The sequence below is a fragment of the Pseudomonas sp. S31 genome, from assembly GCF_016648105.1.
Lineage (GTDB): Bacteria > Pseudomonadota > Gammaproteobacteria > Pseudomonadales > Pseudomonadaceae > Aquipseudomonas.
In genome coordinates, this window is the sequence record NZ_JACVVE010000012.1 from 1 (window position 1) to 57,671 (window position 57,671).

The 57,671-nt window shown below is 55.9% G+C and carries 43 protein-coding genes and 3 pseudogenes (1 of these 46 running past the window's edge); 24 read left to right on the forward strand and 22 right to left on the reverse strand.

The genetic code is table 11. The features are described from left to right. The 6 genes and pseudogenes from IAE37_RS11100 to IAE37_RS11125 form a co-directional block, all read right to left on the reverse strand. Positions 1-267, reverse strand: a pseudogene (locus tag IAE37_RS11100) (transposase); the annotation flags it as partial. A 210-nt stretch (positions 268-477) separates the two neighbouring features. Beyond that, on the reverse strand, positions 478-1,389 hold the full coding sequence (locus IAE37_RS11105; RefSeq protein WP_201173344.1) for a restriction endonuclease: 912 nt from the start codon (positions 1,387-1,389) through the stop codon (positions 478-480). Positions 1,390-1,495: 106 nt separating this feature from the next. Next, positions 1,496-3,241 (reverse strand): LeoA/HP0731 family dynamin-like GTPase, encoded by a 1,746-nt coding sequence (locus IAE37_RS11110; protein WP_201173346.1) that lies wholly within the window; start codon positions 3,239-3,241, stop codon positions 1,496-1,498. Further along, a complete protein-coding gene (locus IAE37_RS11115; protein ID WP_201173349.1) occupies positions 3,228-4,859 on the reverse strand; it encodes a GTPase in 1,632 nt (543 codons plus the stop codon). The genes IAE37_RS11110 and IAE37_RS11115 overlap by 14 nt, the downstream gene beginning before the upstream one ends. Before the next feature lie 56 nt (positions 4,860-4,915). Beyond that, positions 4,916-5,791 (reverse strand): hypothetical protein, encoded by an 876-nt coding sequence (locus IAE37_RS11120; protein ID WP_201173351.1) that lies wholly within the window; start codon positions 5,789-5,791, stop codon positions 4,916-4,918. Between the two features lie 277 nt (positions 5,792-6,068). Next, on the reverse strand, positions 6,069-6,332 hold the full coding sequence (locus tag IAE37_RS11125) for a hypothetical protein (protein WP_201173352.1): 264 nt from the start codon (positions 6,330-6,332) through the stop codon (positions 6,069-6,071). Positions 6,333-6,453: 121 nt separating this feature from the next. Here IAE37_RS11125 and IAE37_RS11130 point away from each other — a divergent pair, with 121 nt between their 5' ends. The 3 genes from IAE37_RS11130 (at position 6,454) to IAE37_RS11140 (ending at position 10,549) form a co-directional block, all read left to right on the forward strand. Then, entirely contained in the window at positions 6,454-7,326 is an 873-nt protein-coding gene (locus tag IAE37_RS11130) for a helix-turn-helix transcriptional regulator (RefSeq protein WP_201173353.1), read from the forward strand. A 62-nt stretch (positions 7,327-7,388) separates the two neighbouring features. After that, entirely contained in the window at positions 7,389-8,585 is a 1,197-nt protein-coding gene (locus IAE37_RS11135; protein WP_201173354.1) for a hypothetical protein, read from the forward strand. A 572-nt stretch (positions 8,586-9,157) separates the two neighbouring features. Continuing rightward, positions 9,158-10,549 (forward strand): tyrosine-type recombinase/integrase, encoded by a 1,392-nt coding sequence (locus IAE37_RS11140; RefSeq protein ID WP_201173355.1) that lies wholly within the window; start codon positions 9,158-9,160, stop codon positions 10,547-10,549. 184 nt (positions 10,550-10,733) lie between these two features. Here IAE37_RS11140 and IAE37_RS11145 read toward each other — a convergent pair whose 3' ends face one another. Then, positions 10,734-12,125, reverse strand: coding sequence for an aminotransferase-like domain-containing protein (locus IAE37_RS11145; protein WP_201173358.1), 1,392 nt, complete (start codon positions 12,123-12,125; stop codon positions 10,734-10,736). Between the two features lie 150 nt (positions 12,126-12,275). On the opposite strand from IAE37_RS11145, the gene IAE37_RS11150 reads away from it, so the two are divergent. The 5 genes from IAE37_RS11150 to IAE37_RS11170 all read left to right on the forward strand — a co-directional run bounded on the left by IAE37_RS11150 (position 12,276) and on the right by IAE37_RS11170 (position 17,747). Continuing rightward, the gene (locus tag IAE37_RS11150; RefSeq protein WP_201173359.1) at positions 12,276-13,562 is read left to right on the forward strand and encodes a hydroxymethylglutaryl-CoA reductase, degradative; all 1,287 of its coding nucleotides are present in this window, start codon (positions 12,276-12,278) and stop codon (positions 13,560-13,562) included. Positions 13,563-13,564: 2 nt separating this feature from the next. Continuing rightward, entirely contained in the window at positions 13,565-14,485 is a 921-nt protein-coding gene (locus IAE37_RS11155) for a hydroxymethylglutaryl-CoA lyase (RefSeq protein WP_201173678.1), read from the forward strand. A gap of 99 nt (positions 14,486-14,584) precedes the next feature. Then, entirely contained in the window at positions 14,585-15,037 is a 453-nt protein-coding gene (locus IAE37_RS11160; protein WP_201173361.1) for a hypothetical protein, read from the forward strand. Next, positions 15,037-16,419, forward strand: a complete 1,383-nt coding sequence (locus IAE37_RS11165; RefSeq protein WP_201173363.1) for a tripartite tricarboxylate transporter permease — start codon at positions 15,037-15,039, stop codon at positions 16,417-16,419. The genes IAE37_RS11160 and IAE37_RS11165 overlap by 1 nt, the downstream gene beginning before the upstream one ends. Before the next feature lie 104 nt (positions 16,420-16,523). Beyond that, positions 16,524-17,747, forward strand: coding sequence for an OprD family porin (locus IAE37_RS11170; protein WP_201173681.1), 1,224 nt, complete (start codon positions 16,524-16,526; stop codon positions 17,745-17,747). A 75-nt stretch (positions 17,748-17,822) separates the two neighbouring features. Here the strand turns inward: IAE37_RS11170 and fahA are convergent, their stop codons facing one another. The 5 genes from fahA to glcE form a co-directional block, all read right to left on the reverse strand. Further along, on the reverse strand, positions 17,823-19,115 hold the full coding sequence (gene fahA / locus IAE37_RS11175; RefSeq protein WP_201173365.1) for a fumarylacetoacetase: 1,293 nt from the start codon (positions 19,113-19,115) through the stop codon (positions 17,823-17,825). A 295-nt stretch (positions 19,116-19,410) separates the two neighbouring features. Beyond that, on the reverse strand, positions 19,411-20,634 hold the full coding sequence (mhpT, locus tag IAE37_RS11180; RefSeq protein WP_201173367.1) for a 3-(3-hydroxy-phenyl)propionate transporter MhpT: 1,224 nt from the start codon (positions 20,632-20,634) through the stop codon (positions 19,411-19,413). Between the two features lie 39 nt (positions 20,635-20,673). Further along, entirely contained in the window at positions 20,674-22,146 is a 1,473-nt protein-coding gene (locus IAE37_RS11185; protein WP_201173370.1) for an FAD-linked oxidase C-terminal domain-containing protein, read from the reverse strand. Beyond that, positions 22,139-23,389: a glycolate oxidase subunit GlcF gene (gene glcF, locus IAE37_RS11190; protein ID WP_201173371.1), complete on the reverse strand. Its 1,251-nt coding sequence runs from the start codon at positions 23,387-23,389 to the stop codon at positions 22,139-22,141. The genes IAE37_RS11185 and glcF overlap by 8 nt, the downstream gene beginning before the upstream one ends. Beyond that, on the reverse strand, positions 23,380-24,555 hold the full coding sequence (gene glcE / locus IAE37_RS11195) for a glycolate oxidase subunit GlcE (RefSeq protein WP_201173372.1): 1,176 nt from the start codon (positions 24,553-24,555) through the stop codon (positions 23,380-23,382). The genes glcF and glcE overlap by 10 nt, the downstream gene beginning before the upstream one ends. Before the next feature lie 153 nt (positions 24,556-24,708). Between glcE and IAE37_RS11200 the strand changes: the two genes are divergently transcribed. Further along, positions 24,709-25,650 carry a LysR family transcriptional regulator gene (locus tag IAE37_RS11200; RefSeq protein WP_201173373.1) on the forward strand — a complete coding sequence of 314 codons (942 nt, stop codon included), beginning with the start codon at positions 24,709-24,711 and terminating at the stop codon, positions 25,648-25,650. A gap of 20 nt (positions 25,651-25,670) precedes the next feature. On the opposite strand, the gene IAE37_RS11205 is transcribed toward IAE37_RS11200, so the two are convergent. Further along, positions 25,671-26,681, reverse strand: a complete 1,011-nt coding sequence (locus tag IAE37_RS11205; protein WP_236409914.1) for an AraC family transcriptional regulator — start codon at positions 26,679-26,681, stop codon at positions 25,671-25,673. Positions 26,682-27,583: 902 nt separating this feature from the next. Here IAE37_RS11205 and IAE37_RS11210 point away from each other — a divergent pair. From IAE37_RS11210 to IAE37_RS29170, 6 genes and pseudogenes are all read left to right on the forward strand, one after another. Next, positions 27,584-28,606 carry a TRAP transporter substrate-binding protein gene (locus IAE37_RS11210; RefSeq protein ID WP_201173375.1) on the forward strand — a complete coding sequence of 341 codons (1,023 nt, stop codon included), beginning with the start codon at positions 27,584-27,586 and terminating at the stop codon, positions 28,604-28,606. 110 nt (positions 28,607-28,716) lie between these two features. After that, entirely contained in the window at positions 28,717-29,961 is a 1,245-nt protein-coding gene (locus tag IAE37_RS11215; RefSeq protein ID WP_201173376.1) for an OprD family porin, read from the forward strand. A 105-nt stretch (positions 29,962-30,066) separates the two neighbouring features. Further along, complete coding sequence (locus IAE37_RS11220; RefSeq protein WP_201173379.1) at positions 30,067-30,594, forward strand: TRAP transporter small permease; 528 nt, start codon at positions 30,067-30,069, stop codon at positions 30,592-30,594. A gap of 2 nt (positions 30,595-30,596) precedes the next feature. Then, entirely contained in the window at positions 30,597-31,925 is a 1,329-nt protein-coding gene (locus IAE37_RS11225; RefSeq protein ID WP_201173382.1) for a TRAP transporter large permease, read from the forward strand. 418 nt (positions 31,926-32,343) lie between these two features. Then, positions 32,344-33,393 (forward strand): annotated as a pseudogene (locus tag IAE37_RS29165) (PDC sensor domain-containing protein); the annotation flags it as partial. Positions 33,394-33,495: 102 nt separating this feature from the next. Then, the gene (locus IAE37_RS29170; protein WP_442967801.1) at positions 33,496-34,251 is read left to right on the forward strand and encodes a methyl-accepting chemotaxis protein; all 756 of its coding nucleotides are present in this window, start codon (positions 33,496-33,498) and stop codon (positions 34,249-34,251) included. A 395-nt stretch (positions 34,252-34,646) separates the two neighbouring features. On the opposite strand, the gene IAE37_RS11235 is transcribed toward IAE37_RS29170, so the two are convergent. Both IAE37_RS11235 and qhpR read right to left on the reverse strand, forming a co-directional pair. Next, complete coding sequence (locus tag IAE37_RS11235) at positions 34,647-35,216, reverse strand: cob(I)yrinic acid a,c-diamide adenosyltransferase (protein WP_201173388.1); 570 nt, start codon at positions 35,214-35,216, stop codon at positions 34,647-34,649. Positions 35,217-35,447: 231 nt separating this feature from the next. After that, positions 35,448-36,476 carry an AraC-like transcriptional regulator QhpR gene (qhpR, locus tag IAE37_RS11240; RefSeq protein WP_236409908.1) on the reverse strand — a complete coding sequence of 343 codons (1,029 nt, stop codon included), beginning with the start codon at positions 36,474-36,476 and terminating at the stop codon, positions 35,448-35,450. Positions 36,477-36,823: 347 nt separating this feature from the next. Between qhpR and exaC the strand changes: the two genes are divergently transcribed. The 7 genes and pseudogenes from exaC to IAE37_RS11275 all read left to right on the forward strand — a co-directional run bounded on the left by exaC (position 36,824) and on the right by IAE37_RS11275 (position 45,491). Then, complete coding sequence (exaC, locus tag IAE37_RS11245; protein ID WP_201173393.1) at positions 36,824-38,344, forward strand: acetaldehyde dehydrogenase ExaC; 1,521 nt, start codon at positions 36,824-36,826, stop codon at positions 38,342-38,344. A 74-nt stretch (positions 38,345-38,418) separates the two neighbouring features. Further along, complete coding sequence (gene eat, locus IAE37_RS11250) at positions 38,419-39,870, forward strand: ethanolamine permease (RefSeq protein WP_201173394.1); 1,452 nt, start codon at positions 38,419-38,421, stop codon at positions 39,868-39,870. Positions 39,871-39,914: 44 nt separating this feature from the next. Next, entirely contained in the window at positions 39,915-41,309 is a 1,395-nt protein-coding gene (locus tag IAE37_RS11255) for an ethanolamine ammonia-lyase subunit EutB (protein WP_201173396.1), read from the forward strand. A 42-nt stretch (positions 41,310-41,351) separates the two neighbouring features. Continuing rightward, the gene (gene eutC / locus IAE37_RS11260; protein WP_201173418.1) at positions 41,352-42,155 is read left to right on the forward strand and encodes an ethanolamine ammonia-lyase subunit EutC; all 804 of its coding nucleotides are present in this window, start codon (positions 41,352-41,354) and stop codon (positions 42,153-42,155) included. 88 nt (positions 42,156-42,243) lie between these two features. Further along, positions 42,244-42,975, forward strand: a complete 732-nt coding sequence (locus IAE37_RS11265; RefSeq protein WP_201173684.1) for a precorrin-2 C(20)-methyltransferase — start codon at positions 42,244-42,246, stop codon at positions 42,973-42,975. A gap of 1,076 nt (positions 42,976-44,051) precedes the next feature. After that, a pseudogene (locus tag IAE37_RS11270) lies at positions 44,052-44,491 on the forward strand (sigma-70 family RNA polymerase sigma factor). Beyond that, entirely contained in the window at positions 44,382-45,491 is a 1,110-nt protein-coding gene (locus IAE37_RS11275) for a FecR domain-containing protein (protein WP_268933317.1), read from the forward strand. Before IAE37_RS11270 ends, IAE37_RS11275 begins: the two are co-directional and overlap by 110 nt. Positions 45,492-45,567: 76 nt before the next feature. On the opposite strand, the gene IAE37_RS11280 is transcribed toward IAE37_RS11275, so the two are convergent. The 3 genes from IAE37_RS11280 to IAE37_RS11290 are packed head-to-tail and all read right to left on the reverse strand — an operon-like array spanning position 45,568 to position 49,341. Beyond that, positions 45,568-46,512, reverse strand: coding sequence for a hypothetical protein (locus tag IAE37_RS11280; protein WP_201173419.1), 945 nt, complete (start codon positions 46,510-46,512; stop codon positions 45,568-45,570). A 22-nt stretch (positions 46,513-46,534) separates the two neighbouring features. Next, on the reverse strand, positions 46,535-46,861 hold the full coding sequence (locus IAE37_RS11285; protein ID WP_201173420.1) for a thioredoxin family protein: 327 nt from the start codon (positions 46,859-46,861) through the stop codon (positions 46,535-46,537). Positions 46,862-46,920: 59 nt separating this feature from the next. Further along, positions 46,921-49,341 carry a TonB-dependent siderophore receptor gene (locus tag IAE37_RS11290; RefSeq protein WP_201173422.1) on the reverse strand — a complete coding sequence of 807 codons (2,421 nt, stop codon included), beginning with the start codon at positions 49,339-49,341 and terminating at the stop codon, positions 46,921-46,923. A 186-nt stretch (positions 49,342-49,527) separates the two neighbouring features. Between IAE37_RS11290 and IAE37_RS11295 the strand changes: the two genes are divergently transcribed. Together IAE37_RS11295 and IAE37_RS11300 are read left to right on the forward strand one after the other, a co-directional pair. Continuing rightward, positions 49,528-51,279, forward strand: coding sequence for an ABC transporter ATP-binding protein/permease (locus IAE37_RS11295; RefSeq protein ID WP_201173424.1), 1,752 nt, complete (start codon positions 49,528-49,530; stop codon positions 51,277-51,279). Positions 51,280-51,322: 43 nt separating this feature from the next. Beyond that, positions 51,323-53,287, forward strand: coding sequence for a S9 family peptidase (locus IAE37_RS11300; protein WP_201173426.1), 1,965 nt, complete (start codon positions 51,323-51,325; stop codon positions 53,285-53,287). A gap of 88 nt (positions 53,288-53,375) precedes the next feature. On the opposite strand, the gene IAE37_RS11305 is transcribed toward IAE37_RS11300, so the two are convergent. The 4 genes from IAE37_RS11305 to IAE37_RS11320 form a co-directional block, all read right to left on the reverse strand. Then, positions 53,376-54,491 (reverse strand): OprD family porin, encoded by a 1,116-nt coding sequence (locus tag IAE37_RS11305; RefSeq protein WP_442967796.1) that lies wholly within the window; start codon positions 54,489-54,491, stop codon positions 53,376-53,378. 704 nt (positions 54,492-55,195) lie between these two features. Continuing rightward, complete coding sequence (locus tag IAE37_RS11310; protein ID WP_201173428.1) at positions 55,196-55,753, reverse strand: VOC family protein; 558 nt, start codon at positions 55,751-55,753, stop codon at positions 55,196-55,198. Between the two features lie 2 nt (positions 55,754-55,755). Then, positions 55,756-56,838, reverse strand: a complete 1,083-nt coding sequence (gene hppD / locus IAE37_RS11315) for a 4-hydroxyphenylpyruvate dioxygenase (RefSeq protein WP_201173430.1) — start codon at positions 56,836-56,838, stop codon at positions 55,756-55,758. Between the two features lie 213 nt (positions 56,839-57,051). Further along, positions 57,052-57,671: the 3' portion of an aldehyde dehydrogenase family protein gene (locus IAE37_RS11320; RefSeq protein WP_201173432.1), read on the reverse strand. It continues 871 nt past the right edge of the window; only the last 620 of its 1,491 coding nucleotides appear in the window; its start codon lies off the right edge, out of view — the gene reads right to left on this strand; it ends in the stop codon at positions 57,052-57,054.

The window sequence follows — 57,671 nt, forward strand, 5'->3', positions numbered from 1 at the left end:
TCAGTGGATGCCGGCCTGACTTACGCAAGGTGAGTTGGGCGGACGCTTACAATCATGGGCCGGTTTTCCCCAATTGGCTGTTATGTTGCGCAATCCCAGCCAAATCAGTTTGGTCGCTGCGTCATCATTCGGGAAATGCCCGCGAGTCTTGATGACCTTGCGTAGCTGGGCGTTGATGCTCTCGATGGCGTTGGTGGTGTAAATCACCTTTCTGATAGCCGGAGAGAAGACGAAAAATGGAATCACTCGATCCCAGGCGCGTCTCCACGTTACTTTGCCATCACCTTACTCAGCACCGCCGGTGCCTGCGTGATGTTGGGATGGTTCAACATGCTGATCGCGCTGGGCGTTTATTGGCTCAAGCGCCGCTATCAGCGACCACGCGCCGTTGCTGTTGCGCCATAAGAGCACTTAGGGGCCCACTGACGTCGCCTCTCATGAGGCACGTTGATCGCATGCACCACCGGCAATCTCCCCTCACTCTTCCCCAAAATAATCACTATCCATCTGCTTCACCTCATAAACCTGCTTCACACTAACCCCCAAATTATTCTCAACCATCAACCGCGCCAGCTCGACACCATCAATCAACACCACCTTGATATCCAACCCAAGCGCGGCCTCCCGAGCCCCTACCGAGAATTCTGAGGTAGTAATAAACACGCCTTTGCGCGCTCGCTGCCGGGTCAGCGCGCCGATGAATTTATCGATCTCGGGCCGATGCACGGTGTTAGTCCAGCGCTTGGCTTGCAGGTAGATCACATCCAGACCGAGCTTGTCTTCCTTGATGATCCCGTCAATGCCATCGTCATTGGTGGCCTGTGTGGCTCTACCGGCCTCTCTTCGCGACCCGCCGTAGCCCATGGCAAGCATCAAATCGACAACCAGCTGCTCAAAAAAAGCCGGCGTTGCCGCCCTCACTTGTGTGAGAATTTCATCAGCCAACGATTGCAAAAGCGCCTGATGCGCCTGTGCCAGTTGCTCGTCTGGCGTAATCTCGGGCACCTCGGTCTCAAGCCCTTCCAGCACATCGACCATTTGTGGTTTGGCTGTGTGGAAGTGGGCAAATTCGGGAAATTGCTTCAACCAGGTCACTGTGAGCCGCTCGGGCCCATTGGCTAGCGCTTCCCGGCCACGCGCGGTGATCTGCACCATTCCTTTGTTGGGAATAGTCAGCAAACCGGCTTTATTCAGGTAGGTCCGAGCCCAGCCTACTCGGTTGTTGATCACCGTCTGGCGACCCGACGACAGGCGCTCTTTGCGCTCGTTCTCGGTCAACTGGAAGACATCAGCGATGTGCTCGCGCAACGCGCTCAGCGGCATCGCTACGCCGTCGCGTACCGATTCCAGCACCGGGCGCATGATGGTTTGAAAATCTGGGATGGACATCCAGGCTCCTTATGTTCAATCAATGCTGCGCTGCACGCTCGCAGCCCTGCCCCCAATCGGGAAAATCTAGGGCCGATGAACGTGCAGATACTTGGAGGTCTGGCTATCAAACCACCTGATACTCCCCCTCAATCGGCGCACGCGCGCCAAACGCCTGGGTCAGATGGCTTTCCAACTCCGCCAACTGCTCATGCCGCCTGCGCAAGTTTTCCAAGCTTTGCTCCTGCTCCAGCAGAATCTTCTCGAACGCTTTAATCTGCGGCGCGAAGATCTCCATCACCTTTTCATGATCCTGAAGCAACTTCATCGGCTCAGCGAAGTGGCTCTTCACTACTTCAGCCAAGTCATTTTGCAGCTGCTTCAGCTCGGCCTCAGCACGTTGCTGCTGAACCACACTGATGGCGTCGGTCAGCACCTGAATCCCTGCACCGATCGGTCCGGCCCAACGGCTGATATTTGCCGCTAGCTTGGTCGCTTCCCAGGGTTTGAATTTGTAGACATAGCCCGTGAGGTTCTTCAGCGTTTCCCGCGCGAGAAACACTCCGTTCTTGATGCTCTCGACCGGAATCTTCGAAACCGCGCTCAACGCTCGACTGGAGGCAGCCAAGGCCGAGGCTGCAATGCTGTCGGCGAAGTCGGAAGAACTGTCGAGCTGATGTTCAATCTTCGCACTGATGCCATTCATGATGCTGGACGACTGGTTGAACGCGGTGCTGAACAGGTGATCGATGCGAAAACGCAACTTTTCGCCAATATCGTCCTTGGTGAAGCCAATTTTCGATTCCAGGAACGCGTGCACTTGGTCACGGGGCAACGTGCGAATACTGTTGAGCAGGTCGGTTTCGAGGTTGTTCAGCTCCTCGTAGAGATTGCCGACTGTGGCCAGGACCTTGCGCTTGCCCTCCGCAATGTCCTCTTGAATGCGCGCCGAATCAAGGCGCTGGTTATCGGCCAGTAACTTGAACTTGATCAGCTCGTCTTGAGCGACGGCGATCTTCTTGCCCAGTACATCGCGCACCACATCGATGCCGGTCTTTTTGATCAAGGTGTCGCGGCCGCTGCCATCCAGCACTTGCTGAGTCACCTGCTTGAGCTCGCCGATACGCGAACGCTGGTCGTAGAGGTCTTTTTGCTCCAGCCAGAAGTCCAGTCCGCGACTATTTGGGTTGGAGGCGACGCACACTACGTTGATCGCTTCGAGTTCTGCGGGCGTTAGATCGACGAAGCGCTGCAGCTTATTCAGCAGGTTCGTTTTCTTGATGGCGCTCTGCTGCTCGAATTCTTCGGGGTCGCGCAAGTCGGCGACCTCGTCCATTTTATTGATGACGAAAATGGTCGAGGTCAGTTTATTCAGGTCGCGTAGCACCCAACGCACGATGTCTTGGTGACTGTCTTTCAGCGGGTTTGTGGCGTCGACAACATAGAATATCAGGTGCGCTTCGGAAATATAGTTCTTTGTGATATCGCCATATTGCACTACGGCGCCGTCTTCCGCTGCCTTCTCTTTGTCACCGAAGAGGCCGGGGGTGTCGACAATTTCACAACGGTCCTGGAGGTTGTCAGGGCGGTAGATCGCCAGCGCGTCCGAGGACTCGTTGGTGTCGATCTTCATGTCCTTCATTACTTGGCCAAGCCAACCGGCGACCACGCTGGTTTTGCCGTCGGAGAATGCTCCAAGCAAGGCGATACAGAGGGCATCGGACTGCACGTCACCTATGGCTTTCTTGATTTTGTCGATGTCTTGCGAAACATCCAGGCCCAATTCTTCAAGCGCGCCAACCATTTTGTGCAGGTTGTCGAGCGACTTGATGACCTCGGTCTTGCTGGCGTTGAACTGTTTAAATTGTTCCATGGGGTTTGGCTTCCACTTGCTGTTTGAGAGCCTGGATCGAGGCAATTTTTTTATCGAACAAAGCGGTGACATCGGCCATCTTCCGACGCTCATCTTTGAGCTGGCGCAGCACGCTGTCTTCGATCTGCTCGCTGATTTTCGCCAGCATTCCTTTGGTATCGGTAGCGAACGTCTGGGTGACTTTGTCGCGCTCGGTTTGAATGGCCTTGGCCACCTGTTCCTGGGCTTCAGCGATTTTTTTGCCGCGCCCGCCAAAGAAGTAGCTCAGGCCCGCAGCCACCAGGCCGAACACACCGCCGACGATTGCCCCGACTATGTTGCCGATCCCTGGGAATACGGTGCCTATGCCAAAACCACTGAGTGCGTACCCGCCAACACTTAGCAGGAAGCTGCCGACGTCGGAAAAATTGAAACTGATGGCGTCCATGGCGCTGGAGAGCGACAAGGAGCTGTTTGCCGCTTCGCTCAACTGCTGCTGAAAGCTTACCCGCTTGGCATTTTCTTGCAGGCGTTTGAGCGCGCGTTCGATGGCTTGGGTAAGGTCCTCAAGCAATTGCTGCTGGGTGGTTTCTAAGCGCTCGGCTAGCCGATCCTGGCCCTCGCTGACATGCTGTTGAATCACCCGTTCCACATCCTCTTTATCGCTGAAATGCTCTTCAACCGCATTACGGGCTGCCGAGTTCAGTTCATTGAAGAAGCGGTCTAATGCGCTTTTACGCTTGGATGTGAAGCTGCTTTTGAGCTCTTCGAAGCTTTTGCGAATGACGTCCTGGCATTCCTGGACCTCGGCACCGATTTTCTCGGAGAAAGCCTGGTGCTCGTCACGCTGCTTTTGCAGGTCATTGATGGTGTCTTGCAACAGGCGCAGCACTTTGCGCTTGTTGCTTTCGACAATGTCTACCTCGAAGTTGGCGCAGCTGTTGCCGATGACATCCTGCAATTGATCTAACCGGCTGAAGCTGCGCATGGCCTGCTGGCTCGTGAAGTCTTGCAGGTAGGTGCGCTGCGACTTGAGCAGGTCGGTGCGGCTGGGGTGGATGCTGGTCAGGCCTCGCTGATCGAAGGCCACGCTGGCAAAGCCCAGCAGCCCTTGCAGCGTTTGGCAGCCACTGACCAACTCGGCGCCGAGCATGTCCTCAAGCACTTCCTGGGTCTGGTCGCGCATCGCTGCCGCGTCTTTGTGGGTCTGCTCGAGCGACTCGCGGTCGCGCTCGAACTCGTAGGTGTCACCCTTGCCGCGCAAGTTGCAGATGGCATACACCTTGGCATCACGGTTCAGGTAATGCTTGATCTTCTGCGCGGTGTTCTGTTCGGGCTTTTTGTTGGTGCCGTTCACGTAGAACACCAAATGAGCCTTGGCGATGGCCGCTTGCACCATCGCTTCGTATTTCTTTTCGTTGCCTTCGATGCCTGGCACGTCGATCAACTGGAACGACTTGCCTTGGTGGGTGAAGTGGTAAACGACGTTGTCCTGAGTGAAGTCTTCCTGACCGGTGCCGACGATTTCGCCATCGACTTGGCCGGCAACGCGCTGCAGGCGCTCAAGTTGTTGCTGTTGCTTCAGCAGAGTGGGCAGCCTGTCGCTGACCAGCTCGCTCAAAGAATGTTGTTCGCGCATGGGAAAGTCCGAAGTCTATGGGATGAAAGTCAGTTCAAGGCGATCAACGCCCCGCCTCACATCAACTGCGCATAGCCCACGGCACCGGCGATGGCACCGATCACCACGCCGCCCAACAGCCCCAACCACAACTTCATTTTGCCACTCTGCTCAAGCGCTACGCGGGTGGCTTCACCCTGGCGCTGGCGTTCGCTCAGCTGCGCTTGAGTCGCCTGCAACTGGTTACCTTGCTCGGTCAGCTGTTGCTGGCTGCGCTGGAAATCGGCCCGCACGCCGTGCAGCTGAAGCTCTACCTGCTGCATCGCGCTTTGAGTCTGAGTGAGCGCCAATTGGCTCTGGCTTAACCGCGCCTCGCTTCCCTGCAGCGATTGGCGGGTGCTTTCCAGGTCGGTAGTCGCACTGGTCAGGCGCTCTTTGCTGTAAGTGAGATCCTGCTGGGTGTGCGCCAGTTGTTGCCGGGTACTCACCAAGTCGCGCTGGGTCTGGTTGACCAGCGCCCCGATATCGTCGCCTAATGTGGCGATGTCTTCGCAGAAATTCACGTACCGTGTGCTGAGCTCTTCGATCAGCTCATCGCTTTTGCTAGAGAACACCGCCTGGATGTCTTTGGCGGTCGCCTGGTTACGCTCGATCAGCGCTTGACGCTTCTTCTCTTCGAACAGGATCCGCAGGCTTTCGATGATGGTGCTCTTGCCGGCGTTGGTTTCGCCGAAGAATGCAATGGTGAAGTTTTCCCACTCCGCGTGCTTCTCCAAGTAGGTGATTTCGCTGTCGAAGCGCGACTTCATTTCGCCGAGCTTATCCTTGACGCTGGCAAGGTGCGCGTTGCCTTTGTCATTACTCACGTCCAGCCGGGAGACATCATCCAGCGCTGTGGCAATGTCATTCGCTACCCGAGCGTACAGCTTGGAGAAATCTTGAGCACTACTCATATCGTTCCCTGTTCATTCTAGGCTGGATCCAATTCAGCACGGTAAATTGCATTTTGCCACTACGGCTGTCAAGTTCATCTTCGCCATACCGGCGCCCGCCACTGAGCGACTAAACGCTGTATCGGACAGCTGAGTAGTTTCTTGCGAATATGCCCATTACATCGTGGACAGCAGCTGCTCCACTCCCCTGGATGCAGCGCGTCACCAGCCGGTGTAACAGTCCTGCGCCAGCGGCAATTGGAGCACTCCAGCATGTAAGGCATAGGTCGAATCGGCATCATTCGCTCTCCTTTATCCTCACGCTTGCGCTCAACCGGTCTATCTGCGCTTTGAGCTCCCCGCTTATACGCTGCTCGGCGCGCAGGCTACGTTTTAGTTCGCGGTTCTCGCTTTCGAACACCTTGGCCCAGCGCAGCATTTCTCGGCAACGGCTAAGGCCCATCCAAATCTCCCGCAGCCGCAGGTACTGCACCAGCAGCACCACCAAGATCACCCCAATCAAGCCCAGCGCACCCGCCGTCAACCAATCATACAGACTCATATCCCTCTCCAGAAAAAAGTGGCCATGTGCAATCAATGCCAGACACACGATATGTAGCCTCAGATGACAGGTCCATAGTGTTGACCTATACAGGTAAAGTTATGGAACACACGGAGGGGCTATGAAACGCAAGCAATCTATTGCTCAGGTCCGCTGGGACCTGGCACTTCGCTATCGCTTGATCGAAACCGTGGCTTGGTGGGAAGGCCGGCTGACCACGGGCCACCTGATGCAGAGCTTTGGCATCAGCCGCCAGCAAGCATCTAAAGACATCAACACCTACATCGCCGAGCATGCGTCTAGAAACTTGACATATGACAAGCGGATCAAAGGTTACGTACCTACGCCGCACTTCAAACCACGCTTCATCGACCTCAGCGCCAGCGCCTACCTCGATATGCTTGCTCAGAACAATGAACGAGCCCCACATATCGAAGGGCTGAAGCTGGCCTATGCGCATACATTGATGTTGCAGGTTCCCGATCGCAGCATTCAGCCTGAGGTGCTTCGCCCCCTTTTGCGGGCCTGCCGGGAAGGGTTGCGACTAGAGGTCGAATACGTTTCGCTGGCCAACCCCGAGCCTGAGATTCGCTTGATCGAACCGCACACTCTGATTCATACCGGCATGCGCTGGCACGTTCGGGCCTACTGTGAGAAAAACAGCGCGTACCGCGACTTCGTGCTCAGCCGCATACGCGGCAAGCCAGACCTGCTGGACGGCAATGGCAATGGCATCGATGGCGATACAGTCTGGAACACTGAGGTATCGGTGATCCTGGAGCCTGACCCGCGGCTCGACGCCGCGCAGAAAGCAATCATAGAGGCTGACTACGGCATGCTGAATGGCCGGCTGGAGATCCCAAGCCGACAAGCGTTGGTCAAATATTTGCTGCAACGCTATCAAATCGACCCGAAGAACCTCGACCCTAAGCCAGAAGCGCAGCAGGTCGTGATCGCCAACTTGAACGCGCTTAAGCCTTGGCTCTACGACTGATTCAACGCGCTCGTTTCATCCCATAACAACGAATAATGCACCATAGGAAGAAACCAACACCCATGACAGCCGTATCTCCCCCAACGACCATCCCGCAAAGCTCATCTCCCGCGCCCGCCCCTTCAGCCTCCAACAGCCCCCGACAAGCACTATTCAAACTCCTCGCCGATGTCAAATGGTGGCTGCCGGTAGTCTCAACGCTTATCTCAATCTCACTGCTCACCAAGTACCTCTGGGTCATCCATCACCCCGAGTTGATCCTGAGTTCGTTAGGGAACCCTTCAAACCTCGTTGCCTGGTTATTCTTCAGCCTGCTGATACTCGCGTCGCTGCTGCTCATCGTATCGGTGCCGTCTTTGGTCTTCACGGTGAGCATGTCTGTATGCACCGTTGACAGAGAGCTGGAAAAGAGACTCGCCTTCCGCTTCGGCCTCATCGTAGGCTTGGGCTACCTACTGCTATCGCTCAACTTGCTGGGGGCGCTCTTTGATCACATCATGGCCCCTGCGTACTTCTTCCCCATCGTCGTAGTCGCGGCCGCGCTTGCCTTAATAATTCTGCTTCACCGCGATGCGCCCCTGCGCAACAAAGTACTGGAGCTACCGGCTGGTCCCCGCAAACCCTGGCATCGCAAACTCTATTACACAGCCACCGTAGGCTGGCTAGGTACGCTGCTAGCGTTCACCTCGGTAAGTGGAGTCATGCCCGCCCAGCTAGCCATCATGACGTGGCGAGGCGGGGACAGCAACGAAGAGGCATTTGGGGCTATTGCTCTCTGCTTATTGATAATGTGCCTCTACCTAGCGCCAGTCCTCGCCTTTTATTTGACAAACGGCGATGCGATGAAGCGCATCGGCCGAGCCGCACAGGTGCTGCTCGGGTGCATCTTCGTTAATGCCATGCTGTTGCCGGCCCTCTTGGACTTATGGGTCTACTCCGCCGCCAATCTGATCAAAATCAGGGACAATACCGAGCTGAGCTATGTGTTGAACGAAAAGGATTATCCGAAAGAGGTATTCAGTAGCGCCCCGTGGCAACTGGAGAGCTACCAGGGGCCGAATGGTTTGTACAGCGTCAGGGCGTTTCGTCAGTTCCGCTTCGGCGATACGTTGTTGATCTGTCCCGCTAGCTACCGAAATATCGGTTTGAAAGAGATCGACAGCTTCGCAGATCGCTGTATCGCGTTGTCCGAGGCCAAGGTGCATGTAGCCGCTCCTTTATTAAATAAGGAAGCCGCGACGGTAGCCAAGCCGGATTGATCCTGCACCCTAGCAATCATCAGGGGACGCCTGTAAACCCGAGATGATGGTCATACAGAACACGATCGTCGTGTAGCACGTTGGGGGGCAAAGCGACTAAAACTTACCCAACTCGTTCAAAGCACCCTGCCCGTCGGCGGCTGCGGATCAACTCAGTAGAAACGGCAACGCATATAGTACCGGCAGCGGAGTGCTGGCGGACGGGGGTTCAAATCCCCCCGGCCCAAGCATCACCTGCAGACTGGACGCCCAGGCAACGGCAGACTCTTTAACAGCAATCAAATCCCCAATAAAAAAATCCAGCCACCTCTCGATGACTGGATTTTTCAGGGATTTTTGGTCGGGACGGAGTGATTCGAACACTCGACCCCTTGCACCCCATGCGCTTAATCAGTGTATTTTCCTGGAGTTACCTGGACTGCCACGGAAAGCCTACAAGCTAGTAAATACGTGGCATACAGGCTATATTACGTTCTATCTCTGTCCATCAGCATCCACCTACAGCCGGTCGATCCGGTGGGGCAAAAGTGGGGCAAAATTCCAAGGTGATCGACCTTGGCTAGGGGTAGACATTGGCAAAGATCACAGTGAAGCAACTCGAAGCACTCACCCCCGCCGATGATGGCAAAACGCTCCGTGAAGAGGGTGGTCTGACCGCCAAAGTTCGTGCAGGTGTGCGCGGCGTTACAGCGCTGTTCCGCTACGAGTTCAAAATGGGCGGAGCCAAACGCGATCAGCGCCTGGGCAGCTGGCCCAAAAAATCGCTAGCGCAGATTCGTGCTGAGCGAGACGAAGTGAGAGCAAGCGTTACTAAAGGCATAGAACCCGCCATTGCCCGAAAGGCAGCTAAGATCGAGGCTCAAGCTGCCGTCGCCGCAACCATTGCTGAAGCCGAGCGTCAGGCTGCCGAGAACAAGACGGTCACCGACCTTTTTGAAGAGTGGATGCGCGACGGGGTATCTCGCCAGGACGGCAACGCAGAACTGCGCCGCAGCTTTTCCAAAGACGTGCTACCAGCTATTGGCGATAAACCACTGCGCACCCTGACTGAAAAAGACCTGCTTACTCTCCTGCGGTCGATCAAAGCCCGCGGTCTAAACCGTACCGTCATTATTCGCAGCAAGGACATAGGTCAGATGCTGAGATGGGCCGAGAAACGCAAGCCGTGGCGCACCCTGATGGTAGACGGTAATCCCGCCGACCTGATTGATGTCAATAAACTACTTGATCATGACTATCAGGAGCAGCGCGATCGCCTTCTATCCACTGACGAAATCCAAGAGCTGCAACAAATTTTCACTCGCTTGGTGTGTGAGTATGATGCCTTGCCCGCCGGACAAAAATATTCCGGCATCCGACCTGTGAATTCCCGCGTGCAATGCGCAGTCTGGATCTGCCTTAGCACGCTCTGTCGCATTGGAGAGCTACTAAAATCCGAATGGCGACATGTCGATCTCGAGAACGGCACCTGGTTCATTCCAGCAGAAGCCACCAAAGGTCATAAAGGTAAACGGCAGGATCACCATGTATTCCTATCATCATTCGCGCTGAACCAGTTCAAACGTCTTAGAGAAGAAACAGGCCACACCCCGTTCTGCTTTCCCAGCAAAGACGAAAGCAGTCATGTGGATACCAAAACAGTCAGCAAGCTGATCGGAGACCGGCAATGCTGCTTCAAGAATCGCAGCAAGCCTTTATCTGGCCGGCATCACGACGACTCACTGGTACTAAGCCAAGGTAACAAGGGCGAATGGACCCCGCATGACTTGCGTCGTACAGGAGCGACCATGATGCAGGAGCTCGGTGTGACATTAGAAATCATTGATCGTTGCCAGAATCACCTGCTGGGAGGCTCAAAGGTACGCCGGCATTATCTGCATTATGACTATGCCAAGGAGAAAAATGAGGCATGGAGCAAACTCGGAGAGCGTCTTGAAAACATCCTTCTGGCTCCAGCGACTTAAATCTGATCAGCACTCACAGGAACGGGAAAAGAGAATCGCTTCGGGCTTGTAAGCCTTTGAAAAATAAAACTTTTCAGCTATCCATAAAAAATGGAAACCCTTGATTTTGGACTCATTCTTAAAGGTAGACAAGCGGATTGCGCCAAAATGGGTTTTCTCCAGTCCGAACAGAGCTTCTGTCATTTTATTCTTCTGCTCGGACGCTTAGCCGCTCTCGCAAACACTGAACGAATACCGATTTCTGAAGATAAGCCACATTCAACCGGGTCCACGGTGTCACGGCCTTCTGGTTGGTCTGGAAGATCGCCCCCGGCGCCAGCATCACGCCCCTGCCCTGCACTTCTCGGGTCAACACGGCGGTATCATCGATACCCGGAAAACGCGCCCACAAGTACAAGCTCTGTTCCGGCCGGCAGAACACCTCGGCGCCGAGCTCGTCCAGCACCCGCAACCCGCCGGCGGTGGCCTCCCGCACCCGGTCCTGCAAGCGCATCAGGTGGCGCAGGAAGTGCCCTTCGCTGAGGATCACATCCGCCGTGCGTTCGCACAGCTCTGAACAACTGGTGTGCAGCATCATCTGCAGGTCAGCCAGCTCGTCGATGGCCTCCTTGCTGCCGGCGATATAGCCCACGCGCAAGGCCGCCGACACCGACTTGGAGAAGCTGCCGATGTACAGCGAACGGCGCAGTTGGTCGAGCGCCGCCACCTTCAGCGCCGAGCTGGGCTTGAAATCCGCCAGCGCATCGTCCTCGACCAGCAGCAGGTTGTGCCGCTCGGCCAGTTGCAGCAGGCAGTGGGCCTTGGCTGGGGAGATGTCCGAGCCGGTGGGGTTGTGGCACACCGACTGGATGAAGAACAGCTTGGGCCGTTCGACACGCAGCATGGCTTCCAGTGCATCCATGTCCGGGCCGTCCGCCAGGCGCGGTACGCTCAGCAACCGTGCGCCGTGCAACTGCAACTTGCCGAACAACGGGTAGTAACCCGGGTTTTCCACCAACACTGCATCCCCCGGCACCACGAAACGGCGGATGACCAGGTCCAGCGCATGGTTGGCGCCATGGGTAGTCACGATCTGCCGGGGCGTGGCATTGATGGCGTAGCTGGCCAGCTTGCGCACCAGGCTCTGGCGCAGCCCTGGGTTACCCAGGCGGTTGCCATAGCGGAACAGGTTGCCGGCGCCGCTGCGCATCGCCTGCCGGGTAAATTTGTCGAGGCGCATGTCCTGCAGCCAGGCCACTGGCGCAAAGCCCTCGCCCAGCGGCGCCAGCCCAGGCTCGCGAACAAACTGCTGACGCATCATCCAGATGGTGTCCATAGCCCGGGTATAGGGCGGCGTTTCATCCACTTCGCCAGCCTGTACCTGTGCCCCGACGAAAAAGCCCTGGCCGTGGCGCGCCTCCACCAGCCCCTTGGATGCAAGGATCTCGTAGGCGGTGATCACCGTGTTCTTCGAATGCCCGTGCAAGCGCATGTATTCGCGTAGCGATGGCAGGCGATCGCCAACCTTGAGCACGCTGCTACGGATCTGCTGCTCGACCGCATCGGCAACCTGTTGGGCAAGGGTGACTCGGGGCATCGACGAACTCCTTAGCTGCCATGGGTACAGCCCGGGTACTGTTGGGCAAAACTGTACGTTCATTCAAGGGCACAGTGGCTGCACATTTAGCACCACGCCGGCGACGCGCTCAAGCCGCCGCCCAACAACAATGACTCCAACGGAGCCCTTATGAGCCTCGACTCCCGCCTGCCCGCCTTCCGTAACCTGTCCCCCGCCGCTCGCCTGGACCATATCGGCCAACTGCTCGGCCTGAACCCCACCGACGTCAACCTGCTGGCCAACGCCGGTGCCCTGCCGCTGGACATCGCCAATGGCATGATCGAAAACGTCATCGGCACCTTCGAGCTGCCCTATGCCGTGGCCAGCAATTTCCAGGTCAACGGCCGTGATGTGCTGGTGCCACTGGTGGTCGAAGAGCCCTCGATTGTCGCCGCTGCCTCGTACATGGCCAAGCTGGCCCGCGCCAATGGCGGCTTCATCACCTCCAGCAGCGCCCCGCTGATGCGTGCCCAGGTACAGATTGTCGGCGTCCACGACCCGCTCAATGCGCGCCTGAGCTTGCTGCGCCGCAAGGACGAAATCATCGAACTGGCCAACCGCAAGGACCAGTTGCTCAACAGCCTGGGCGGCGGCTGTCGCGATCTCGAAGTGCACACCTTCGCCGACTCGCCACGCGGCCCGATGCTGGTCGCGCACCTGATCGTCGATGTGCGCGACGCCATGGGCGCCAACACCGTCAACACCATGGCCGAGGCCGTGGCACCGTTGATGGAGGCGATCACCGGTGGCCAGGTACGCCTGCGCATTTTGTCCAACCTGGCCGACCTGCGCCTGGCCCGGGCCCAGGTGCGGATCACCCCGCAGCAGCTGCAAACCGACGCATTCAGCGGCGAGGCAGTGATCGAAGGCATCCTCGACGCCTACGCCTTCGCCGCCATCGACCCGTACCGCGCGGCCACCCACAACAAAGGCATCATGAACGGCATCGACCCGCTGATCGTCGCCACGGGCAACGACTGGCGTGCCGTGGAGGCCGGCGCCCATGCGTTTGCCTGCCGCAGCGGCCACTATGGCTCGCTGACCACTTGGGAAAAGGACGGCAACGGCCACCTGGTCGGCACCCTGGAAATGCCGATGCCGGTTGGCCTGGTCGGTGGCGCGACCAAGACTCACCCATTGGCACAACTGTCGCTGCGCATTCTGCAAGTCAGCACCGCCCAGGAGCTGGCGGAGATTGCCGTGGCCGTAGGCCTGGCGCAGAACCTCGGGGCCATGCGCGCTCTGGCCACCGAAGGTATCCAGCGCGGCCACATGGCCCTGCACGCGCGCAATATCGCGGTGGTGGCGGGTGCCCGCGGTGATGAAGTGGATTGGGTTGCACGTCAGCTGGTAGAAAATCACGATGTGCGTGCCGACCGCGCCGTAGCGCTGCTGAAACAAAAGCGCGGCGAATGACCATGGCCCCGGCGCAAGCGGTAAAAGTGTTTGAAGTCGGCCCGCGTGACGGCCTGCAGAACGAACGCCAGCAGTTGTCGGTGGCCACGCGCGTGGAACTGATCGGCGCGCTGGCGGCCAGCGGCCTGCAGCATATCGAGGCCGGTGCCTTCGTGTCGCCGCGCTGGGTGCCACAAATGGCCGGCAGCGACGAGGTGTTGCGCCAGTTACCCGGCGACGACGGGGTCAACTACACGGCCCTGGTGCCCAACCTGCAAGGCTTCCAGGCCGCGCAGCGGGCCGGCTGCCGCGAGGTGGCGGTGTTCGCGGCCGCCTCCGAAGCGTTTTCGCGCAACAACATCAATTGCTCCATCGATGAAAGCTTCGAGCGCTTCGCCCCGGTATTGCAAGCCGCCAAACAAGCCTCTGTGCGCGTGCGCGGTTATGTATCCTGTGTGCTCGGTTGCCCGTTCAGTGGCGCGGTGGCGCCAGAGGCCGTGGCCGAGGTCGCACGCCGCCTGTATGAACTGGGCTGCTACGAAATCAGCCTGGGTGACACCATCGGCGCCGGCAGGCCGGACGCGACCGCGCGGCTGATCGAGCAGTGCGCCCGGCAACTGCCGGTGACCGCGCTGGCCGGCCACTTTCACGATACCTGGGGCATGGCCATCGCAAATGTCCACGCCGCACTGGCGCTAGGTGTACGCACCTTTGACAGCTCGGTTGCCGGCCTTGGCGGCTGCCCCTACTCGCCCGGTGCCAGCGGCAACGTTGCCACCGAAGAGCTGCTGTACCTGTTGCACGGCCTGGGCTACAGCACAGGTGTCGACCTGCAGGCGGTGGCCCGGGTTGGCGTGCGCATCAGTGCCGAACTGGGCATCGCCAACCGCTCCCGCGCCGGCCTTGCAATGGCGGCAAGGAGCGCCGGCGAACAACACCCGTAGCACGTGTAGCACCCGAACAAAAACAACATGCCCGCAAAGGCAGGAGAATGCCAATGACCCTTGAATGCCGCCTGCACCCCCGCGCACCGGAGGTGAACCATGGCTGACGACAACCTCTATGAAGTGTGGGGCGACACCGTGGACAGCCGCCACCTGCTCGCCGCCATCGCCATCGGCGCCGCCTGCAGCCTCGGCACGTTCTTTCTCGCCGAACACCTGCTGACCGGCTGGGTCGAGTCCAGCCAGATGGCCCGTGCCTACGCCATGCTGCTGGGCATTCTCGGCTCGCTGCTGGGTGGCGGGGTCAGTGCCTGCCTGTTCAAACCCAAGCGTCATGTGGTCGAACACTTCGCCGACCCGGCCTGGCGCCAGCAGGTGATTGAAGAACTGCGTGATGAATACGGCGGTATCGGCCAGCTCAGCGATCTGCCGCAAGAAGTGCGCAACGAGCTGCGCGAACTGGGCCTGGAACGCCTGTTCGCCGAAGCTGAACCTGCCAGCCCAGCCGTGGCCTGCTCAAGCACTGCAACCCTGAAGCGAGGGACCGCCTGATGGACGCCTTGTTCGACCAGGTACTGATCGCCATGCTGATGGGGGTAATCGGTGCCGTAGTGTTCTCGGCCATCGGCCTGATTTCCGGCAGCGACGAAACCACCACGCTGGCACCGCTGACCTTGCTGGTGGTGCTGCTGGGTGTGCCCGCTGCCGGGGTGTTCACCTTCTTCCTTGCCGGCGCTGTAGCCAAGCACATGACCCACGCGGTGCCCACGGCGTTGCTCGGCATCCCCGGCGACACCATGGCCACGCCACTGATGCGCGAGGCCAACTTCCTGCGCAACCTTGGCGTGCCGCATATTGCCCTGCGCAAGATGATCTCCGGCGCGGTCATCGCCGCCCTGGTGGCCGTGCCGCTGGCGGTGCTGTTCGCCGTGCTGCTGGCGCCGTTCGGCGATACGATCAAGCAGGCCGCGCCCTGGGTGTTCCTCGCGGCCGCCACCACCATTGCCTACTTCTCGGCCGGCCGCTGGGCCTCAGTGCTGGCGCTGCTGCCGTTCGTGCTGGTGATCATTGCCTTGCAGACCCTGACCGCCCAGCACGGCGTCAAGCTCAGTGTCAGCTACTTCCTGGGCATCGCCATCGGCCCGCTGATCGCCGCCCTGTTCGCCATGCTCGCCCCGGCAGAGCGGGCGCGCATGAAGCGCAGTGAGCCGCGCACCTTTGCCCTGTCGCCAGACGTCAAGGGCTGGGGCGGCTGGTTCCCCAACCCGCTGAAGGTGCTGGACCGCCGCCAGGCCGGCTGGACCCTGGCCACCGCTACCGTGTCCAGCGCCACCTTCGTGTTCAGCCCGGTGGCAATGACGGTGATCCTCGGTGAAGTGGTCGGTTCGCGCATCAAGCACGCCTATCACCGCCTGACCTCGGTGATCAGCGTGCGCAACGGGGTCACCGAGTCCACTTACATTGCCGAGGCATTGATCCCGCTGATCGCCTTCGGCCTGCCGCTCAGCCCCGTGGCTGCCGGCCCGGCCGCGCCGCTGTTCAACGCGCCGCCACGCTTTACCGTGGATGCCGCCAGCGGTCAGGTGAACAACCTGCACAACCTGCTCAGCGCCGGCGAGTTCCTGGCTTTCGGCATGCTCGCGGTGGTGATCGCCATCCTGATCGCTTACCCGTTCTCGATGAATTTCGCCCACCGCGCCGCCTCGTTCGTTTCGCGGCGCATCAGTCACGAGGCGGTGATCGCCACCTTCGTTGGCCTGATCCTGGTGATCGGCCTATGGGAAGGCGGCCTGCTGGGCCTGCTGGTGATCCTCACGGTCGGCCTGCTGGGTGGCTTCCTGTACCGCTTCATCGGCTTCAACATCGGCGTGCAGTTCATGGGCTACTACACGGCTGTACTCAGCGTGCCGGCCATCGTCGCCCTGTTCGCCTGAACTGACCTTCTCCTGCTCCCCCACGCAGCCACAGCGGCTGCGTGGTTTCATTCGCCTGCAAGAAAGGAACAACAACAATGAATATCCTTTGCCCCCCTTGCCGCATGACGGCGGCTGGCGCCTGCCTGCTGCTCGGCGCCGGCAGCGCCTTGGCCCAAGGCTTCAGCGAAGATGCCAAGGTCGGCCTGACCCTGCGCAACTTCTACATCAACCGCAATTTCGTCGACCCGGCCTACCCCCAAGGCAAGGCCGAAGAATGGACGCAAAGCTTCATCCTCGACGCCCGCTCCGGCTTTAGCCAGGGCGTGGTCGGCTTTGGCGTGGATGTGCTGGGGCTGTATTCGGTAAAGCTCGACGGCGGTCGCGGCACTGCCGGTACCCAGTTGCTGCCGGTGCACGATGACGGCGGCCCGGCGGATGACTTCGGCCGCCTCGGCGTTGCACTGAAAGCACGCGTTTCGGCCACCGAGCTGAAGGTTGGCGAGTGGTCGCCGATGCTGCCGGTGCTGCGCTCGGACGACGGCCGCTCGCTGCCCCAGACCTTCCAAGGCGCCCAGCTCACCTCGCGTGAAATCGACAACCTCACGCTTTACGGCGCACGCTTTCGCGGCAACAGCCCTCGCAACGACGCCAGCATGGATGACCTGTTCATGTCCGGCCGGCCCAGCGCCACATCGGACCGCCTGGATATCCTGGGCGCCGAGTACCTGTTCAACGGCAAGGCCACCCAACTCGCAGCCTGGCATACGAACCTGCAAGACATCTACCGCCAGCAGTACTACAGCCTGACCCACAGCCAGGCCGTAGGCAACTGGACGCTGGGTGCCAACCTCGGCTACTTCGTCGGCGAGGACAGCGGTCGCTCACTGGCAGGCAAGATGGACAACCGTACCACCTCGCTGCTGCTCTCGGCGCGTACCGGTGGCCATACCTTGTACCTGGGCCTGCAGCGGGTCAGCGGCGATACCGGCTGGATGCGGGTCAACGGCACGGCCGGCACCAGCCTGGCCAACGACAGCTACAACTCCAGCTACGACAACGCCCACGAACGCTCCTGGCAGGTGCGCTACGACCACAACTTCGCAGTCGATGGCCTGCCCGGGCTGCAGCTCATGACCCGCTACATCAGCGGTGACAACGTGCACATTGGCAACGTGCGCGATGGCAAGGAATGGGGCCGCGAAAGCGAACTGGCCTATACCGTCCAGAGCGGTAGCTTGCGCGACCTGACCGTAAGGTGGCGCAGTTCCACGCTGCGCCGCGACTTCAGCAGTAATAAGTTCGATGAACACCGGGTGATCGTGAGTTATCCGCTGTCTATCCTTTGAACCCAATCCTCTCCTCAACGCAACCACGCGGCGAACCAGAGCCAATGGTTCGCCGCGTGCCTTAACTGCCTACACTCAAGGCCTGCCGACGACGATACCGCGACACTCGCCAAAACCAATGCTGGCCACACCTTCACGCACGCAGCGGGCTCGCATGATGATCTCATCGCCGTCCTCAAGGAACTTGCGCATCTCACCGCTGGCTAACTCCACCGGGCGCTTGCCGCCCTCGGTGATCTCCAAAAGGCTGCCGAAGGAATTCGCAGTAGCGCCGGACAGTGTGCCAGAGCCGAACAGGTCTCCCGGCTGCAGCTGGCAGCCGTTGACGGTGTGGTGAGTAATAAGCTGAGCCACTGTCCAGTACATGTTCAGGGTATTGCTAATCGCTAGCCTATGAGCCGGCAAACCCGCCTCCCTCATACACGCAGTGATTAGGAGCACTTCCAGTTCGATGTCGAATGCGCCACACGCTTGGTCCTGCTCGTCGAGCAGATACGGAAGCGGCTGCGGGTCTCCTTCAGGGCGATCCGGTTGAGACCTGCGGAACGGTGCCAGCGCCTCAGCGGTAACCACCCAGGGTGACAGCGTGGTGATGAAGTTCTTGGACAGGAATGGTCCTAATGGCTGGTATTCCCAGGCCTGGATATCCCGCGCCGACCAATCATTGAGCAGGCACAGGCCCGCCACGTGCTCGCCAGCCTCGGCGATCGGTATGGCCTGGCCCATTTCATTACCCTGGCCGATCCACATACCTAGCTCCAGTTCATAATCCAGTCGCGCGCAGGGACCGAAGCTCGGTTCGGTCTGCCCCGCCGGAAGGGTCTGGCCGTTGGGGCGGACCACCTCGGTGCCCGACGGGCGAAGGGTGGAAGCGCGGCCATGGTAGCCGATGGGCACATACTTGTAGTTGGGTAGCAGCGGGTTGTCAGGGCGGAATAGCTTGCCGACATTGGTGGCGTGCTGGATGCCCACGTAGAAGTCAGTGTAGTCGCCGACCTTGGCCGGCAGGTGCATCAGGCACTCACCGGCCGGGTACAACATAGGTTGCAGCACAGCTTGGTATTCGCTGCCTTCTGCCAACAGGGCGAGAAGGCGCTCGCGTAGGGCCACGCGGGGGACGCTGCCCAAGGCAAAAAACGCGTTCAATGCACCACCCCTGGTGGCCTCGACGGCCATCTTAGCGGCACCGTCGAGCAAACCCGCGGTTAGCACTTCCTCAAGGTCGAGAATGGCGTCGCCGATGGCTACTCCGCAACGCGGCAGATGTGAAGGGCGACTAAAGATACCCAGGGGCAGGTTCTGCAGCGGGAAGTCGCAATGCCCATTAGCATGCTCCACCCAGCTACGGGCATCGGCAATAGTTTTCATGACTACATCCAGTTTCAATCAATGGTTTTTTGGAAGCCCTAACACAGGAGGTTTTCGAGGTTAGAGGCGGGCAATGATGGCGAGCGCCACGGTGAAGGCGATCTTGATAGTGCAGAGAAAGCAGGCTCATAAATTCAGGCAGCGATGCAACACCTCACCGGGCTGCATCGACAACTGCGCATGTCAGCGTATCGATGCACTCTGGTGCGGTAAGACACTATGGGTCTACGTGGGTGCATGGCCCCGTTAGGAAGGGCCATTTAGCTGTGCCAGTCCAACATCAAACGATGTGAATTCAACCCGCAATCGATCGCTGCTGCGTTTGCCGCTTACCGTTGAGTAGGAAGAGTACGGATGCAGCGGCAATTATTACTCCTGGCGTCGCAGCCATCAGTACAGTGGCTGCCCCGCTACCCGCGGCCAGCATCTGCCCAGCGAGCAAAGGACCACTCATTGAGCCGAGTCGGCCAATTGCGACTGCTGCACCAACACCGGTACCGCGAATCACAGTAGGGTAGAAACGTGGGACGAGTGCGTAGAGCACCAATTGACCGCCGATAGAGAAGAACCCTGCGGTGAAGCCTGCTACCAGCATCGCTGACATATGGCCGGACAATCCTAGTGCTGCCAGAGCAACAAGAATCCCGCAATACATCAAAACAACCAGGAAGGTTACATTCCAGCGGTCCAACAGACGACCGAGGAATAGAGCGCCCATCGCACCACCGACGTTCAGGACAATTTGCACCGTAGTAGCTTCTACGCGACTAAATCCTAGTCCTCGCAGCAACGTCGGCAGCCAGTTCTGCAAAATGAACAAAACCATAAGGGTGAAGAAGAAACCTACCCATAGCAGGATGGTCGGCTTGGCAGTATCGTTCTGAAACAACCCTTTCCAATCTGCACGGCCCTTAGTACTGCCGCTTATTTTTTGTGCACGGAATGCTGATGACTCCGGCAGCGACCAGTAGAGAAGCGGGACAATCAGCAGTGGGCCAACGCCCCCTACGTAGAACACAGTCTTCCACGTCTCCTCGGTTCCCGTGAGGCCAATAGCCGCTGCCAAGGCGCCGCCCAGAGGCATACCGCAATACATCATGCTCACAGCAGTTCCATGGAGCCGCTCCTCAACGGCTTCTGAACACAGGGCGATGAGGTTCGGCATAGCAGCCCCCAGACCCAGGCCGGTCAGGAAGCGCGCAAGCAGCAGACTCTCGAAATTCCAGGCGATGGCCGTGGCGAGCGAGAAGACCCCGAAAATAGTCACTGCACCGATAAGAACGCTCTTGCGCCCTGCTCTGTCAGCCAGCCAACCGCCCACGAGAGCACCCGGCAATAGGCCCATGATACTGGCGCTAAATACAAGCCCCAACGCACTTGAGGAAAGCGCGAACTGAGCTGCCAGGGATGGGCCTACAATGCCAGCCGATTGGATATCCATGCCTTCGAGCAGTGCGACTATGAAGCATAGGCCGATGGTCAAAGTCGAGGAGCGCGCAGCGATTGTCGTCGTGCTCATGTTTTCACCTTTTGTATGTATTGTTGGTGGTTAGTGTTGTTAAAAACGAGGCAGATCCGGGTGAGGCATTTGTCCTTCATGAATGTGCATCCCTCCTAGCTCTGCACACCGATGCAAAGTCGGTATGGCCTTGCCCGGATTGAGAATCGAGTGGGGATCAAAGAGCTTTCGAATCTGCGCGAAGATATCGATTTCATCGGCCCCGAACTGCCAGCACATGCCGTGCAGCTTTTCGGTACCGATGCCATGCTCCCCGCTGATCGAACCGCCCGCCTCTAGGGCTAATGCCATGATCTGATCAGCTAATTTCATGGCGCGCTCTTCTTCTCCTTCAATACGACTGTCGTAACGAAGTACGGAATGAAGGTTTCCATCCCCAGCATGGAAGCTCTGCACGACCTCAATCGAGGCGTCAGCAGCCATCTGGTTGATACGATCAAGCACTTCGCCGAGCAATCGACGAGGAACTACACAATCTGCCACGTAGACATCGCGAGCAGTTCTGAGCAGAGCCGGCAAAATGTTCTTTCGTGCCGACCACAGCTCAAGTCGCTCATGTTGATCATCGGCCTGACGCAGCTCGAGCAGTGAGTGCTGCTTGAAAATCGCCTTGATCTGCTCAGTCCAGGATTCAATCTCGGCAGACTGGCCATCCAGCTCACATAAAAGCGCACCGCCTGCATCCGTGCGAAGCCGTAGTCCCGGAGAGTAACTGTCGGCAGCGATCAGCGAAGCGTTATCCATGACCTCCAGTCCGGCCGGCACAATCCCAGCAGAGATAATCGAGGTGACAGCGTCGCAGGTGTCTCTCGGGGTCAAGAAAAATGCCAGTAAGACACGAACCTTCGGCGGGACGGGAAGTAGCCGCAAACGCGCTTCGGTAATGAGCCCCAACAACCCTTCCGAGCCTGTTATCAGGGATAGGAAATCGAATCCTGGCGTGTCCAGCGAGGAACCGCTCAGGTCAAGAACTGAACCTGAACCGTCGACCAATCGCGCACCGACCACGTTGTTCACAGTGAGTCCGTACTTGACACAGTGAACTCCACCAGCGTTTTCCGCAACGTTCCCTCCAACTGTGCACGCGCTCTGGCTCGAGGGATCGGGAGCAAAAAACAGTCCGTGGGCTTGCGCGTGCTCGGATACCATCACATTACGCACTCCCGGCCCGACCAGCGCTTGCCCCGCCTCGGGAAGTATCGAAATAGAGCGCAAACGATTGAGGCCGAGCACCACGCTTCCCATGACTGGGGTCGCGCCCCCGGAGAGGCTGGTACCAGCGCCACGCGGAGTGACTACAATACGGTGGTGCGCGCAATAGCGAAGGACCTTACACACCTCTTCTTCATCAGCAGGCAGTACTACGGCCATCGGTCGCTCGCATAGATGAAAGAGGGCGTCGCACTCGTAGGGAACAAGAGCAGCCGGCTCATCCATGACCCACCGATCACCGACGATCGCTCTGAATGCAGCGATCGCGGAACTGTTTGGATGTTCAGAACCCTCAAGCATGGCTTGTCTCCTGGCTCGGCAAGCGCCGTGCAATCAACTCCAGCCAATGACCAACATCAAGGGGGCTGGATTTTTGGAGATGCATGATGCATCCCACATTCGCGGAAACGACTTGGGTAGGATTACCTTGCACAAGGTGTTTGAGCTTGCGCGAGAGCAGTTCTTCACTGCGATCGGGCTGCAGAAGCGAGTAGGCTCCCGCAGAACCGCAGCACATGTGTTCCTCTTTGACCGGAGTGAGCTTGTAGCCGGCTCGCCGGAGAACCTTTTCCACCTGTGCCTTGGCTCGCAAGCTGTTCCGCAAACTGCAAGGCACGTGAAAAGCCAACCGCTCTTCACCTTCTGCCAAAGGCGACAGTACCAATGGGTTTTTATCCCACATGGCATTGATGAATTCTCCAGGATCGCGCACCAGGGCACTAACCCGAGCAGCCTTCAACGCGTAATCCTTGTCATCACGCAACAGATGTCCATAGTCCATGAGCTGCGCGCCACATCCTGTCGATGAGGACAGGATGGCTTCGACGCCACGCTCGATATGAGGCCACCAAGCGTCAATGTTGCGCCGCATGGCCGCTCTCGCTGCTTCTGGAGCATCCAGGTGCTGACTCAGCGCACCACAGCAGCCGCCATCCGAGGCCTTGATCAGGGACACGCCGAATCGATCAAGGAGCAATGAAAGCGCGGCGTCATGCCCAGGTGTAAATACCGGTTGCACACAACCTGAAAGACTCAACACCTTGCGCGCATGCCTTGGTGTAACCCAGGTCGCAGGAGACGGCCGGACTGGCACCTTAGAACGCAAATTGGTCGGGAGGTAAGGCTTCAACGCCCACCCGACCAGCGCAACCGTCTTCAGCACTGGCCGGGACGACAGCAGTGTCCGGATGGCCACGCGACTCATGCGCGGCCAGAAGGGTCGCACTTGTTGCTCGTTGATTACTTGCTGCCCCAGGTCAATCAAATGACCATACTGCACTCCCGACGGACAGGCCGTTTCGCAAGCCTTGCAGTTGAGACAGTTATCCAGATGAGCACGGGTCTTCGCTGTAACCTCGCCTCCCTGAAGCGCTTCACGGATGAGATAAATCCTGCCTCGGGGGCTATCAAGCTCGTTCTCGAGCACTTCGTAGGTTGGGCAAACGGACGAGCACAACCCGCAGTGCACACAGCTCTCCACCAAGGTGGCAGCCTCAACGGCAGCATCGCTCGCGATCAGATTCTGATGGAGGTCTACGCGCATGGGGCACACTCTTTCGCTGTCGTTTGCAGGACCGAACGATCAAAGATTCGATGAGGGTCAAAAATGTCGGCTAAGCCATGGCTTAGAGCGTTCATGTCTTCAGATAAGGCTCGCCAATCGCAACCTGCGGATGACACCCAGGGTGAAGCATGCCCCCCATGATTGCGCGCCCACTCGTGAAGCTTGTTGTCGGCGCTCGGCATCCAGATCCAGCGCAGGCCACCCGCCCAATCGATCGCGCCCGTGGACGCGTGGAGAGGAGCGTCTGGCCTGACACTTACTCTCCAGAGCATTTCGTCCGGCCTGGGCAAGAAAAAGGTATGCTCCTGGTGAGCAACACTGCGCCACGGCGCATACTCATCGCTCACTTCGGCGTAATCGGCGTTAAGCCTTGCCAGGGCGTCGCGAACACTAGGGCAAGTGCCGCTGTAGCGAAGGAAAAGATGCCCGTCTACATAAAACGAACCGGACAACAAGCCTGGCCCCTGCCCTCCCTTCAACATCATGGACAGCGCCTCTTGTGCTGAGCATGCGATGGAAACCGTCATCTCGGCTTCGGGCCGGGGCATCACCCGCAGCGTCACCTCGAGCAAAGCACCAAGCATGCCGCGGCTGCCACCCGCCAGCCGTGCCACATCGAACCCGGCCACATTTTTCACTACCCGTCCACCGAAGCGCAGGTCTCTGCCCTGACCATCGACCAGTCGAATGCCAATGAGGTGATCGCGCAGCGCACCCGCATACGGTCTGCGGGAGCCTGACCAGCCAAGCGCGACGGCACCTCCCACAGTATTGTTGTGCTGCACAACGGGCTCAAAACCAAGCATCTGACCATGGCTAGCCAACGCCTGTTCGAGCTGGATCAGGGGAGTTCCGCAGCGGACCGTGACAACCAGGTCACTAGGATCGTATTCGACGATTCCCGCATGGTCCTTGAAAGAAATCACGGAAACGTTCGCGGGCACCTGACTGTGAGTTCCGGCTCCCTGTATCTGGAGCTTGGTACGTGCGGCACGCGCCTGAGCGAAGCGTTCACGTAGCCAGATGACTGCATCGCTATCACCGGGCACACGATGGCTATCTCCGCAGGACTGTAGAGCGAAGGCTGACATTTGAAAGGCAATCCCGTATTTTTTATTGTGAGCGCTTGGCTGAAAGCCGCGCATGCCATGACGTTAATGAATGCACGGCAGAAGGTCGACTGACTTATTTTCGCTAACGCATGAGGTAGACCTCATGTGCAAAAAAGCACTGTGGTCGGACGCTCGTACAGATACAATCGCTAGGACCGGCCATAACCCCAACAATGCCCATAACACATGACCGACAAAGACAATAAAGCGCTGCTCGATAGATATTTCAGGTCGTCACTGAGCTTAAAACAGCTACGCGTGCTGGTAGCACTCTCAGAGCTGGGACAAGTGCGAAAAGTCGCCGAGTCAATGAATGTCAGCCAGTCAGCAGTTTCAAAACAGCTAGCTGAAATCCAGGATGGCATTGGGCACCCCGTAGTACGTCGGAAAGGCAATCATCTGGAGGTGACACCCGTCGGCCTCGCCCTGATAAACAGCGCACGCGAAGTTCTGTACCATCTCGATCGTGCTCAGCGCGAGATACTTGCCCTAAGCGAAGGCAAGGGTGGTCACATTGTTCTTGGTACGGTCTCGTCGGTATGCGCAACCTTGATCCCAACCGCCCTGACCTACCTGAGTGAGTGCGCGCCGTCCGTATCAATCAAAATCGAAGAAAGCACTGCAGACAAGCTGATTCCACAACTCGTGGATCGCTCGATCGATATGGCGATTATCCGAATGTGGCAACCGGTGGCTGTACCAGGCACAATGCAACAGGCGCTTATGAACGAAGCGCTTGTTATCGTCGCAGGGCCTGCTCACCCTCTCGTACAACAAACCAAAGTTGAGTGGGTGGAAACCGTTGATTATCCATGGATCGTGCCGAACTCAGGCTCCCCAGCACGCGAAGCCTTGGAGGCGATGCTGGCACAGCACGGTTTGAGATTACCGGACGGGGTCGTGGACTCGATCTCTATGACACTGATCGTGTCATTGCTGGAGCAAAGCCGTTATATCTGTTTGCTTCCTGAAAACTTCGCCAGAAAACTTGAAGCCAGAAACGAAGCCAGGGTTCTTCCTCTGGACACCGCCAACCTGCTTTCGGAAGTAAGGGCAGTCTGGTGCACTGCCAACACGAATCCGGCACTAGGAATGCTGATGCGGTGCCTTGTTCAAGCCTCCCGTTGACAGCAAGAATGGGCCGCTGCCTAACCCCGGGGGGTTTTGGACGGGAGTTCACCGAAGCGTAAGCGGTACTGCTCGCTGAAGCGACCTAAGTGGTTGAAACCCCATGACTCGGCGATCTCCGATACCAGACGATCGGACTCACTACGCAACAGCTCATTCCGTACACCGTCCAGGCGCAATCCCTTCACATATTGCATGGGCGACTGTTGGAATGCTCGCTGAAAACCTTCACTGAGTGAACGGACGCTAACTCCTGCGGCATTGGCAATCTCCGCCAGCTTAATGTCTTGGCGCAGGTTACCCCGAATGAATCCTTCTGCGCGCTTCACATGACGCGGCGTGAACGGCTGCGGGGCAAATCCGTTGCCGTTGTCACCTTGAATGGCATGCATCAACGTAAAGAGCGCACTCTGCTGCAAGAACTCGATAGTACGGGCGTCAGGGGCAGGTTCAGGCCCAATCATGTACGTCATCAGCAGATTAAGGAAACCAATCCAGCGTATTTGTGCGGAGCCACCGGCTTGGAGCATCGCATCGAAACGTAGCGGCTTATCCGGTGCGCTTCCATGAAAATCCACATAAGCCGATTCAATCATAGCGAGGGGAAACTGCACGTGCAGCCGCCAGCTATCAGCACTGAAAGCTTTGTTGATACGGTCCTCCAACGAGTCGATCATTACCAGTCCGCCGCCACCGGAATACACGCCCCTCGGGGTGTGAATGGTTGCGCTGCCCTGTAGCTGGGTACTCACCAGGAGAAATGAGGTCGGGGCCTGATCAAGATTGACCGGAACACCGAAGCGCAGGCTCGCCACCTGCAAATCCCCGATTGGACGGCGATGCCATTGCATGGCAAGGGGGCCATCAGAACTGAGCACGGCGAGCCGGTTAGGGCTGTAGTTGGCCGCAAGAACATCAGAAGCCGCGCGTGCATCAAATGCTTCGACTTGATCGGGCGTGACGCCCAATGCAGCTTGTGCGTGCATGCGCAGCAAGGAAACCGCGTGGGCAACGCCATTACTGGAGGCCATGTGAGTCACGGCGTGGCACTCTTGTTGTTATAAATGATCACGTTGTAAGCAATCAGCCTGGAGGAGTCAATCCCGTCTAGGCTGAGCGGCAGGACCAAGGCTGTAAACACCTCCGGCTCCGACGAGGTGTCATGCTCCCCTACAACTGCTTGTAGCGAATGTCGTGCCTCAAGACACCGTGATGAGGCGCCCGCCTGGTCATGGAAGACGCCTCGAGCATCTGACCATTCACTTCCGCTAACGCATCCAGAATGATGCTGCAGGAGCAATGCCACTAGCTCAAGACGATTAGCGCAGGGGTCGAGAAGTAGATCGGTTGGAACAATGCATGATTCGTCGGCCCGTGCACTTTGATACCCGAACGCGTAAATCTTTCATCGTTGCGATGAGCGCTTCTATGGAGTCAACCTCCATTGCCAAATGCGGCGTCCGATCCGGCGTAGTGTGATCTCGCCCCAAATCTTGACCTGCCTGAAGCTCGAAAAAAACAGACGTTACCCGCACCTGCATCTAGGAAATACGCCTTTACGGGCCTACACCGCTGATGGAAGCACCGCGCTTTCGTAATCAACTAGTCAGCTTCATGCACAGATCCTGCTCGTCCCATTGGGCAGTTGCAAACCCTACTTGCAGTTATAAGCGCCGTAATAAGCTGCGAGACGGCCTGTCGTTAGGAGCCTAACGAAAATCGTCTTGGCCAAGGTAGCCGATAATCGCATTCGCTAGCCGGTTCTGGCAGGTTTAACTGACCGAGCTGCGCAAAGGCACACAGAAGATATCCACGGAGCGAACAATCTCGCTAGATGCGGATACCCGCTGCCAAATCCGGCTAACCGCATTTACTGCATCTCCTTAAGCTCATGGTGCGTGACACTTACAACAAAAATTAAACGGAGAATCCTATGTCAACGCTTCTGAGAGCACTCAGCCTGCCGGCGCTTATCGGGCTTTCACACCTTGCGGTAGCCGATGATGTAGTCACCCTTAAACTCGTTCACTTCCTTCCTGCTATTTCGAACGTTCAGGTGAATATATTTGAACCGTGGTGCAAGAAGATCTCGGATGAATCCCAAGGGCGGATGAAGTGTCAGATCTATCCATCTCTTCAACTGGGGGGCACCGCCGCTCAACTCGTCGACTTGGCGAGGAATGGTGTAGCCGACATCGTCTGGACAGCACCTGGTTATTCTCCTGGCCGGTTTCCTAAAACTGAAGCCATCGAACTGCCAGGCATGATTCCTCTGGGCGGTACGCGTGGCAGCGAAGTCGTATGGAACTTCTATCAACAGCAGTTGAAGGACGAATACAAGGACTACAAAGTACTCGCCATGCATGCGGACGGCGGCATGAACTTCCATACCAGGGATCAGAAAATCGAGTCGGCGAAAGATTTTGAGGGCCTCAAGTTACGTGCCCCCAACAGGACCATCGCAACTACCCTCACCGCCTTGGGCGCCGTGCCCGTAGCCATGCCGCCCGCTCAAGTAACCGAGGCCATCTCCAAAGGAGTCGTCGATGGGGCCGCGGCTGTCTGGGAAAATGTGGTACCTACCAAGATTTCCGAAGTCACAAAATACCATACGGACACGCCTGCAGATCGACCTGCACTGGGTGCAACCGCACTGACGCTGCTTATGAATAAACGCAAGTACGACTCACTGCCTCAAGATCTAAAGGATGTATTGGATCACAATAGTGGCTCGACCCTGGTGACCCAAATAGGCGGAGTGTTTGATGAGCAGATCGAAAAAGCGAAGGAAAAAATTCTCGCCGAGAATGGCACCATCGTCGTCATGCCGCTAGCAGCCTATGACGAAGCAATTGCGAAACTCAAACCGCTGGAGGCGCAGTGGATATCGAACGCCAAGGGCTTTGACGGCAAAGCCATCATTGATGCCGCACACGCCATGTACCCGAAAAATTGAGCCGCCGCTGCCGGGCAAACAAATGACACATCATCAAGTCCGGCTCGCATATCAAGTTGACTGCCAACAATAATTCTTATCCATCAAAAATAATAACAGGATCTCCGGTAATGATAGGCCAACGCAATCGCTTCGTGCTTTGCGCACTTCCTGCTGCAATTTCTCTAACACTCAGCGCTCACGCATCAGCCGATCTATTTTCGGATAGTAAGGCTTCGCTTGAACTTCGAAACATGTACATGAACCGTGACTTCCGTCAAGAAGGTGGGGCTCCAACGCAAGAGGACTGGGGTCAAGGCTTCACCCTGCGCGTGCAGTCGGGCTTTACTGAGGGGCAAATCGGTTTCGGCTTGGACACCATGGCACAGCTGGGCGTCAAGCTAGACTCTACGGCGGGCAATAGCGGCACGGGCGTTTTGGCCGTCAATGAAACCGGCGTGCCCGCGGATGATTGGAGTGAGCTTGGACTGACTGGCAAGGTGAAGTTCCGGCAGACCACACTTCGCGCCGGTACACTCCAGCCGGTGCTTCCAGTCGTCATGTACAACGACACTCGGCTGCTGTCGGCCACCTTCACTGGAGCCATGGTAACTTCTGACAAGGACATCCCCGGTCTTCAGCTCAACGCGGGACGACTGACCGAAGTCAATCAGCGAAACTCGAGTAGTCGAGACGACATCGCGTACTACACCGGCATTGAAAGTGACAACTTTGTCTTTGGTGGTGGTCAATATGAGATTAACCCATCGACCTCCGCCAGCTACTACTATGGCGCACTTGACGATGTTTATAAACAACATTTTCTGGGCTTTGTAAACACGCTGCCCTTATCTGAAAGACTGAGTATCAAGACTGACTTACGCTATTTCAAAAGTCTTGATAATGGAAAAGCACTCGCCGGCAAAATCGACAATGATGCCTTGATGGGCATGCTCACACTCAGCGTCGGTGCGCACAAGTTTTCCGGTGCCTATCAGCAAATCAGCGGAGATGGAAACCTCCCGTTCCTTTCTGGAGCGGACCCTTACAGCGTCAACCTGGTGACCTACAACACTTTCAACAAAGCCGAGACCGATGCTTGGCAGTTGCGCTATGACTACGACTTTGCCGGCCTTGGCATTCCAGGCCTAGCCTTCATGTCGCGCTACGTGTCCGGCTACGACATTGATACGCCGACCGTCAAGAATGGAAGGGAATGGGAGCGAGACACCGATCTTGTTTATGTAGTCCAAAGCGGAGCCCTGAAAGGATTCAACGTCAGGCTGCGTAATGTATCGTTCCGATCGACTAGCGGGCTAACTTCCGACATCGATGAGAATCGTATTATCTTGGGTTACACCCTCGCACTCTGGTAAGCATGCCCACATAATTAGTTGCTCCTCCTGTGGCCATTTAGGCGCCGTAAGGCGCCTTTTTTTACGCAGATAAAGTAACCAGGCCTATCAGCTTCGGTAAATAATATGAATGAATCTATCGGCGCGGAATACCGTATCTCCACGGATCACGGGATCTTTCGCAAGGCGCTTGAGCGCACGGTCTATCTGTTCGCACTGTGCGGGGGAACTTTACTAGTCCTCCTCACCAGCATGTCTATTATCTCCATCATCGGAAGAAAACTTTTTGCCAGCCCCATCCGCGGCGATATGGAGCTTGTGGAGATGGGGGCTGCGGTCATTATCGCGTCGTTCCTCCCACTCTGTGAGTTACGCGGAAATCACATCAAAGCGGACGCCTTCACCCTCGCTGCGCCTCCGGCTGTTCAAAGATTTCTTGATATTCTTGCCCATCTGCTTTGTTGCGTAGCCGGCGGTGTGCTCACGTGGCGCACAAGCCTGCAGATGATTGATATGCATAGTTATGGCGACTCTACCACCTTGCTTTCGATTCCCATGTGGATTCCTCTGATGTTTATTGTTCCTAGTTTGGCGCTTTTCTCCATTACCGCCGCAGTGCGGGTTGTCGATATCATATTCAGCCGAGGAAACTAAACATGAGCGGATTGTCTTTGGGACTATTTGCCCTCGGCGCAACGACCATACTCCTGGTACTCAGGGTTCATGTCGGCGTCACCATGCTGATGGGCGGTGCACTGTGTTACTGGCTGCTGAACAATGGCGATCTCCAAGCCCTGATGTTCACCTTAAATAACCTCGCCTACTCCAGGCTGTCGAACTACGACTTGGCCGTTATCCCATTGTTCATCCTGATGGGTCAATTTGCGACCCATGGTGGCCTATCGAAGCAGCTATTCCACTGCGCTTCAGTATTCTTCGGCCACTTGCGCGGCGGACTTGGGCTGTCAGCTATTGGTGCCTGTGCAGGATTTGCCGCGATCTGCGGATCATCGCTCGCGACCTCCGCGACCATGAGTCAAGTCGCCCTTCCAGAGTTGCGGCGTCACAACTATTCAGGGCGCCTGGCTACCGGCGTAATTGCGGCAGGTGGAACGCTGGGCATTCTCATTCCGCCCTCAGTGCCATTAGTGATCTATGCCGTCTTGACACAAGAGTCAATCGCCAAGCTCTTCGTGGCAGCTGTCGTCCCAGGGGTCATTGCGATCATCGGCTATATGATCGTGTTACGCATAATGGTTGCGCGCGACGAGCACACGGTCCAGTCGATTCCCAAAGCAAGCCTGGCTGCCCGCCTGAGTGCACTAGTGGGTATCCTGCCCATTATCGGGATTTTCCTCGTCGTTATCGTAGGTATCTATGGCGGCTGGTCTAACCCCACAGAAGCCGCTTCGATCGGTGCGGCTGCCTGCGGCATCCTTGCCGTCATCAAAGGTGAAATGGGTTGGAAAGGTATTCGCACCAGCCTTCTCGGCACCGCAGAAACAACGGCAATGATTTTCCTAGTGCTCCTGGGCGCCGACCTGCTCAACTCCGGACTAGCGCTCACCCAGATGCCTTATGAGTTGGCAAATCTAGTTCGCGAATCTGGCCTGGCGCCGATGATCGTACTCATCGCGATACTGATCCTGTATTTGCTGCTGGGTTGCGTGATGGACTCCCTGGCGATGATTCTACTGACAATCCCTATCTTCTACCCATTAATCATCAGCCTAGACTTCTATGGGCTCGACACCACCCAGAAATCCATCTGGTTTGGCATTCTGGCACTGATGGTGGTGGAAATAGGTCTGATACACCCACCTTTGGGCATGAACTTATTCATCGTTCAGAAAGCGGCAAAGGACGTCCCATTCATTGAGACTATTAAGGGTGTATTCCCCTTCATCGTTTCCGACCTGATCCGGATCATCCTGCTCGTGGCGTTCCCAACGCTCTGCTTGGGACTCATTAACTATTTCTCATGACACTGAATGTGGAGTGTTGTTAAAGCTTTATACCTCATCGACCTCCAGCTACAGCTAAATTTCCGCGCACCAGAGCCTGTTGGATTACTCGGACAGCCTCAGTGCGCTTTTTCAATTCTTAGCTTCCACATTTGATTGGCCTGGGCAGATAGACCAATCATCGTGGCTTCGGCAGATCAATGACATTTAGGATCAGCTTATGTTGCACGTCAGACTTTCAATTAAGAACAAAATCATATTACTTTCTGGGCTATGCCTTGTTTCGGTAGTTGCCTGCCTGGTGCTTATCAGTCAAAACCAGGCATCCAGGATGGTCGACCTAGTTGCCCAAGAAAGCTCCGAGATGCTTACCAATAGCGCAGAACTGCGTTTGAGGGATCGCGCTACCCACGAATCACTCGTTGCCCAGCGATACTTCATGGATGCCTACCAGTACGGCAAGAGCTTTTCACAGCAGATATTGTCCCTCCGGGAACAGTCGGAAAAACGCTTACTGGAGGCCTCGTACCTGCGCGAAGATCTTACTTATCAGGTTCGCAGCAGTCTCCAGTCAAATCCCGAAGTCCTCGGCCTTTATGTAATCTTCGAAGCAAATGCCCTGGATAATAGCGATAAACTTTTCCTCAACAGCGGAGCACTCGGAACCAATGAAGCAGGCAGATTCTCACTGCACTGGAGACAACCATTACCGGGAAAATTGCGCGCCGAATTCATGAGTGAGAAGCAACTGTCCGGACAAGATGACCCTTCACATGGCGCACGTTACGCTTGCGCCGTGAACACACGGCATGAGTGCATATCAGAACCCTACTGGGCCAAACTGGACGGGAAACAGGTGCTACTGATCAGCATCGCGTTCCCGTTAATTGACGATAACAACGTCTTGGGTGTCGTCGGTTTGGACCTTGGTGTGGATCGCCTGCAGGCAATCGCCCAAGAGACCAGCCAGAAACTGTATGAAGGTGCTGCGCTGGTCAGCTTGTCCAGTCCAAACGGAGTTCTGGTAGGACACAGCAGCGGTTCGACACTAGGAGTGAAGTTGTCGCCCGCCCCCACCTCAGTGAAGGAGCAGGAAACCGCGCGTTCGCACGCATTGGCCGCTCTCCCCCTCGAGGACAAGCTAATCAGAACGACCAGCCTATTCTCGCCCATTCCCAATGCCCAGGAGTGGAGCGTTTCAATCGAAATCCCCAAGGCGTCACTGTTGGGCCCTTCGATGCTTCTGAAACAGAAACTCGATGAGCATCAAGCGAATGGCAGATCCGTCATTGCGACCTTTGGCATTTCATTTGCAGTAGTGGGGCTTGCCTTGATGTGGCTCATGGCCTCAAGTCTGACGCGCCCAATCAATAGTACTGCCTTGATGCTGAAAGCGATCGCCGTCGGCGATGGTGACTTGACGCGTCGATTGGAATTCAGCAAAAACGATGAACTTGGAGAGCTGGCATCCTGGTTCAATCGCTTCTTGGACAAGCTCCAGCCCATCATTTCCGACTTCAAGCACTGCGTCACAGACGCCCGTGGCACCGCTGATCAGTCATTGGCAATAGCGAGTAAGACCAGCGCTGGCATGAGCCAGCAGTACACCGAGATTGCCGAGGTGGTCACATCTTTCGAAACCATGTCAACCTCTGTTCAAACCGTGGCCAGCAGCGCTGAACAGGCGGCGACAGCGGCGCGTAATGCCGATCGAGCAAGCGTAAACGGGCTCACGGTCATTGACGAGGCGACTTCCAGCATTGATCTTTTAGCAAGTGATCTAGACAGATCCATGATGACGGTACGTGAGATCTCTACGCGCAGCGAGCAAATAGGATCTGTTCTGAAAGTGATTCGGGATATCGCGGATCAAACAAATCTGCTGGCACTAAACTCTGCCATCGAAGCGGCCAGAGCTGGTGAAGCCGGCCGCGGCTTCTCTGTGGTGGCCGACGAAGTGCGAAAGCTCGCTCATCGTACCCAGGACTCTGTAAGTGAAGTACGTAAGGTCATCCAAGACCTCCAGAGTGGCATTGGTGATTTAGTTGCCGATATGCAGAGCAGCCGCGACCAAGCCAAGGTGAGTATCGAGAAAGCTAATCATGCTGTCATGGCATTTCGAAGCATCGGGAATGCTGTAGCGACCATCAGCGAGATGAACCTTGAGATTGCCAGCAGCACCTGTGAACAAAAATCTGTCGCGGAGATAATTAGTAAAAATTTCACTTCAATCCGTAATGTGATTGAGATAGTCACCGAACAGGCTGCGGAATCTGCCCGAATTAGCCAATCCCTGACGCATCTAGCCAACCACCAACATGAGCTGGTAGATAGGTTCCGGGTATGAACCCCATAATATTGCTCCCGGATTCAATTAACTCAAACGAATCTAAAAAACTGGAGTACTTGCCCCTTATTGGACTCGAGCATCGGCGCGACCACGACTTACGGTGTCGGGTTTTTCTTATGCCAGAAAGTAGCCCCTTAATAGATTCTGCTAAACCTACTCTTCTCAGAAAGCTCACATCAGGATTTCGCACTGGGTGAACGGCTTTGTGGCTCTAGGACACGTCGAGCCTACCTCAAACCGCGGCGCCGTAGTCACAGGTCGCGATAAACTAACTCCGTTATTTCGCGCTGTCGACTTTCATAAATTGCCGGCGCGTGGGTGCCCGCCTCAGGTCGACAGGTGCCGGTCGTGGACGACTGTTGCCGACCCAAAGCGGGCATAAACTTGTAGTGTCACTCAGCCTGAACTTCCCCTGCCGCTCGCCACAGTACTTCCGCGACTCCCTGCCTCTTACCGATGATGCGGGCCGCCACGAAGAGCAAATCCGAGAGTCGGTTAATGTAGCACAATCCGACACCCTCGAGTGGCTCCACGCTATTCAACTGCTGACACCTACGCTCTGCACTACGTGCTAGGCTTCGACAAACGTGGGCTTGGGCAACCAGCAGTGACCCACTGGGAAGAATGAAATTCTCCAGCGGTCCCAACTCCTCGTTCCACTTATCGATCACAGCTTCCAGGCGTTCTACCTCTACTACGTTCAAGGCCTGATAAATAGGCATAGCCAGTTGACCGCCTAAGTCGAACAAACGGTGCTGACATGGGGCTAAAATCTCATACACTTCGTCCAACTCAGACTCGGCCAACCCCGCTAGAAGAATACCTAGCTGGCTGTTCAGGCTATCAACCTCGCCAATAGCCTCAATGCGTGGGTGGTCCTTGGAAACCCGTCGCCCGTCGCCTAGGCCGGTTTCGCCTTTGTCGCCCGTTCGAGTGTAGATTTTTGACAACCGATAACCCATGTAATGCCTCCGTATGGAAACAGGGAATTTTATTTGGGTGTAACACGATGAAGCATGAAATCGCGTTCCAGCAGCGGAGACTCGGCCAGCGACTGGAAAGCCATATATATCTTAAAACACACTTGCATTTGACTGAGGCGGACTAATATTTTCAGATTAACTTCGAGATGGAAATCGCACCATGCCAATGCCTTGCCAAAAACAGCCAACCAAACAGGAGCAACTATTAAACTAAATTTTCTTTCGAAGCTGTGTCGAAGCTATACCAAACCAGCGCTTAGTAGCTCGAGAAAATACGCTAATCTCTGAGTAACCGAGCAATGAAGTCAATTCCGATGCGCTCAGCTCCGAGTGTTTAAGATAGAACGAAGCGATCTCTTTTCTGACTTGATCGACGACTTTACTAAATGATGTTCCTTCATCACGCAGCCTAGCTTGTAGAAGCTTCTCTTGAATTTTTATCTCGCGCGCCGCATCCGCTAATTTTGGTTCGCCATAGCGGAGCATTTGTCTTACATACTCGCGAACCACTTCAACCATTGTCTGCTGCGGGTAGAAGGTCTGGCTCGAAATCTGAGTAAGTGAGCCCTGCATCAAAGCCAACAACATCGGGTCTCTGCTAGGCATAAGTCGAACTAGCTGATTCTTAGGTATGACTAAAGAATTATAGCTTTGACCAAACTGAACTGGCGCTCCAAACAACCGCTCATGCTCTTTCCAGGACTTTGGCTTCGGGTGTTCAAAGTGAACCGCTCGAGGAGACCAGTCTCGCCCAAGCACCTCTCTGATAAGGTTTACCACCATACCCAATGTGAGTTCTGCATCTTGCCGCCGTATCATGATCGCTCCGTGGCGAACCTGATAATCGAATCGGTAAGTTTCACCCTGATCGATTAGACGGATGAGACTATGATGCTGATGGAGAGGAAATGCCCGAGCAAAATTCACTAGCGCTTCTTCTAGTGTATGCGAAGACAGACCAATATATCCGAGCAAACCCAGATGCTGTGGTCGAAACTGCTGACCGTAATAAAGGCCAAAGTTGTCACACCTGCAAATTCTTGCAGATTCTTCCAATGCAGTACAGTAATCAGGCAACGACAGACTTATAGTGGGATTTTCAAGCAGAAGGCGATTTACACCAAGCTGCCCGATAACTTTTGCTGGCTCCCCACCGTGTCCTTTGATGAATTCGAACAGTCCAGTGGCCGCAGCGGCAAGAACGCCCTTATGCGGCGTGGCGTCCGTTAGGATTGGCATCTTTGAATTTGTTATAAGCATCTAAACTTGAACCCGGTTCATTTTGAGCCAACCGGACGAACAGACCCATACTCTGTGTATCTGATTTCGCCCTAACGTAAGAGCAAGCCGTCATAAGCGCATCCCTGTGGGTGACCTTTTCAGAGATGCCTCATTTCCCACTGGGCGTCAAGCATTTGTAAAAAAATGTGAAAAAAAACCTACGGGTTGACCTTAGGTACTGGACGACTGGATTCAAAGTCAAGTCAGCGGGGGCACCGAGGGTGCATGATCTAAATCAGCCCGTCGCTAGCGCGATGAAGGAGCGCAAGCGATTTTATTATAAGAAACGCCGCTTGGAGACATCGATGATCTACGCTCAGCCTGGCACCCATGGTGCCGTCTTCACCCCCAAGACCCGTTATGGGAACTACATTGGCGGGGAGTTCGTTCCGCCGAAGCAAGGCGCTTATTTCACGAATAACACTCCTGTCACCGGTCAGGTGATCGCCGAATTTCCACGGTCGACGAGCGAAGACATTGAGCTTGCGCTTGATGCCGCTCACGCCGCCGCAGATGACTGGGCTCGCACCTCAGTTCAGGATCGCGCCCTGGTTCTTCTGAAGATTGCCGATCGGATCGAACAGAACCTGGAAGTACTCGCAGTCGCCGAAACCTGGGACAACGGTAAGCCAGTTCGCGAGACGCTGAATGCAGACGTTCCTTTAGCTGCTGACCATTTCCGTTATTTCGCCGGCTGTATCCGCGCCCAAGAAGGGTCGGCGGCGGAAATCAACGACTCGACCGTTGCCTATCATATTCATGAGCCGCTGGGTGTAGTTGGTCAGATCATTCCATGGAATTTTCCGCTGCTGATGGCTGCTTGGAAACTGGCCCCTGCACTGGCTGCTGGTAATTGCATCGTCCTGAAACCAGCCGAGCAAACCCCGCTTTCGATCACTGTACTGGCCGAACTGGTGGGCGACCTTCTGCCTCCAGGTGTCCTGAACATCGTCCAAGGCTTTGGACGCGAAGCCGGTGAAGCACTGGCAACCAGCAAGCGAATCGCGAAGATCGCGTTCACTGGTTCTACTCCGGTTGGCTCGCATATCATGAAATGCGCCGCAGAAAACATCATTCCTTCGACGGTCGAGCTGGGTGGCAAATCGCCCAACATTTTCTTCGAAGACATCATGCAGGCCGAACAGAGCTTCATCGAGAAAGCCGCTGAAGGTCTGGTCCTCGCATTCTTTAACCAGGGTGAAGTATGTACCTGCCCTTCGCGAGCACTGGTTCAGGAGTCGATCTTCGAGCCGTTCATGGTTGAAGTGCAGAAGAAGATCAAGGCCATCAAGCGCGGCGACCCGCTCGACACCGAAACCATGGTTGGCGCTCAAGCCTCCCAACAGCAGTACGAGAAGATCCTCTCCTATATGGAGATCGCTCAAGGCGAAGGCGCTGAACTGTTGGCCGGTGGAAGCAGCGAGCAACTCGGCGGCGACCTTGCCACTGGATATTACATCCAGCCCACGTTGCTCAAAGGCCACAACAAGATGCGTGTGTTCCAGGAGGAGATCTTCGGCCCGGTGGTCGGTGTTACTACCTTCAAGGACGAAGCAGAAGCTCTGGCCATTGCGAACGACACAGAATTCGGCCTAGGCGCTGGCGTCTGGACCCGCGACATCAACCGAGCCTGGCGCATGGGGCGTGGAATTCAGGCTGGCCGCGTGTGGACCAACTGCTACCACCTCTATCCAGCTCATGCGGCCTTCGGCGGTTACAAGAAATCCGGCGTTGGTCGTGAAACTCACAAAATGATGCTCGACCATTACCAACAGACTAAAAACCTGCTGGTGAGCTACAGCACCAATCCGCTCGGCTTCTTCTAAGTTCTCCGCCAAAACCTCATCTAATCACTATAACGTCCGTCACCATCTTGGTGACGGGCGAAGAGGGTATCCCAATGGCAAGTCACGACCCGCACACCGTCATCCACACCCAAGGGGTGGATATTGAAACCGTAGATCAAGACTACTTCGCTAGCCGCCAACTCAAAAAGGGCGCTGCTGGGTGGGTACTATTGATTGGCCTTGGCGTTGCGTATGTAATCTCCGGTGACTACGCCGGGTGGAACTTTGGTTTGGCGCAAGGTGGATGGGGTGGGATGCTCCTGGCGACCTTGCTGATGGCGTGCATGTATCTGTGTATGTGCTTCTCGCTCGCCGAGCTATCTTCGATGATCCCCACCGCAGGTGGCGGTTATGGCTTTACCCGTACAGCATTCGGACCTTGGGGAGGCTTCCTCACCGGGACCGCGATTCTCATCGAATATGCCATCGCCCCCGCGGCGATCGCTTGCTTCATCGGGTCATACTGTGAATCCCTGTTTGGCCTAGGTGGCTGGCAGGTGTACCTCGCTTTCTATGTGATCTTTATTGGTATCCACGTTCTGGGTGCCGGCGAAGCACTGAAGATCATGTTCGTAATTACCGCAATTGCCGCCTGCGCTCTGGCTGTTTTCATCTTCGCCATGGCCCCGCATGTGGACTTGCACAACCTGTTCGATATTCCACCCTCCACCACTGCTGTGGGAGCCAGTGATTTCCTGCCTCAAGGGTACTTCGGCATCTGGGCTGCTATTCCGTACGGCATGTGGTTCTTCCTGGCGGTTGAAGGCGTGCCACTGGCTGCCGAAGAGACAAAAAACCCAAAACGAGACCTGCCACGCGGTTTGATCGGCGCGGTGCTGGTGCTCCTGACCTTCGCAAGCCTCATTCTCTTGGTAGGTCCAGGTGCCGCCGGGGCACAAGCCTTGGTCAGTTCGGGCAATCCACTCGTCGAAGGACTGGTGAAGGTCTACGGACAGTCGACCTGGATGAGCCAATTCGTGAACATCGTTGGTCTGGCAGGCCTGGTCGCCAGCTTCTTCTCGATCATCTACGCCTATTCGCGTCAAATTTTCGCGCTCTCACGAGCAGGTTATCTGCCTCGGGGCCTGTCGATCACCAATAAAAACAAGGCTCCTGTAGCCGCTCTCGTTGTGCCTGGCATCTTCGGTTTCGCTCTCTCCCTGACCGGTCAAGGTGACCTGCTGATCCTCATCGCGGTTTTCGGTGCAACGCTGTCGTACGTGCTGATGATGGCTGCCCATATCACTCTGCGTGTACGTCGCCCGGATATGCCTCGGCCATACCGTACTCCCGGCGGTGTAGTGACCTCCTCCATCGCTCTGGTTCTGGCCGCAATCGCACTCTTGGCTGGCTTCTTGGTTGATCCGCGGGTTGTTCTCGGCGCAATCGGGATCTATGCGTTGTTCATTGCTTATTTTGCCTTCTACAGCCGTCATCACCTGGTGTCCGGTACTCCCGAGGAGGAGTTTGCCGCCGTGAAAGCTGCTGAGGCGGCGCTGCACTGACTAGCGTCGCGTTAAAGAAACTCGATTTTTAAGAGGTAAGAACAATGGCGCAGTACACACATACCGTTGGTGGCCAGCTTTGGCGTTTCGAAAGCCTCCGTGAAGTGATGGCCAAAGCCAGCCCTGCTCGATCTGGTGACTACTTGGCCGGCGTTGCCGCGTCCAATGCCGCCGAACGGGTGGCCGCCCAGATGGCCTTGGCCAACATTCCGCTCAAGCAGTTCCTGGTGGAGGTAGTGATTCCCTACGAGGATGATGAGGTCACCCGCCTCATAATCGACACCCACAATTCGGTCGCATTTGCTCCGGTGAGCCATCTGACCGTAGGCGGCTTCCGTGACTGGTTGCTAAGCGACGCGGCTGATGAAGCCGCATTGCGTACCCTTGCTCCGGGACTCACACCGGAGATGGCAGCGGCCGTATCCAAGATCATGCGGCTACAGGATCTGGTTCTAGTTGCTTCGAAAATCCGTGTGGTGACCCGCTTCCGTAACACCATGGGCCTGCGTGGCCGAATGTCTACTCGCCTACAGCCCAACCACCCTACTGACGACCCCGCTGGTATTGCCGCGAGTACGTTGGATGGGCTGCTGTACGGGAATGGTGATGCCATGATCGGCATCAACCCGGCCACAGACAGCATGAGTTCGATCACCACGTTGGTGGAGATGCTGGATGCAGTGATCCAACGCTACGAGATCCCAACACAGTCCTGCGTCCTCACCCATGTGACCAACTCGATCATGGCTATCGAACGTGGAGCCCCCCTGGATCTTGTCTTCCAATCGATCGCGGGCTCAGAAGCGGCCAACAAAAGCTTTGGTATCAGCTTACAGATCTTGCAAGAAGGATACGAAGCAGGCCTAAGCCTCAACAGAGGCACCGTGGGCAACAATGTGATGTATTTCGAGACTGGGCAAGGTAGCGCTCTGTCGGCGAATGCTCACTTTGGGTGTGATCAACAGACGTGTGAGACCCGTGCCTACGCCGTAGCTCGGCATTACAACCCGTTCTTGGTGAACACTGTGGTTGGGTTCATCGGCCCTGAGTACCTGTACAACGGCAAGCAGATCATCCGAGCCGGCCTGGAAGACCATTTCTGCGCCAAGTTGCTCGGTGTGCCTATGGGATGTGACATCTGCTACACGAACCACGCAGAGGCGGACCAAGATGACATGGATAACCTACTCACACTTCTGGGGGCAGCGGGTATCAACTTCATCATGGGAATTCCAGGCTCCGACGATGTGATGCTCAACTACCAAACGACCTCTTTCCATGACGCTCTTTACGCGAGAAAAATTCTCGGCCTTCATGCTGCGCCGGAGTTTGAGAGATGGCTGGAGACCACCGGCATTTTCCATCAAAACGGTGGAAATTTACTCATGGGAAGCGAGATGCCGGCAGCGTTTCGTCACACGATAGGTCGTCTGAACTGACATTCGCAGTCGCTGCAGCATGCATTTGAAGGGCAAATTGTCATGTCGAAATCTCCCGCAACTCAAAACCAATGGCAGCATCTGCGTAGCCACACGCCCGCGCGTATCGCACTCGGGCGCGCGGGCACCAGTTTGCCAACTGATCCATTACTCGATTTCCAATTCGCTCACGCATTGGCGCGGGATGCCGTTCACACGGCACTCGATACTCAAACTATCGCAACCAACCTGCAGCAGCTTGGTCTGGATAGCTTGAAACTGAAAAGCGCTGCGACTGACAGAGATACCTATCTGCAGCGCCCGGACCTTGGCAGGAAACTGCACGAGGAATCCGACGTATTTCTGCGCAACTATGCCTGCGAGCGAAAGGAAGCTTTCGACGTGGCAATCGTTGTGGCTGACGGGCTATCGGCGTTAGCTATTCAGCGGCACACCGTACCGTTTCTGCAGAGGCTGAAAGCGAGTTTCAATGAAGAAGGGTGGACTGTCGCCCCCGTATGCTTTGTGCAACAGGGACGCGTCGCGGTAGCTGATCAGGTCGGTGAAATCTTGAATGCCAAAATGACGGTCATCCTCATTGGTGAGCGCCCTGGGCTCAGTTCACCCGATAGCCTGGGTCTGTACTTTACCTACGGACCGAGAGTAGGTCTCACTGACGCGAGTCGAAATTGCATCTCGAATGTCCGTCTTGAAGGCTTACCGTATGGTACAGCAGCGTTCCGCTTGATGTACTTGATGCGCGAGGCCTGTAAGCGACAGCTATCAGGTGTTGATTTGAAGGATGAAGCAGAAATTCCTACGCTCGATGGGCCAAGCGCTGGCAACTTCCTGTTGGACAATTTCTAACAGTGAAAAACCTAAGAAACCAAGGCCGCCTGGGCCAAAGTGCAATGATTGCTGACGCAGTCAACGCATCGGACACGGGGGTCGAATGATGGTTCGGCGCGGACGACTCATGGGACTGGGTGTTGGTCCTGGCGACGCCGAACTAATTACCCTCAAGGCCCTGCGCCTGCTGCAAAAAGCACCGGTGGTGGGATACTTCGTTGCCAAGGGAAAACGTGGAAACGCGTTCGGAATCGTCGAAGAATATCTGCAGCCTGAGCAGACCTTGCTTCCGCTGGTCTACCCACTAACCACGGAAGTATTGCCGGCACCGCTATGTTATGAGCAAGTAATCAGTGACTTCTACGATGAGGCCGCTTTGCAGGTGGCCGAGCATCTTGATGCCGGCCGCGACGTGGCGGTGATTTGTGAAGGCGATCCATTTTTTTATGGATCTTATATGTACCTTCACGATCGTCTGGCACCGCGCTACGAAGCGGATGTGATCCCAGGCGTCTGCTCAATGTTGGGTGGGGCATCGGTGTTGGGCGCACCGCTGGTGTACCGCAACCAGAGCTTATTAGTGCTCTCGGGGGTATTGCCGGCGGAACAACTCAAGCGCCGCTTGGCCGGCGCCGACGCGGCAGTGATCATGAAGGTCGGGCGCAATTTCCCCAAAGTACGGCTAGCGCTATCCGAACTGGGACTCGACAAACGTGCCCTATATGTGGAGCGGGCAACCATGGCAAACCAGAAGATTGTATCACTTGATCAGGTCGACCCTCAGTCGTCGCCTTATTTCTCGCTGATCATCGTGCCGGGTGAAAAATGGCAGGGGTGACCACCTACAAGCCGCCTCAATCCAATTGCTCAGCGTTGGCAGACTTACAACTGCGCAACCCATCCAGCAGGCATCAATCCATGGCTAGGCTGACCAGGTCGAGGGTACTAACCGGACCTACACCTCGCTCAGCGCTACCCTGCACGAGCCACACCAGCACGACATGCTGCTCATGGCGATTTCCACCCCAAGTATCGCCCTCCGAAGCCTGACCATACGCTTCGCAACCAGCCAAACGTTGAGCATCTATAACCAGTTCACTACCTATGGATCGTACCCATTTGGAGTTCGCCCGCCCGGGAGCACTGAAAGCATCGATGGCGACCTATGAACTGAATTCATTATCTGGATTGGCGGAATGCATCTCAATAACGCTCATTCTATTCACCTCGACTTAGAGCGTTTGATCTGCCTGCCACCCGAACGTTTCGGTCAAGGCTAACGAGAGGTAGTTACTCTTCCAGTCGATACAGCGCCCCCCCCTTTTCAGAGGTATGTACTTTGAGGTACGCGGCGAGTGCTAGTTCTGCACTGGGCACGTTCCATCGCTACCTGACCCAAGCATGCGCCATCGTCAGCTTGCCTAGATCACGGAATTGGCCTTGAGAGCCCTTAAGAAGATTTAGCTATTTAAAAATCAAAAAAAGATATTTTGAGTTATAGGTCAAATCTAGGACTATAAACACTCCTTCAGTGGTCGCATCTGCGACAATGAAACGATTCAGTTTTCGAACCATGGGCTTTGCTGCACCTGCTCCCGGTATCGGTGGCCCCCTGCGATTGAGGGGTGACCCTTTTCGCACGTCCTTGCTTGCGTAAGCATCTGGGAGTCGATTTCCAGACCGCAGAGCGTCAGCATTCCAGGGGCTTTTTTTGCTTGGGGAGCAGTAGATATGACCACACAATGCGTCGCCTCAGACCCTGTCTCGGCTGGTTCTGGAAGCGACCCACAGAGCGATTTTTCCTGCGCCACCTCCCCCCTTGTCTGCCACGGTTTGAGCACCGCAGCCTCAAATCCCCTGAAGATACGCAATGACATTCTTAGCCTCGTTTTTCGCAGCGATTATAAGTGGCTGATGACAAAGCTTCGTTCAAGCTCGGCTGCGCATATGCCGCTGAAGATGTAGCCTCCGAATCGTTTACACAGCTGGCTGCTGTAAAGGATTTAGCGTCACTTAGAGAGCCACGCGCGATTCTAACAACAATCGCCCAGCGGATAACTTACGAGCTTTGGCGGCGAAGAGACATAGAAGCATCCTACCTTCAAGCTTTGTCGAGTAGACCTGAGGAGTTATATCCCTCCCCAGAGGAACGCGCGCTAGTTCTTGAAGCGCTAGTAGCCATAGACCAAGCCCTCAGCACGCTATCCACAAAAGCGCGCCAAGCCTTTCTTTACAACCAACTGGATGGGCTTACCTACTCCGAGATCGGAGACAAACTTGGCGTGTCGGCAAGCATGGTTCGTCAGTATATGTCAAAAGCGCTTACTGCCTGCTACCTGGCCACCCAAGAATAACCACAAGGAATTGCCAGTGACAGGGCGATCATCAGATCTGCGTAGCGACTCACTCTTGGATCCTTCTGCCAGTGCAGCGGTTGAGTGGATGATTCTCCTCCGCTCGGGTACAGCCAACGCGGAGGATATTGAAGCGTTCAAATCATGGAGAGATGCTAGCCCTCTCAATGAGACCGCGTGTAAAAGAATCGAAAAAACTTTAGGCCACTTTGAAACCTTGACTGAATCTGGATTGCCTGAAAAAGCCGTGCACTCTTCACTCATGGCCCCAATCAGAAGGCGAAGCGCTGTACGGACCTTGCTTTCGCTTGCGATTGCAGGAATTGGCACTGCAATCTTATTGCCCCAATCCTCGATTTACCGCAGGAGTACCGCGGATTTCAGAACAGCGACAGGCCTCCGCCAATCCAGCAGATTGCCGGACGGAACATCTATCATCCTTAATGCCAAGACAGCGGTAAATATGATCTCAGGAAGCTCTGGATTGAGCCTTGAGCTGCTCGGTGGAGAACTCCTGCTCCAGCGACAGCTCCCCCTGAGCCAAGACTTACTGATAAGCACGGCGGAAGGTCAATTCATCGCCAGCTCGGGAACATTCAGCCTGAGACAAAACGATGGCTCCACCAGAGTCAACGTGGTCGAAGGTGAACTGCGTGTCATGTCATCAGCTGGTTCAGCTCTAGCGCCTATCAAAGCAGGCCAGTCAGCTGATGTGAGTTTTGGCGGCAGCCGGATCGTCCCTCAGCTTTCCCCCTACGCTGAAACAGCCTGGATTGACGGTAAGCTGCAAGTCAATAATCGTCGACTAGAGGACGTCGTCGCGGCATTGTCCGATTATTGGCACGGCTTCATCCAGCTATCACCTCAAGCTGCGAAACTACGTATAAGCGGTATCTTCCCGCTCGATGACGTCCCCTTCGCCCTAGATGCTCTCGCCCAAAGCATGCCGATCAAGGTCAAGAAAATCGGTTCGTTGTGGACTTCAATCGACATCGCTTAGTACCCAGTGAAGCGCAAATCCCATGGCCAATTTAACTTGACCATGGGCGATTCACATCATGGAAGCAGGCTACTGATCAGACAGCGATTGAACGCGTCGTACTTATCCAGATCGAGTAAGCATAGGTAGCGATCGAAGCACCAACTTGACTACCTATCTCCAGCGAATCTCGTTTGACTTGCTGGCCGCGCTCACTTTTGAGGAAGTCTCCCAACATCTTAGCCTCAGGTAGCTGCGCTACAACTTCATGCGCGCTGAGCGTGGAGTTTACTTTCTGGAAGCGGATAACCGCCTCCAAGTAGTTTGTCTGCAAGTCTAGCTCTTCTTGCGTGTAGGATTTACGACCTTCCTGGCGGCGTATCGCCCCCTGAAGTCTCTGAAACGCATTTGGTAACTCCTCAGGTACGGTTCTTGTGGGCCATACGATACTTTCCACGAATACTGCCAGGGGTTCGAACTGAGTATGCTCAAGTTCGCGCGTTACCTGAATAGCACGCTTACGCAGGGATGACCAATCCGTTGCCAGAGTCTCGGTCAGATCATGCAGCGTCGCCACCTCCCCCATTACCGTTCGGAGCGTTGCTGGGATATTTTCAGCCAACGGCAAACCGTCGCCGCCAGCTAGCACCCCCCGTAGAAATGCTGCAATGAATCTGGCCTGTAGCGTATCGAGGCTGATCCCCACAGGTACAGCCTCCAGCCAATCCAGGAAAGCTTGCACGGAGTCGACAGGACTCATATCGATAAATTGATCATCCACCCATACGTCACGCCCCATGCCTGCAAGCAAAATGTCATTCACCAGGGCCACCGAGGTAGGAATACCCAACTCTCTTTCTGCCGTAGCATAACTCACGTCATTGACGAGCAAAGCAAAAGCAGTCCCAGTCCCAGAGGCACTGTCGAGCGCTGGTGGCTTAATCAGTTTGATGCTGCCTGATGAGGCAAGCTCGCTAGCTTTGCAAATGATATCGTGCTTGGCCTGAATAAGGCCATGAAAAGCTGTTACATGTGAAACCATTAAATTAGCCCTTCAAAGATGTTCAAGCGAGGTGTTCATCCAACAATCCATACACCCTAGTGCGCGATGGACTGACAATAGCCCCCAACACATCCTGGCCATTTACAAGCACCAAAGTTGGCACCGAGCGGACGCCAAATTTATGCGCGAGTCCCATCGCCTCATCTATGTTGATCTTGACGACTTTCACACGACCATCAAACTCATCAGCAACGTGCTGAATTAGGGGTTCTAAAGCACGGCAGGGTCCACACCAAGGTGCCCAAAAGTCAATTAATACTGGCAGACCAGCATCTAACACCTCAGTATCAAATTCAGACACATTCACATCAAACAATGGGGCAGCCATAAAGATCCTTTAATTTTTAACCTTTCGTAGCGGAGGTGAGCATTAGAGCCTGCCAAAGTTTAGAAACGGTAATTGGCAGTCATCGTCAGTGTTCGCTTGGGTTCGAGTGAGGCGTAAGCAGGGCTAGACCCCTGGCTGAACAGAACACGATTGGCAACGTTACGTACACCAAACTTGACTGACCAATCCTTAGCGTCGTAGCCCGCCATTGCATCTATGCGTGCATTTCCTGGGTTTTTCCCTTCGACACCCTCTGGAAGCAGCGGTGGTACGGTGCTTGAGCGAGCAACGATTCCTCCTCCTATCGACCAACCCGTCAACTCGGGCTGGAGAAAGCGATATTGCGCCCACAAGTTCAGCTTCTGACGCGCAAAGCCGGTTACTACGTAGCCGTCAGAAGAGTCAGATTTGGAATAGGTATAGGCTGCACTGACGTTTAAGGCTGGAGTAATACGTCCGTTAATCTCTAATTCCACCCCACGATTCGTCACACCATCAATCGTATGATATGTCGTACCGTTTTCATCCAGCTCAGGAGTATTTAACTCCTCGATTTTGAAGTAAGCCGCAGTAATTACTAAGCGCTCATCAAAAAATGCATTTTTTGACCCTATCTCATATTGCTTAGCTTCGATTGGAGGCAGTGGGGAGCCGCTTTCACTCACAGCCGTAGTTGGAGGACGCAACCCTTCACTATAACTCGCATATACTGTAGCACCAGGAAGGTATTCATATGAGACACCTAGATTATACAAATTTCGGGAAACGGCCTCCGATGTATCCACCGAGGTATAAGCGGGCTGATAGGATACGTGCCTAATTTGCGCAGTAACATGCAAATCATCCCAGAACGTCATCTGGTCTTGAAAAAATACCCCTCTCTCGATATACCCATAATGCGTGTTTATTCGCTTGTACGCATCTGCTGGAAGTTCATCTGCCGATGGCAGCACCCCTGTGGTTCCTGCGGGAAATAATAGCAGGCCACGATAGTCGGCGCTGAAGTCGTAAGCGGTCTTAGAGCGCGTCCAATCAACACCGAGCAAGAAGCGATTATTGACCGGCCCCAGGTCGAGTTCTTTCGCCAGGTCAAACTGCGCGTTAGTGGACTTGTATTGAGTGTAAAGATGCTGCTTGTTCACCACTACACGGCTTACCTGATAGGGCAAAGTATAAGCAGCCGTGCGCTGCAGCCAATAGCGACCGTCCGATTCCTGCTCCTGATATTGACCGCGGAAGCCAATCTTCCAGTTGTCTTCTAGGTCTAAGGAGTAGTCAAAATGCGTCCGGCGGCGCTTATAGCTCACCCCATCATCTTTGGCGTGGTAAACGGGCAGGTAATCCTTATCATTCAAGTGCGCCGTTGTGAAGTACGCAATGTTACCAAAGGGCCTTTCGGTATTTTGTACCTCAGTACCGATCAAGAAAGTATTTGCCTCACCCTTCCATTCCAAAGTAGGGGCGAAGTAATAATCCTTGCCACCGTCCCAGCCGAGGCTGGTGTTGGCTGCCTTCTCCCCCGACGCAATCAAGCGCCCTCGAAGTTCTTTACCCTCGTTCAATGCACCAGCCAAGTCCAGGCCGGTTTGCATGCGGCCCTCGGTATCTGTGGTGATTTGAATTTGTTGAGTGGGTGTTGCTTGCGGCTTCTTCGTGACCAGGTTCACCACACCGCCAAACTTCGCCATCGCACCGCCAATAACACTCGATGGACCTTTGACAACCTCGACGCTTTCCACCGCAATGGTGGGCGTGTTCATGGCGTAGGTACCCTGAGTGAGCATCCCGTCCGTCATGACGCTATCAACTGCAAAGCCGCGGACGGAGTAGCCAGAGTCACCGCCAATACCAAAGCTGGTCTGAGCAAAGCTGCTTACGTTGTCCAGTGCAGAATAGAGATTAGGAGCTTGCTGGTCCTGCATAAGCTCCTGAGGCACGGTGCTAACGGACTGTGCCAGTTCCAGTAAGGGCGTAGAAGAACGTGTTGCAGCACTGGTGCTGTCGGCGGCATAGCCTTTTCGAATCCGCTCGGCCGTGACCTGTAGTTCCGGCAGCACGATGTCCGCCTTGGTGGCTACCGAGTTGACTGCCGATAAACCCACAGCGCTTTCAATCTCTCGCCCTTGCTCGCTTGGCAGCCCAGGACGAATTGTGAAAGCGCCGTTGGGTGTACGCTCCAGCGTCAATCCGGAAGAGCCCAAGGCATGACGCAACGCCACCTCTACACCCATGGAGCCTTGAATCGCCGCAGCTCGATAGGGTTTCACCAATTCGGGGTCGAAGATAACTGTGACGCCACTTCGACGAGAAATGGACAGCAACGCGTCGCCCAGCGGTAGCTCGCTTTGCTGAAACTCAATGACTGTAGCTGCCTGGACGCAAGCGCCAGGAAGGGTGAGACATGCTGCCTGCAGCAGAGCCACAGCCAGTAGTGAATACACAGGACCTCGTACAGATTGACGCGAGAACGATGGGCTCATGTTCGGAGCATTCCAGGAAGGTGAGGGTTTCAAACGGCGTTCATACCCTTCATGTGCAACGAGACTGCAAAAGTGACAGCACCAGCGTGAAAAAAAAATTTTCCGTCAGCTGCTGTCACTTTCGCAGACCAATTGCACAACAAGTAGAGAAAGCCCTTCTCTCCTTGCTGACCGATTGGATGCCAAATGAAGAATCTCCTCGCCCGCGTTGGCCGCTGGCCTGTCACCCAGTTGCTACTGCCATACTGGACATCCCGCGATCGCTTCAAAGGAGCGGCATTGGCCAGCCTGCTGCTGTTCCTGGGCATGTCAGGGGCCTGGCTGGGCGTGCAGTACAACAGTTGGTACGCCAACTTCTTCAACGCTCTTCAGCATCTGAACGCGGCTGCTTTTTGGTCAGCCGTGCCGGTATTGATCGGATACTCCATCGTGATGCTCTTCAACCACGTCATACAGGGTTTCCTGAGGTCCTGGCTGCAACTGCGCTGGCGTAAAGGGCTCTTTGATCACATGGTTACAAGATGGCTTTCGCGATCGGCCTACTACCGCATCGAGCGCGATAATGACGGTGATAACCCAGACCAACGTATTGCGGACGACATTACCCAGTTCATCCGGATGACCGTCTCCTTGACGATCGGTTTCATTGCGATGCTTGTCTCGATGGGCTCCTACAGCTACATCACGTGGACCCGCGGCGGCGACTTTGACACTACTCTGTTCGGCGTAGACATACACATTGCGGGCTACATGTTCTGGCTGGCGATTGCTTATGCGGCAATCGACTGGATCACCACACACTGGGCCGGGTGGCGGTTGAAGGACATCAACGTTCAGAAAGAGTCCACTGAAGCGGACCTTCGTTATAGCCTCATCCAAGTGCGAGATAATGCTGAACAGATTGCTTTCTATCGTGGCGAGGCCAACGAACAAAGCAAGCTGACACAAAGGTTCGACGCCATCTGGAATGTCGCTAAGCGAAGCTTCCTGGTCGAAGCCAAACTGGAGTCGGTCACAGGTTTCACTGGCCGTATAAGTAGCCTGCTGCCGCTCTTCGTCATGGTGCCGCAGCTGATGGCTGGCAAGACCGACCTCGGTAATGTCATGGCCACCCAAATGGCATGGCTCTCCGTTGCTGCCGGGTTTGGCTTCTTCGCAAATCAATACGAATTGCTGGCAACGCTACAGGCCGTGATTCACCGACTGAACCAGCTGAACCGTCAAATCGACGAACCTCTGCATGACGGCATTAAGCAGCACCACAAAAGGCGCGCCAGTTTGCTCATCAGCAATCTGGAGCTTGGGGTGGGTTCGTCTGATGTTCCGGTGCAAGTGGACGACATCGAAATCAAGCCGGGTGAACGCTGGCTGTTGACCGGGCGATCTGGGATCGGGAAGAGCACCTTGCTCAGGGCCATTGCGGGCATGTGGACACGGGGTTCGGGCAGCATCGTCATCCCCCGTGGAGCCAGCCAGCTATTTCTGCCGCAAAAAAGCTACCTGCCAACCGGCAGTTTCAAGGCGGCCCTTTGCTACCCCGCAGCCGAAGCGTATTTCAGTGACGAAGCCTGTTCAGCAGTGTTGACCTCGTGCGCTTTGCAGATGTTCACCAGCCGCTTACACGAGCAGGCACGCTGGGGCAGAACCCTGTCGATGGGTGAGCAGCAACGACTCGCAATTGCCCGCGCCCTGTTGCACCGCCCTGACTTCCTGTTCCTAGATGAAGCGACCAGTGCGTTGGACATGGCTACTGAAGAAACCGTGTACACCGCCTTAGTCGAAAGCCTTCCCAACACAGCGATCGTCAGTGTGGCACACCGAATGTCCCTGCGTGTGTTCCACCACCACTGCCTGCATTTATCAGACAAAGGTATGCAGGAGCCTCGAGCACTTAACGCCCCGCAAGAGCTAACCGACTGCGTCAAGCCTACCGCCTGAGCCCCAGACTCAATCCCATACGCAAATTTGTGCAAGGACACTCATGAAGAACGCCCATTCCGTTTCAGCAGATAACCCGCAGACGCCGCTTATCCCGCGCGCCCTGTTGTTCGGCAACCCGTCCCGGATCAGTGCCCGTATAAGCCCAAACGGCGAATACCTCTCCTGGTGCGCCCCCCTCGACGGTGTCATGAACGTCTGGGTCTGCCCCAGCAACGATCCCAGCAAAGCCAAAGCGATCACACAGGATAAAGGTCGCGGGATCTCTTCGGCCTGGTGGTCGCAAAACGGCTATCTGATTTACAGCCAGGACCAGGGCGGTGACGAAAACTTCCATCTGTTCGCGGTATCGCCGTCCTCTGCCCAGCAACCAATTGACTTGACGCCCTTCGCCGGCGCCCGGGCATCCGTAGCGGCCGTTAGCACTAGACCAGGATTACAGGACGAAATCCTCGTCAAACTCAACCAACGCGATCCGCGTTATGCCGACCTCTATCGCTTGCACATTCCCAGCGGCGAGCTGGTAATGGTCGAAACCAACCCGGGGTTTAGCAACTTCATCGTCGATGATCACTACCGGGCCAACCTAGCCGTCCAGAACGAACCAGACGGACGCAAGACGTACCTTCGCAAGAGCGGCGACACCTGGCTGCCTTGGCTAACACTCGAGCCTCAAGACGCCAGCACCACCTCCGTCTCACACTTCAGCGCTGATGGGGCGTTTGTATACGTCCTGGATAGCCGTAACCGTGACACGGCCGCCCTATTCGCCTACCCATGGCCTTCAGAAACGGCAGATCAACAGAAAGCGGCCCTGCTGGCGTTCGATGATCGGGCGGACATCGGAGGGCTCTTGGTCGATAACTTCACCTACGAGCCACTGGCGTACTCCATCTACCATGAGCGAAAAACGCGGCTTCTGCTCAATGATAAAATCACAGCCGATGTGAAGTTCCTCGACGCACAGATTGATGGTGAATGGAGCATCAGCAGCCGGACCAATTCCGATGAGATCTGGGTCATCGAAGCGTCCTCCGACCGCCTTCCTGGCGCAGCGTATCTTTACCACCGGATGTCTTCGAGGCTCGAACACTTGTTCGTCAGCCGGCCAGAGCTGCTGGACTTTCATCTTGCGCGTATGCAAAGCACCACGCTCAGGTCCAGGGACGGACTGGAACTGACGACTTACCTGACGCTGCCTGTGGGATTGGAAGACCCGCACCAGCCATTGAAGAGCCTGGCACCCATTCCTCTGGTGCTTGTCGTCCATGGCGGCCCATGGGCACGTGACTTTCATGGATACGTTGCAATGCATCAGTGGCTGGCGAATCGTGGGTATGCCGTGATGGCGGTGAACTTCCGCGGTTCCACAGGCTTCGGCAAAAGGTTTATCACTGCGGCCGACGGCGAATGGGGAGCCGCGATGGACGACGACCTGGTCGATGCCGTTGACTGGGCGATCGAGCAAGGTATTGCGGACCCTCAACGCGTTGCGATCCTGGGAGGAAGTTACGGCGGGTATGCCACACTGTGGTCGATGACACGCCATCCCACGCGGTACGCCTGCGGCGTCGGGATTGTTGGCCCGTCGAATCTTGAAACTTTGCTGGAAACCATCCCGCCATACTGGGAGAGCTTCCGCGCTATGTTGCATCGTGCCATCGGCGACCCGGCGACCGAAGAAGGCTTGCGGTTACTAAAATCGCGTTCGCCAATGCATTTTGCCGGGCAGATCGCCAGGCCTTTGATGATCGGTCAAGGCGCCAATGACGCGAGGGTCAAGATGTCGGAGTCCCAGCAGATGGTCGATGCACTCAAGCGTAATGGGGTGCCTTACACCTACGTGCACTTCGCTGATGAAGGTCACGGCTTCCAGCGCCCGCCAAACCGCATCTTGTTCAACAGCCTGGTTGAAGCATTTCTGGCTCAGCACCTAGGTGGCCGCGTTGAACCCGCGCACGATCATGAAGTACTCGGCCACACCGCCACGATCGAACGACTAGACTGATACTCGATCAGCAGGGGCATCACTGCGCATGCCCCTTCGATGCATTGATCGCTAAGTTGTCCCGCTTTTCAGCGCCTGACTACGCACCTCACCACAAGGCGATCTGATACCCGAGGATGACCCGGTTCTCATCAAGGTCCGTGGTCAGGCCATTGCCTGAACGGAACGAGACGTTCCTCCAACGCAGACTTAGATCCTTCAACGGGCCGGACTGGATCACGTAGGCAATGTCCATGTCTCGTTCCCACTCATGGCCATCGCTGGCACCTGCTGCCTCGATGCTCCGCCCTTGCACATAGCGCGTCATGAAGGACAGGCCTGGGATACCCATCGCCGCAAAGTTGTAGGTGTACCGTAGCTGCCAGGCCCGGGTGTTCTGCTTCGCAAAGGTGTTGTGTGTCACCAGGTTGACCGAGTAAGGATCAGCACCGGATAGGAATGGGAAGTTGCCATCTCCGGATAGTTTCTGCCACCCCGCGCTCAATGTATGGCCCTGGGTGTCGACGGTGAACATGCCGTTGATGAAGTCGTTATCGATCACGCCGCCGACTGCCCTACCCTCATCATCACTGTGAAAATAACGAAGGTCTGTTAGCAGTTTCCAGCCAGGGTAGAACTCAGCAGTGTGGTTCAAGCCCACAAAGTGCTGGGCATAAGCCTCTTCAAGACGGCCGTAGTAGTAGCTCACAGCCAGATCTTTGGTGAGATTGTATGCACCACCGGCAAAATCGAAATCGCCCGCACTCAGGCCGTTGTAGGCGTACGCCATCTCCTTGTTATCAGTCGAGTCGCGCAGGTTGACTTTGGTCAGCTGGCCGAAGGTCAGGTTGAGGTTGTCGATATCTTTAGAGTTGAACATCGCGCCGGTGTAGCGTGTCGCAAGCAATCGCGTGTCGTTGTACATCACGACCGGCAAGCTGGGTTGAAGCGATCCCACCGACAGTTGCGACTTGGCGAAGCGGATCTTGGCCGTAGCACCAGCTTCAGACCACTCGTTTTCGGCTTTGCCATCACTACCGAGCACCAGCAGGTTAGTGGTACTGCCTTGCTGGCCCGCATCCAGCCTTATGCCCATCTGGGCAATGGCGTCGACCCCAACCCCGACGACACCTTCCGTGAAACCTGAAGTGAAGCGCAATGTGAAGCCTTGCCCCCAGTCCCGCATTGGCCCGGGAGTACCTGAATTACGGAAATCGCGATTCATGTACATGTTCCGAGCGTCTATCACAGCATGACTGTCATTTACGAAGTCAGCGAGAACGTTATCGGCGTACAGAGATAGAGAACCCAGGCAGAGTACCGCCGTGGTGGTAGCGCTTTTTGTCATTTTCATTGTTTTTATTATCAGAACTGTCCGCCGCTGGCAGGCGGACTTGGCCTATGAAAGGTACGAGGCAAATACTCAATCTCTTCAAGATTGAAAATACCCACGTTGCCCAGCTCCTTCAGGCTACCGAGGCAGTACAAAGGCCGTTAGCCAAATCCAGCAATCACTATCCGCATCAGGCGGATTTGTGTTCATTTGCGCGGGGTGCGTGGCTGCAGCCATCAGATGCGCAGCCAATACTGCTCGCTGAAACGCTCCAGGTAGTAGAGCCCCAAAACCTCGACACCCTCTGAGACCAGACGCCCTTAGTCACTGTTGAGCATTTCGTTGCAGGCAGCGTCGAGATGCAGTGCCTCGACATGCGCATCGGTGACTGTTAGAGAGCCCCTGGAAACCTTCGCTCAACGAGCGGTTGACTCCAGCACCGTCAGCGAGATCGGCCAGCTCGATGTCGCTCCGCAGATATCCCAAAATGTACCTTGCGCTCACTTCACCTGCCGGGGCGTGAACGGCTGATAATTCCGGTAGTGCGAGACGGTAAAGCCCTGGGTTGAAGTCATATCTCCAACCCAGGATTTCGCTCAAGCCTCACTGAACATTTGTTTGTACCTGCCGTCATGCATCCATGCCGCATGATGCGGAGCACGCTTGGTAGTCGACCACTCTTCAAGCATGTCCCATTTGACCTCGCCAAGGGCCTCAAGCATTCCCTTTCTGATGGTTGGTGCCACGAGTTCCAGTCGATGGCCACTTGGGTCAAAGAAGTAGATCGACTTGAAAAGCGCATGGTCCGTAGGCCCCAAAACCTTGATCCCCGAAGACTCCAACTTGGCCTTGGTCGCAAGCAGCGTATCCAGCGAGTCAACCTCCATAGCCAAATGTTGGGTCCACTCGGGAGTGTTTGGATCACGCCCCATTTCAGGCCTTGCGGGCAGCTCAAAAAATGCCAGGACATTCCCCATGCCAGCATCCAAGAAGATGTGCATGTACGGGTCGGCCTCTCCTGTAGAAGGCACCGCGTCCTCGGCGATGGACAGTATCAAGCTCATGCCAAGGTGCTCCTCATACCAACGAGCCGTCACCAGAGCATCCTTGCAACGATAAGCAACGTGGTGAATCTTGCTGATGAGATTGCTCATTGTCACACCTTCTCGGCGGTCAGAACGCCCCGGCGCACTTGGTCGCGCTCGATCGATTCGAAAAGCGCTTTGAAATTACCTTCACCGAAGCCGTCATCGCCCTTTCGCTGGATGAATTCGAAGAACACAGGACCAACAAGATTTTCCGAGAAGATCTGCAAGAGTAACCGTTGCGTACCACCTTCAGTCGTACCATCGAGCAGGATGCCGCGCGACTGCAGCTCCTCTTCTGGCTGACCATGACCTGGCAGCCGCTCTTTCAGCATATCGTAATAGGTGTCGGGAGGCGCCGTCATGAATCGCATGCCTAGCGCTTTCAGGCGATCCCACGTGCCCAACAGATCATCGGTCAGGAAGGCAACGTGCTGGATACCTTCGCCGTTGAATTGCATGAGAAACTCTTCGATCTGCCCGGAGCCTTTCGAAGACTCTTCGTTCAGTGGAATTCGAATTTTTCCATCCGGAGCGGTCATGGCCTTTGAGGTCAATCCCGTGTACTCGCCTTTGATATCGAAGTAGCGAATCTCGCGGAAATTGAACAACTTCTCATAGAAGTCTGCCCAGTAGGCCATACGCCCACGGTAGACGTTGTGGGTCAGGTGATCGACGAGCTTCAAACCTGCGCCTGCGGGATGCCTGTCAACTCCTGGCAGGAACACGAAATCGATGTCGTAAATCGAAGCGCCTTCTTCAAACCGGTCGATGAGATAAAGCGGTGCCCCTCCAATACCCCGGATGGCTGGCAGACGTAGCTCCATCGGGCCAGTAGGAAGGTCTACTGGCTGTGCACCTAGCTCCAGAGCGCGGTTGTAGGCTTGCTGCGCATCGGCAACTCGGAAACCCATGCCGCAGACTGATGGGCCATGTTCCATCGCGAAGAAAGCAGCCGGTCCGGACCGTTCATGATTGAGTATGAGATTGATCTCGCCCTGTCGATACAGATGCACGTTCTTGGAACGGTGAGTAGCAACTTTGACGAACCCCATAATGGCGAATACAGGCTCAAGCGTGTTCTCTTGAGGGGCGGCAAACTCGATGAATTCAAAGCCCATCAAGCCCATGGGGTTATGGTTGGATATCGCCATCGTATGCTCCTTTTCTTGTTAGATAAATGCGAAAGCTTCGCCATCAACCGGGTGGTTGGTGGCGAAGCTGATTACTAACGAGGAGCCTAACGAAGGGGGTCGCCGTGGGGTTAGCCGATTCTTGCAGCACGTAGCCATATCCGGCATGGAATGTGAGCAATCCATGCGGGCAGCCGAAAATCGCCTCCACATCAAAGGGCTAAGCGTCAAGGATCAGGGGTTTATATAGCTAGTCTTCACCTGCGTGAAAAACTCAGCGGCATAGCGCCCTTGCTCTCTTGGGCCGTAGCTGGAGCTTTTTCGCCCGCCAAACGGCGCATGCGGGTCCACGCCTGCCGTCGGCGCATTGATCATCACCATCCCTGCTTGCAGCTCACGCTTGAACACAGCGGCCCACTTTAGAGACGTGGTACATACACCTGCCGACAAACCGAATGGCGTATCGTTAGCCACGGCCAGTGCCTCCTCAGCGTCCGCCACACGGATTACCGCTGCGACAGGCCCGAAGATCTCTTCCTGACAAATTCGCATGTTGGAGGCAGCCCCGACAAACAGAGCTGGCTGCAGGTAAAATCCAGGCTTGCCATCCACTTCATGCTCTACTTGGCCACCGTAAACAAGCTCTGCCCCTTCAGCGACACCGTGGCGGATGTATGCCACGTCTTCAGCCAACTGCTCACCGTCGACCACCGGACCGATGCGAGTACTTGCATTGCGCGCATCACCCACTTTCAGATCGGGCAACCTGGACAGCATGGCTGCCACGAAACGATCGTGCATCTTGTCGGTGACAATCAGACGAGACGAAGCGGTGCAACGCTGCCCGGTAGCGT

Bases quoted from the DNA above. Each gene is read 5' to 3' on its own strand.
- exaC (WP_201173393.1), top strand. From the start codon at position 36,824: ATGATCTACGCTCAGCCTGGCACCCATGGTGCCGTCTTCACCCCCAAG.
- IAE37_RS11115 (WP_201173349.1), bottom strand. From the start codon at position 4,859: ATGCGCGAACAACATTCTTTGAGCGAGCTGGTCAGCGACAGGCTGCCC.
- qhpR (WP_236409908.1), bottom strand. From the start codon at position 36,476: ATGCCAATCCTAACGGACGCCACGCCGCATAAGGGCGTTCTTGCCGCT.
- IAE37_RS11155 (WP_201173678.1), top strand. From the start codon at position 13,565: ATGGCCCCGGCGCAAGCGGTAAAAGTGTTTGAAGTCGGCCCGCGTGAC.
- fahA (WP_201173365.1), bottom strand. From the start codon at position 19,115: ATGAAAACTATTGCCGATGCCCGTAGCTGGGTGGAGCATGCTAATGGG.
- IAE37_RS29170 (WP_442967801.1), top strand. From the start codon at position 33,496: ATGAGCCAGCAGTACACCGAGATTGCCGAGGTGGTCACATCTTTCGAA.
- IAE37_RS11280 (WP_201173419.1), bottom strand. From the start codon at position 46,512: ATGGTTTCACATGTAACAGCTTTTCATGGCCTTATTCAGGCCAAGCAC.
- IAE37_RS11300 (WP_201173426.1), top strand. From the start codon at position 51,323: ATGAAGAACGCCCATTCCGTTTCAGCAGATAACCCGCAGACGCCGCTT.
- eat (WP_201173394.1), top strand. From the start codon at position 38,419: ATGGCAAGTCACGACCCGCACACCGTCATCCACACCCAAGGGGTGGAT.
- IAE37_RS11215 (WP_201173376.1), top strand. From the start codon at position 28,717: ATGATAGGCCAACGCAATCGCTTCGTGCTTTGCGCACTTCCTGCTGCA.
- glcE (WP_201173372.1), bottom strand. From the start codon at position 24,555: ATGCGCGGCTTTCAGCCAAGCGCTCACAATAAAAAATACGGGATTGCC.
- IAE37_RS11135 (WP_201173354.1), top strand. From the start codon at position 7,389: ATGACAGCCGTATCTCCCCCAACGACCATCCCGCAAAGCTCATCTCCC.
- IAE37_RS11120 (WP_201173351.1), bottom strand. From the start codon at position 5,791: ATGAGTAGTGCTCAAGATTTCTCCAAGCTGTACGCTCGGGTAGCGAAT.
- IAE37_RS11205 (WP_236409914.1), bottom strand. From the start codon at position 26,681: ATGGCCTCCAGTAATGGCGTTGCCCACGCGGTTTCCTTGCTGCGCATG.
- IAE37_RS11200 (WP_201173373.1), top strand. From the start codon at position 24,709: ATGACCGACAAAGACAATAAAGCGCTGCTCGATAGATATTTCAGGTCG.
- hppD (WP_201173430.1), bottom strand. From the start codon at position 56,838: ATGGCGATATCCAACCATAACCCCATGGGCTTGATGGGCTTTGAATTC.
- IAE37_RS11285 (WP_201173420.1), bottom strand. From the start codon at position 46,861: ATGGCTGCCCCATTGTTTGATGTGAATGTGTCTGAATTTGATACTGAG.
- IAE37_RS11265 (WP_201173684.1), top strand. From the start codon at position 42,244: ATGGTTCGGCGCGGACGACTCATGGGACTGGGTGTTGGTCCTGGCGAC.
- IAE37_RS11145 (WP_201173358.1), bottom strand. From the start codon at position 12,125: ATGCCCCGAGTCACCCTTGCCCAACAGGTTGCCGATGCGGTCGAGCAG.
- IAE37_RS11185 (WP_201173370.1), bottom strand. From the start codon at position 22,146: ATGCTTGAGGGTTCTGAACATCCAAACAGTTCCGCGATCGCTGCATTC.
- IAE37_RS11310 (WP_201173428.1), bottom strand. From the start codon at position 55,753: ATGAGCAATCTCATCAGCAAGATTCACCACGTTGCTTATCGTTGCAAG.
- IAE37_RS11105 (WP_201173344.1), bottom strand. From the start codon at position 1,389: ATGTCCATCCCAGATTTTCAAACCATCATGCGCCCGGTGCTGGAATCG.
- IAE37_RS11295 (WP_201173424.1), top strand. From the start codon at position 49,528: ATGAAGAATCTCCTCGCCCGCGTTGGCCGCTGGCCTGTCACCCAGTTG.
- mhpT (WP_201173367.1), bottom strand. From the start codon at position 20,634: ATGAGCACGACGACAATCGCTGCGCGCTCCTCGACTTTGACCATCGGC.
- IAE37_RS11210 (WP_201173375.1), top strand. From the start codon at position 27,584: ATGTCAACGCTTCTGAGAGCACTCAGCCTGCCGGCGCTTATCGGGCTT.
- IAE37_RS11225 (WP_201173382.1), top strand. From the start codon at position 30,597: ATGAGCGGATTGTCTTTGGGACTATTTGCCCTCGGCGCAACGACCATA.
- IAE37_RS11290 (WP_201173422.1), bottom strand. From the start codon at position 49,341: ATGAGCCCATCGTTCTCGCGTCAATCTGTACGAGGTCCTGTGTATTCA.
- IAE37_RS11165 (WP_201173363.1), top strand. From the start codon at position 15,037: ATGGACGCCTTGTTCGACCAGGTACTGATCGCCATGCTGATGGGGGTA.
- IAE37_RS11255 (WP_201173396.1), top strand. From the start codon at position 39,915: ATGGCGCAGTACACACATACCGTTGGTGGCCAGCTTTGGCGTTTCGAA.
- IAE37_RS11275 (WP_268933317.1), top strand. From the start codon at position 44,382: ATGGGCTTACCTACTCCGAGATCGGAGACAAACTTGGCGTGTCGGCAA.
- IAE37_RS11110 (WP_201173346.1), bottom strand. From the start codon at position 3,241: ATGGAACAATTTAAACAGTTCAACGCCAGCAAGACCGAGGTCATCAAG.
- IAE37_RS11130 (WP_201173353.1), top strand. From the start codon at position 6,454: ATGAAACGCAAGCAATCTATTGCTCAGGTCCGCTGGGACCTGGCACTT.
- glcF (WP_201173371.1), bottom strand. From the start codon at position 23,389: ATGCGCGTAGACCTCCATCAGAATCTGATCGCGAGCGATGCTGCCGTT.
- IAE37_RS11160 (WP_201173361.1), top strand. From the start codon at position 14,585: ATGGCTGACGACAACCTCTATGAAGTGTGGGGCGACACCGTGGACAGC.
- IAE37_RS11220 (WP_201173379.1), top strand. From the start codon at position 30,067: ATGAATGAATCTATCGGCGCGGAATACCGTATCTCCACGGATCACGGG.
- IAE37_RS11305 (WP_442967796.1), bottom strand. From the start codon at position 54,491: ATGAATCGCGATTTCCGTAATTCAGGTACTCCCGGGCCAATGCGGGAC.
- IAE37_RS11150 (WP_201173359.1), top strand. From the start codon at position 12,276: ATGAGCCTCGACTCCCGCCTGCCCGCCTTCCGTAACCTGTCCCCCGCC.
- eutC (WP_201173418.1), top strand. From the start codon at position 41,352: ATGTCGAAATCTCCCGCAACTCAAAACCAATGGCAGCATCTGCGTAGC.
- IAE37_RS11235 (WP_201173388.1), bottom strand. From the start codon at position 35,216: ATGGGTTATCGGTTGTCAAAAATCTACACTCGAACGGGCGACAAAGGC.
- IAE37_RS11170 (WP_201173681.1), top strand. From the start codon at position 16,524: ATGACGGCGGCTGGCGCCTGCCTGCTGCTCGGCGCCGGCAGCGCCTTG.
- IAE37_RS11125 (WP_201173352.1), bottom strand. From the start codon at position 6,332: ATGAGTCTGTATGATTGGTTGACGGCGGGTGCGCTGGGCTTGATTGGG.